The sequence below is a fragment of the Actinotalea alkalitolerans genome, from assembly GCF_023369855.1.
Lineage (GTDB): Bacteria > Actinomycetota > Actinomycetes > Actinomycetales > Cellulomonadaceae > Actinotalea.
The window spans coordinates 115,344-173,014 of sequence record NZ_JAMBPP010000010.1; the positions used below are offsets into that span (position 1 = coordinate 115,344).

The following is a 57,671-nucleotide window of genomic DNA, read 5'->3' on the forward strand; positions in this document are numbered from 1 at the left end:
ATACCGGCAAGCTCGAAGGCGGGGGAGCGTCGCGGTCCGCGGGTACGCCATCCCCACGCGACTGGCAGTCGCCGGCCGAGCTCGTCAGCAAGGAGGTTGTCGTAGACCTCCGAGAGCGCGACGACGGAGTGGTGCAGTGCCCGGGAGTCGACCGAGCGCCACAAGCCGTCAGGTCCCTGGACCTTGTTCGCCAGGACGAGGTGGGTGTGCAGGTTCGGGTCGCCGGTGCGGGTGTCCCAGTGGTCGAACGCCGCGGCGATCGGACCGCGGGTGGTGACCTGCGCACACGAGTGCGTGCCGGTCCGAGTGAACAGTGCGGTCTCGCTCAGCAGCGTAAGCGACTGTTCGACGGCGGCACGGTACCCGGCCAGGATCGTTGCGCGGGTGGCGTCGTCGGCCAGCGCCCACAGCACCGACGCGGACTTCGGGACGGTAAACGTCAGGTCGAACCCGGCGACCGCTGCACGGGTCGGTTTGGCCAGCTCGATGCGGGTGATCGTGTCAGTCGCCGCCTGTCGCTCGAGGGCGCCCATCTCGGCCGGTAGTTGGGCGACGGCGGTCGCGATGCGTTCGGCGGCCGGTGTGAACTTCGGGTAGGCGCGGCCGAGCGGGGTGCCGGTGACAGGGTCGTGGCCGTGGCCGAAGAGGTTGGCCATGGCGTCCTCTGTGACGACTGCGCCCGGTGTGATGCCCGCGCCGGCGTCGAGCCCGGCGAGGCCGGCGCCGATCCAGCGGCCGGGCGGGTTGCCGGACTGCGCGTAGTAGCCGGCGAGGCCGTCTTGGCCAGGGCGGTCGGTGTCGCCCGAGGCGGTGTGGCGCAGCAGGTACTGGTAGCCGGCGCCGGCGGTCAGGCGGTGCATCGACATCATGGGCGGGGCTCGCTTCCCGGAGACGCCGGCGGCGCGAGGAGGACGAAGGCGGCGGGCTCCTACCTCTCTGGGGTGCGGGGCACGGGAGAAGACGCGACGGTCCGAGGGACGGGACGGCTTGCTGGGAGTGGAAGAGCCAGACGAGTCCCGCAACCTCTTGATCTTCGAATCACTCGGTCCTGTCCTCGAGCTGTCCGGCGTGCCGTCCCAGGTCGACGTGCTGCAGCGGGGAGGATGAGCAAGTGGCGGATCAGCGCGCTCCAGCGGGGGTCGGCGAGATCAAGCCGGTGACGCCGCCCGAAGGTCTCTCGCAGTTCCTCGCACGGATCCTCGACCAACTCAGCCTGAGTTCATGGCTGCCTGCCGCCCTCGTCGCGAGCGTGGGTGCGGTGATCCTCGAACTGCGATCCCAGACCGAGATCGATGTCGCCCAGGCCGTGATGGACCTCACTGCGAAGCCCCTCGGGGTCTTGGTGGTTGCGGTCTTCGCGGTCCTGGCCTTGACGATGCTCCTGCAGGCATTCGAGCTCACGGCAATCCGACTCCTGGAGGGCTACTGGCCGCCGTTCGCCTCCGCGATCGGTCTGACCGGTCTCATGGTCAGGTTCCACCTCTGGCGTCAGGACTGGCTCCGCAGTCGCTTGGTCACGCGCCGTATTGCTGCGTTCCGGTCAGCGCGGGAGGACATGCTGGACATAGGGGTGGACAAGGCCGTTCTGGAGTTCCTGAGGGTGTCAGCGGCTGGCGAGACGTTCCGGAGCAGACCGCCGGCGGATGTCATCGCCGCAGGTGAGGCGATCAACTGGCGGGAGTACTCCAACCCGGCGTTGCTCCGTTCGTTTGAGGCGGTCGAGCGCGCTCTCAGCGGCTATCCGAAGCGACACCGGACCATGCCGACCAGGCTCGGCAATACGCTCCGCGCGGTCGAGGACGAGATCGCGAACCAAGGTGACGGTCCACTGCGAACTTTCGTGATCCGCAACTGGCACCTGTTGCCCCTCGAGATCAGAGTGATGCACGACCAGTACCGCAACCGCCTGGACCTCTACTGCACTTTGGTCTTCGTGTGCGGTGGCATCGCCGCCGGGGGTGGAGCGCTGCTGGGGACCGTCGACCATGGTGTGACGGCGGCTTGGGTCGTGTTCTCAAGCTTCGCCCTGTGCAGCTTGGCGTGCTACCGGGCTGGCATCACATCGGCGGGCGGGTACACCGCCGCTCTCCAGGCCATCGACGCAGAGGTCGGCAGGATCAATGGTCAGACAGCGACCGCAACCTAACCCTCGACCATGGCGCACCGATGCTCTGGGCACGTCGGGGGATGGGTGTCATACCCAGTCTCCGTGCAGTCCGCTCTAGGGCAGCGCCACCACCGGGGGCGCGACTCGCTGTCGCCCGGGACCTCCTTCGAGACCATGGGTTGAGGGTCCCGCGAGGGACTGATGGCGTCAATGCTCCGTCTTCGAGTCCTTGCTTGGCGGGGGGCGTTGCGTCTTCTGCCTCGTCGCGCACCCCAGTGAGGTAGGGCGCGAGATCCACAGTCCCGACGACGCACGGGCCTGGTCGATCTCATCGTCGGTGATCGTGTCCCGAGGTCTTCTCGATCGCAGTAACGAAGGGAGAGCACGGTGACGACGGACTACTGGACCGGCCCGGCACGTGACCTCGCGACGACAGCCCACGGGTGGGCCGGGGTGTGGACCCTGACCTACGCCACCGGACTCGCGCTTCAGCGTGTGGCCGGGGTGGTGGGCTGGGACGAGGACCTGACGGCGACCTACGCCGGGCTCGACGTCGCCTTGGCGACCTCAGAGCTGGCTTGGGCGGACCCCAGCGTTGCGACGTTGGGTGGTCCGGTCGACCTCGGACCCGCGGTGCCGTCCGAGCGGAGCGCCGCGGTGTCCGTGGTGCTCGAGCTGCTGGAGCGCAGCCTCAAGTTGCTGTCCGCGTTGATCGCCGATCCGACGACGCCGGGCGGCCGGGTGCTGTCCGGCACGCGTGCTCTCGCACTGCTGATCAGCGCTGATCAGACCTTGCGCGCCGGCCAGCCATGAGCGTCACCTACGGCGGGCTTATCGGACGAGCAACGCACAACGTCGGCCTCGCGGCGGTCGCACTGCAAGCCGAGCCGCCCGAAACGGTCGCTGCCGGTCGGGAGGTGCTCACTGGCTACCACGACCTTCTGCGCGCACTCGCCCGGCACACCTACCGGCTTCTCGACCGCCACCTGCAGCCCGGCGCCCCGCCCGCGACCGCGCTCGACCGCGACGAACGGATTGCTCTCGCCTTGGCAGAGGAGCTCAGGCACCTCGCCGGGCCGCGATCACTCGGAGTCGAGCGCGGCCCGGCGTCGAATCACTGGCAGTCGGCCGTGGCAGCTGTCGGCGCCGCCGGAGACCTGCTCGCTACACACGCCGACCGCGCCGGGCTGGCTCGCAGCCCTGACTTGCGGGCTGGCCTGTCGTCACCCGAGGCCCGGCGCGCGGCCCTCGGCCAGCTCGGCGACCTGGCTTCGGCCGCATTGAGCACGACAGACGAACTGGCCCACCGCCTCGTGGGCGCCGGCATCACCAGCAGCCTGATCCGCGAGAGGCTCAGAGATCCGATCACCGCGGAGATCCTCGCGCGCGCGACGGCCCAGCAGGGTGGTCCCGTCGCCGACTGCAGACTCGACGACCTGCGCACAGCACGACCTCTGATCGACACCAGGCATCCACTCGCCGAGCTCGGCGATCGGATGGCTCACCTGCGCCGCTACGCCTGGGCCGCCTCGCAGGCTGCCCACCCGTCGGTCGACGACCTGAAGGTCTTCGCCGTCCTGGGTGTCGCGATCCACAGTCACGCCGAGGCGTTCGCGCGCCGCAACATGCCACCGTCGAGCCTCGCCGGGCTCGGTGCCAACATCGAGCCGACGCTGGCGCCGCGCAGCCAGTCCTGGCGGACGGTGGCCGCTTGCCTGCAGCCATGGCAGACCAGGGAGCGTGCGAACCCGGTCGTTGTCGGGCACACCCGACGGGTCATCGCCCTGCTCGCCCAGGTCGCTCCGCTCCAGGTTGGGGCAGCGGGTCCTGTTCTGCTGGCCGACCGCCATGTCGCCCAAGCGCTCTGCGCCGCAAAGGAGGTGACCGACGCGATCAGCGGCTGGAACGTAGAGACCCTGCCAGCCCTGCGTCGCAGCCGGGTGATCATCCCCGCACGAGCCCTGACTGGTGGTCAAGTCACCGACGACCGGGCGCTCGCAGCCGCGAAGATCGACGGCGAGAGCGTCGAAGTGCCGGCCGTGGTCTACCGCGACCTGCAAGATGCCTACGCGGCTGCTTCGGGCCGTGCGACCTCACGGACGGGCGTGCTGGAGCCGGTGTTCGCTGCGGGCCTCGTGCAGGTATGCGACGTCGACGTCCCGAGACTCGAGAGCTCGTAGTGGGTGCGACGCGTGGCCTAACCCGTACTCGGCTGAGCTAAGAGCCGCCGTCCACCATCACCTGCACAACCCCGCCTTGAAGCCCCGGGCCTGATCCGGTGCGGAGGGCGCCGGAGTGAGTCGCGTCGACACGGGCGGGTTTGGATGCACCGGCGGGGCCGCCCACGTTCACCCGTGCCGCTGACGAGGACGAAGGCCTTCTGCACGCTGGGGGACCTCACTCTCTCAACCGCAACTGGCACTCGCCGATGAGATCAACGTGAAGAGCTACGTCAAGTCGACCAAGGGCAGCATCGTTGCTGGAGCGCTCGCAACTACCCTCCTCCTGGCGGGTGGGGGGTACGCGCTGCACGCCCATAACGTGACCGTCGCCCAGGAGCGCATCGCCGCACAAGAGGCCGAGCTTGTTGAGAGGGCTCGTGCCGCTGCTGCGCAGGCCCGGGAGGACGCCGCTGTAGAGGTCGCGACGGATGCTGCTGACTACGCGGACGCACACCTGGCGCTCACGGCCCCGAAACTCGATTCGGACACCCTCGCCACATACACCGCGGCGATCGCCGCGTTGCGTGAGGCCGTGACGACGCGTGACCTGGACGCCATGACAATCGCCACTAGCGCAGTCACCGCCGCGACGACGACCGCGGACGGCGCGGTGGTCGTGTTCGACACCGCACAGGCCGCAGCCGAGCAGGCCGCCGCAGAAGCCTCCGCTGCCGCAGCGGAACAGGCGGCTGCAGAACAGGCGGCCGCTGCCGCACCCCGGTCGGGAGGGACGGCTTCGCAACCCTCCGGTCAGGTCCCCGCAGCGACTCCTCGCGCGAACTCGGGCAGCCAGAGCGCGCCGTCAGGCGGCACCCCACCCGCTCCTGCGCCTGCCCCTGCTCCGGCGCCTGAACCGCCATCCGGCGACGTCTACTGGGAATGCGGCAAGCAACCGAATGGCGACTACATCCGATGCGGGCCCGACCCCGTCCCGCCGCCGCCTGTCCAGGCGCCCGCACCGCACCCCTATGCCGGGCAGTGCATCGACTACGGCTCCTACACGAAGTGCTACCCAGCGTGAGCATCGCGCCGTTGGCCACCCGGTTCGCGGTACCCGTGTACTGGGGGCGTGCTGGTGGGCCCAACTCGTTGCGCCCTGACGAGTTCTCCGCCTGACTGGCATCCGTCGAGTCAGTGACAACCGTGCAGAACCCGTAACGCACCCGAGCCCGCCGCAGGCGCCTCGCCAAGGATCAGATGTCGAGGGTGAGGTGTGCGGTCCTGGTCGGGTTGATGCTGTGGCGGTAGACGTCGGCCGTCACCGTGATCGACTTGTGGCCGAGGGTGTCGGCGATGTCCTCGAGGCGGACGCCGGCGTCCGACAATAGAGACGCAGTCGCGTGGCGCAGCGCATGGGGGTGTAGGCCAGGCAGTCCGATGGATCGTCCGATGCGGGCGAGGGCCCGTCGCGTGTTCGACGGGTCAAGGGGACTGCCGGACTCGGCGGTGAACATGAGGCCGTCAGGGTTGCTCCACGTCGGCTGACTCGCCGCGTCCGTTGCCTGCTGACGTTCCTGGGCAATGACGGCTTCGACGAGTCGCGGCGAGAGTCCGAGAGCCCGGTGGCTGGTCGGGGTCTTGGGAGCGACCAAGAGCATCCCTGCGGTGGTGCGCCGAAGGCTGTGGGTGACGCAGAGGGTAGGCGGGTCAGCAGTGAGGTCCAGGTCTCGCCAGCGCAGTGCGGCGACCTCCCCGGGGCGCAGGCCTAGGAGAAGCTGGACGAGGAGCATCGGTCCGAGCCGTTCTTCGGCCAGGGCGTCCAGGAACTTGCCCGCCTCCTCGACGGTCATGCCTTTTCGTTCTCGGCGCGGTCCGCGCGGGGCGTGGACGACCTCGGCGACGTTGCGGTTGACGATCTCGCGTCGTCGGGCGAACTCCAGGATGCGCTGAGTGAGGTTCAGGATCAGTCGTAGGGTTCGCCCGGACAGGCCGGCTTCGGCCAGCTGGTCCAGGACGTCCTCGAGGTCGTCGGCGCGCAGAGCGGTGACCTTGATGGGCCCGAGCTGGGGGAGGAGTCGCTTGCGGATGAGGGAGGCGTAGTTGTCCCGGGTCAGGTCGGAGGTCTCGGCGGGTAGGCCCCGCACGAGCCAGAGCTCGGCCAGGTCGGCGAACGTGCGGGTCTGGGCGGTGAGGTCGACTCCGTCGCGGCGGCGCAGTCGGGCGGCTTCGAGCTTTTCGCGCGCCTCGGCCCGGGTGCGCCCGGTGACCTTGACCCTCACCCGCTTGCCTGCAGCGTTGCGACCCAGGTCCAGGCGCCCGGTCCACAGGCCCACACTCTTGTCGAACGTCACGGCGCCCAGGCCTCGTTCGCGGCGCGGCCGCTCGGCTGTAGCCATGGATGGGTCCACCGTTCCGGCTCGGTAGTTAGGGTCCAGGGGCTGGACCCTAAGTCAGCGTACGTCGGCAGACCGCGACGAGCGCTAACGGATCGGGCAACGGCCTGACCTGCACGTACACGGTCAGTGGCGGACGTCCGCGGACACGCGGAACTGACTGGGGGTCAAGGGGTCGCAGGTTCAAATCCTGTCATCCCGACGTGTAGAACTGCAGGTCAGAGCCTCATCGGAAGAGATTCCGGTGGGGCCTTGATCATGTCTGGCGGGGTCCTGGACCCTAACTCTCGGCGATCTAGGGCGTACGGGCGCGGGTGGCGGCACGCTGATTCCAGGTCTGGCCTGGAGGAAGCGAGAAGACGATCTGCTCATGGCACGGAAGACGTGTTCAGCGGAGTTCCGCCGCGACGCTGTCGAGCTCTATCGCACGACGCCGACGGCCAAGGTCGCGGGGATCGCGGCTGATCTGGGGATCATGGACACGACCCTGTCGGGGTGGATCAAGGCCGCCGGGGTGCCGATCCGCGGTCAGCCCCGCCTACGGTCCACAGCCCCGCCACCGCACGAGACGCCTGAGCAGGAGTTGAACCGCCCCGGCTTCAGTGGAGGCTCGATGACGACCAGCTGGCCGGTGCGGTCCACACACAGCAGGTCGATCCGGCGGCGCACGTCCTGGAAGTCACCGAACTCCTCGGCGACGACCAGCAGCCCGTCACTCAGGACGGAGGTGTTGTCGCGAAGCGCCACCTACAGGTCAGCGCGCTCCAGGATGCCCTGGTCGGCGAACGACGTGGTGGGTACCGGCACGAGCGACCGGTCGTCACTCAGGTCGAAGAGCGCAATGCACCCCTGCTTCTCTCAGCGCCGAGCGGGCAACGCCTGCCACCCTGTTTGGCGACAGCAAGCGCGGCCGGGAACGGCGGTCCCACGCTGACAGGTCTCGAGGGTGAACGTTCCTAGGAGACATGCGGCGTCGTCCCGCTTCCGCCGTGTTCGACGTTCCTGGACGCCACGACCTCGCGATCCTCACCTGCGGGGGCCGCGGGTGCGCCGGCGCGTTGACGCGGTCGTGTGGCGTTTGGGTGATCTTTGACGGGGTCCGGCTGCCGGTGTGTTGGCCGCGCTCCGATCGGATGTGCGCCATCGATCGCGAGCGCGGGATCCGCCACCGCCTCCGGGTCTGTCATGGGGAGTATTACTCCTGGTGAGGTGCGTTTTGCGCGTGATCTGAGCTTGCCGCTACCTGGTGCCTGCAGCTCGCGAAGTCGGTGATAGTACTCACGCCGACCGCGCAGCGATCATGAACGAGACGTGACGTACATCACTTTTCGGACTGTGGCCGAGTTCGATTCGAAGGTGAGAGTCTTCGGCTCGCTGCTGGTGCTCGCCGGGGGCGGGATCCGGTGCGACGGCGTCGTCGCGCGTTCTGAGCAGGGGGACGTTATGCCGTTTGGCGGTTCAGCGCGCGCACTTCAGATCATCGCGATTCTGGCGGTGGGTGTCCTAGGAGTCGCGGATCTTGTGACTGGGGCCGGCCGGTCGGAAGCTGCCCCTGCGCCGTCTCCGCCGTCTGTGCCGTGTGAGCAGACTGCGGCGGACGAGTTGTCGGCCGCGGTGCTCGCTATCGAGTGCGATCGCGAGGTCGAGGTGGTCGATGCGCGCACGGAGTGGAACTCGTTGTATGCCCAGCCTGACGGGAACATGCGCTTTGAGGTCTCGGCGAGCGCTGTGCGAACGCAGGTCCCGGGGGAGTGGGGTGAGATCGACAACTCCCTGGTCGAGGGCCCGGATGGGTACGCCGTTGCTTCACCGGTCACCGAGATGGAGTTCAGCCCAGGGGGCCAGGATCGACCGTTGGTCCAGATGGGGCGGGATGGGTTCGAGCTCTCGTTTGGCATGCCGTTCGATCTCCCGGCGCCGCAGCTGAGCTCGCCCAACCAGTTGACCTACCCCGAGGTCATTCCTGGGGTGGATCTGATCGTGACGGTCAACGCCGACGCGACAGGCTTCACCGAGGTGCTGCGGGTTGCTTCACCCGAAGCGGCGGCGGACCCACGCCTGGAGGAGCTGGTGTTCCCGGTGACGACCTCGCCGGACCTGGAGCTTGAGTCGCAGGGTGGTGGTTTCGCAGCCGTGACCGCGACCGGTGAGGCGGTCTTCCACAGCCCGGTGCCCAGGATGTGGGACTCCGCCCGGGGTCCGCTCCCGACGGGTGCGAGGGAGGGCACGTCGGCCCTGTTCAGGACACAAGCCACGGCTGAGGCTCGCATCGACGCTGAGGTGGAGCAGGACCGCGCGGTCGCTCCGTCGGGGACCGAGCAAGTTGCCGCGATGGAACTCACGGTGAGCCCGGACTCAGTGGCGATTGAGCCGGACGCTGACATGCTCGAGGACCCGCAGACGGTATGGCCGGTCTACATCGACCCGCAGATCAACGGCTCTCGCAACCGGTGGACAGCGGTGCACGACACCTACCCGGCTGCCTACGGCTTCGACCCAGACGAGGGTGTGGGGCTGTGCAACCGTGCGACGTCCACGACATGCACCAAGACGTTCAAGTCGCGTGTGATGTGGATGTTCACCGGGCTGGGCACGATCGGGGGGCTGACGTCCAACCAGATCGTCTCGGCCACCTTCTCGGCGGTCGGAACCCACTCCTACAGCTGCACACCCCAGCCGGTCACCTTGCACCGGGTGGCCGACTTCGACTCGACCACGGGTTGGCCGGGCGGGGGCCTGTGGGATCCGATCAACACCCAGACCGTCGCGCACAAGTCCACGTGTGCCGGTCATCCCGTGCGGTGGATCGGGTGGGACGCCACACGTCAGGCGCAGGCGATCGCCGATGCCGATACCGCGCAGGGGTCGCTGGGGCTGGCCGTGAATGAGTCGAGCATGGCGTACTGGCAGAGGTACCGAAACGACGCGACGTTCTCGGTGGTCTACAACCGCCCGCCGAACACTCCCACGGGTGCGACCATGACGAACCCGACGCAGGCCTGCGGGGGGCGGCCCTACATCCGAACCAGCACGCCAACGCTCAATGCGGTCCTGACCGATCCCGATGGCGGGAACCTGCAGGCCAAGTTCTGGATCTATGACGTCTCGACGGGCGCCAACGTCTGGAACCCGGCCCTGACGGCGGCCAAGGCTTCTGGCAGCACGTTCTCGATCGCGGTGGCTTCGGGACTGTTCACCGAGGGTCGGGTGTATCAGTGGCGGGTTCAGGCCCGCGATCCGGGGGGTCTGACCAGCGCGTATGTCGCCTGTGAGTTCATTCCGGACTGGACACCACCCAAGACCCCGGGGGTGACGGCGGTGGCCGGTCAACCGGCGGTGTATGTCGAGGACGCGTGGTCCGGCGGGATCGGCAAGGCGGGCAAGTTCACCTTCACCAACGCCGGATCCACCGACGTCACCAAGTACCTCTACTCCTTCGACAACATCGCACTGGAGTTCTCGGTGGCGGCATCGAACCCGACCGTCCCGTACCTGCCGTCGACCAACGACCTGGGGCCGCATACCTTGCGCGTACAGGCTATGGACCGGGCGGGCAACACCAGCCCGGTGCGCACCTACCGGTTCAACGTGACGTTCGCTGGCGTCAGTGCGCTGTGGATGATGGACGAAGGTGCAGGCGCGTTGGTTGCTGACACCGGCCCCGGCGGCAACCGGTACCCGTTGAGCCTGACCCCATCGACAAGCTGGACACAGGGTCCGCTGGCAGTACTGGCCGATGACCCCTCTGACCGGGCACTGCTGTTCGACGCGGCCTCGGACGTCGCGTCGACGTCCGGACCGGTCATCTCGACGCTGGACAGCTTCAGCGTCATGGCCACGGTGCGGCTGGACAGGGCGCCGATCGGTTCGGCGAGTGCGGTGAGTCAAGATGGCGTCTCCCAGAGCGGATTCAGTCTGGGATACCGGCGGCCCTCTGACTGCCCAGACACCACAACCGGGTGCTGGTCGTTCTTCATGTACGCCGCGGACACCGTCAGCACACCCGTCCAGGTTGTCTCCCAGGTGCCGATCAAGACGGACTCCTGGGTTCACCTGACCGGCATCCACGACGCCGCCAGCGACCTTCTCCAGCTGTTCGTGTGCGAGATCGGGTCCGTCGACGAATCAGGAGACCAGGTCCCGGTGGCCTCACCGAAGGTGCCCTTCCAGTCCACCTGGAACGCCACCGGGCCGTTGGCGATCGGCCGAGGACAGCACGCAGGGTCGGTGGCTCGGCCGTGGACAGGGGCGGTCGCGGACGTCCAGGTCCTCGACGGGGTGGTTGGTCAGGCCCAGATCCTGCGGGCGTGCCACCGGACCTTCAGCAACAGCGTCGACTAGCAGCTGTCCGAGAGCGTCGAGGAGCCGGGGACATGGCCATGAGCAGGACTCGTTCGATCCGTGCTGTGCTGGTCGGGGTGCTGGCGACCTCCCTGGTGGCGACGATGGCGGTGAACCCGGCCACCGCCCTGGACAAGGCCGTCGAGTCTCGACCCGGCAAGATCAGCGATGAGCAGCGTCGACAGCAGAGCCATGACTTGGCGCCCGACCGTGACGAGACGGCGGTCATCCCGTCCACGGTCGCCAAGACCTCGGACGGCGCGGCTTTGGAGCCCATGCCGGCTGCGCGGCCCGGCGAGGTCACCTGGCCTGAGCCCTCGCAGTCCAGCGTGGACCTGGAGGACCCACCCGGCACCGAACGTTCCTCGGTGCGTGGCAAGCGCAGCCCGGTACGCATCGCCCACTCCAGGGAGACTCCCGCAGCCGGCGAGGCCAGCAGCGTGGAGGTGCAGGTCCACGACCGTGCCGCTGCTGCTGCAGTGGGCATCGAGGGTGTGCTTCTCAGCATCCAAGGCACCGAACCCGCGGAGGATGCCGAGCCTGGTGAGGCTGCTAGGCCTGGCCAGGATGACCAGCCCGACCAGCCCGCCGACAAACCAGCGGTACGCGGGCGGGATCGCGCCCAGCTCAGTATCGAGAGCGCGTCTGGTGATGCCCAGGGTGCGCCCGTGGACCAGGACGCGGCGCCCGCAGAGCAGCATGATGCGCCCGTTGAGGCTGATGGTGCTGCCCCTGTTCCACAGGATGCGACGCTCGAGCCTGAGGTCGCTCCCCTCGAGGTGGTCGTGGACTATGCGTCGTTCGCCGACGCCTTCGGAGGGGACTGGTCCTCGCGGCTGCGTCTGGTGAGCCTGCCCGACTGCGCGTTGACCACCCCGCAGGATCACCAGTGCCGTACGGCCACCGAGGTGGAGTCGACCAACGACCCGGGGACCTCGACGGTGACGGCAACGCTCGCTGCGGAGTCCTTTGGTGTGCTGGCCTTGACGGCGGCGGCCTCGGGGTCGGCGGGGAACTGGTCGGCGACCTCGCTGTCGCCCTCGGCCACGTGGCAGGTCTCAGCTCAGACCGGCACGTTCGACTGGACCTACCCGATGCGGGTCCCGCCCTCCAACGGGGGCCCGGCTCCGGATCTGTCTATCTCGTACTCTTCGGGGTCGCTGGACGGCAAGGTTGCCTCGACCAACAACCAGACCTCCTGGGTGGGGGATGGGTGGGACCTGGCCACCGGATATATCGAGCGGTCCTACGTTCCCTGTGCCCAGGACACCGCTGGCGGGAACAACGCCACCCGACCCACGGGGGACCTGTGCTGGTCCACCGACAACGCGACCTTGGTGTTCAACGGGATGGCCAGCCCGTTGGTCAAGGACGCCGCGACGGGTGCGTGGCGGGTCAAGTCCGACGACGGGACCCGGGTCGAGCGTCTGACCGGTGGATCCAGCGCGGACAACGACGGGGAGTACTGGAGAGTCACCACCACCGATGGGACCCAGTACGTCTTTGGTCGGGAGCGCCGCTCACCCACCGACACCACCGCGCTGAACTCCACCTGGACGGTGCCGGTGTTCGGCAACCAGCCTGGTGAGCCGTGCTACACGGCGAGCTTCGCGTCCTCGTGGTGCACCCAGGCGTGGCGCTGGAACCTGGAGTACGTGGTGGACACCAGCGGCAACACGCTGACCTACTTCTATGCCAAGGAGACCAACCGCTACGGACGCAACCTGAACACCGCGGTGTCCACCTACGACCGCGGCGGGTACCTGACCCGCATCGACTACGGCCAGCGCGCGGGCACCGAGTCCGGGGCCACCGCCCCCGCACAGGTCACGTTCACGGTCGCCGAACGGTGCATCCCCTCGGGGTCGATCACCTGCGCGGTCTCCCAGCTGACCGCCGCAACGGCCAGCTCGTGGCCAGATGTGCCCTTCGACCTGATCTGCACCTCCACCTCTACCTGCCCGAGCGTGACGTCCCCGGCGTTCTTCACCCGCAAACGCCTGACCGGGATCAGCACGAAGGTTCTCAGCGGCACCGCTTACCAGGCGGTCGACACCTGGACCTTGGGCCAGACCTACCCCGACCCGGGGGACTCCACCGACGCCTCACTGTGGCTGGCCTCGATCAACCACAAGGGACTGGTCGGAGCCACGATCACCCAACCGAACGTGACGTTCCACGGCACCCAGATGGTCAACCGGGTCGACACCTCGGGCAACAACGGGCCGGCGATGATTCGTTATCGGGTCACCTCGATCAAGACCGAGTCCGGGGCCACGCTCTCGGTCAACTACACCGGACCGGACTGCTCGACGGCCAGCCTCCCCGCCGCGGCGGATTCCAACACCCGGCGGTGCTTCCCGGTGATGTGGACTCCCGAGGGGTCCTACACAGCCCCGATCCAGGAGTACTTCCACAAGTACCTGGTGACCTCGGTCGTCGCCGACGGGAACTTCACCTCCGGGCCGGCGACCGAGACGTACTACAACTACGTCGGCGAACCTGCTTGGCGCTATGACGACAATCCCTTGGTGCCCGCTGCTCAACGCACCTGGGGCCAGTTCCGCGGGTACGCCCGCGTGGAGGTGGTCACGGGTTCACCCGCGGCCGCGCAACGGTCCATGGTCGCCTTCCGCTACTTCCGGGGGATGGACGGTGACCGCCTGGCCGGCGGGGGCACCAAGTCGGTCAACATCGACGGGATCATCGACACCGATCGGCTCAACGGTGTGGTCCGCCAGGAGATCACCTACAACGGTGTGGGCGGGCCGGAGGTCCTGCGCGAGACCAACAGCCCATGGATCTCCGCGCCCACCGCCACCGGCGCCGACGGCACGAAGGCGACCTTCGCCTCGATCGCCACGACCGAGACCCGCACCGCAGCGACCGCACTACCCGGTGGCGCCCGCACCACGCGCACCACCACCACCTTCGACAACACCTACGGCATGGCCCAGACCATCGAGGACCTGGGTGACCTCTCGACCCCTGCCGATGACCGGTGCACGCGCCTGGAGTACGCGCGCAACACCACCGCGCACGTCGTCGCGACCGTCCGGCGCACGGAGACCGTCGCTGTCGCGTGCGCCAGCACGCCTACCCGACCCGCGGACGTGATCGCGGACACCCGGACCTCCTACGACGGCGGGGCCTACGGCGCGGCCCCCACGCGGGGACTGGCGACCACCACCCAGGAGCTGGACCGCTACAACGCCTCCACACCGGTCTACCAGACCACCGCCATCACCGGGTATGACGCGCTGGGCCGGCCCACCACCCAGGCCGACGCCCTGGGTCGCACCACCACCACCGCCTACACCCCGGCCACCACCGGGCCTGTGACCCGGACCACGGTGACCTCACCGGACCCCGACGGTGCAGGGCCGCTGACCAAGCACGTGTCGGTCACCGACATCAACCCCGCCTGGGGTGTGCCGGTCAAGACCACCGACGCCAACGGCAAGGTCACCACCGCCACCTACGACGCCCTGGGTCGCCTGACGGCCGTGTGGCTGCCGGGCCGGGTGCAGGGCACCTCCTCGGCGCACCTGACCTACGCCTACACCGTCTCGCGGACCGCACCGGACACGATCACCACGAGCACCCTCACGGCCAACCAGACCTATCGGACCTCGGTGGAGCTGTTTGACGGCCTCCTGCGGCCCCGCCAGACCCAGACCCCCTCGCTGGCCCGGGACACCGCCGGTCGCATCGTGACCGACACGATCTACGACAGCCGCGGACTGGTCGACTACACCAACGGCCAATGGTTCACCACCGGCGCGGCCTCCACGACCCTGGTCACCCCCAGCCAGGCCGTGCCCTCCCGCACCCGGTACGTCCACGACGGCGCAGGACGGGTCACCACCGAGATCTTCGCCGTCTCCGAGCAGGAGAGGTGGCGCACCACCACCACCTACGGCGGGGACCGCGTCTTGACCCACCCACCCCAGGGTGGTGTGGCCCAGAGCGTGATCACCGACGCCCAGGGCCGCACCATCGAGCTGCGGGAGTACACCGGCGGGGCACCCACCGGGGCCCACCAGGCCACCACCTACACCTACGACAAGGCCGGGAACCTGGCCTCGACACGCGACGCAGCGGGCAACACCTGGACCTACAGCTACGACCTGCGCGGACGCCAGACCGGATCGGTGGACCCCGACAAGGGCGCCACCACCAGCACCTTCGACCACGCCGGACAGCTGACCACCACCACCGATGCGCGCGGCAAGACACTGGCCTACACCTACGACGGCCTGGGCCGTCGGGCCAGCATGCGTGACGGTTCGGTGACCGGTGCGGTGCGTGCGTCGTGGACCTACGACACGGTCGCCAAGGGCCACCTGACCGCCTCGACCCGCAACCTGGGATCTGCCGCCTACACCACCGCGGTCACGGCCTACGACGACGGCTACCGGCCGCTGGGGCAGTCCGTGACGATCCCGACCAGCGAAGGGGCACTGGCCGGGACCTACACCACCAGCTACACCTACACCCCCGACGGTCAGGTCAAGTCCGTCAAGCTTCCCTCGGCGGGGAACATGACCGCCGAGACCATCACCACCCACTACGACGCCCTGGGCATGCCCGAGTGGATGAACGGGAGCATCGGCTGGGGGGTGTACGTCGCAGGGTCGCTGTACTCCTCCTACGGCCAGCCCATGATGCTGGACCTGGGCAACACCACCTCCAACTACATCAACTACGACTACGAGCACGGCACCGACCGGCTGGCACGCACCTGGCTAGTACGGCAGAACGTCACCGGCTACGACCTGGACCTGGCCTACACCTACGACCTGGCCGGCAACCCCACCAAGGTCACCGACGCACCCACCGGCCGACCGGCCGACACTCAGTGCTACGGCTACGACGGGCTGAACCGCCTGACCTCGGCGTGGACACCCGCCAACGGCAACTGCGCAGCACCCAAGACCGTCGCGGACCTGGGGGGCCCGGCGCCGTACTGGACCGACTACGCGATCGACCCCGTGGGTAACCGCCTGTCCCAGACCACCCACGCCGCGAGCGGGACCAGCACCGCCACCTACACCTACCCCGCGCCCGGCGCGGCCCGCCCGCACGCGGTCACCAACGTCACCCACACCGGGGTGTCCGGGACGAGTACGGCCACTTACGCCTACGACGCGACCGGGAACACCACCACCCGGGCCCTGCCAGGCACGACCCCCCAGACGTTGACCTGGGACAACGAGGGCAAGCTGGCCGCATTGACCCAGGGCACGAACACCTCCGCCTACGTCTACACCGCCGAGGGGGAGCGGTTGGTGCGCCGTCAGGGTGGGACGACCACGGTCTACCTTCCCGGGGGCCAGGAGCTGACCCTGACCGCGTCCACCGGCCAGCTCACCGCGATGCGGTACTACAGCTTCGGCGGGCAGACCGTAGCGATGCGCACCGCCAAGGCCGGGTCGGCGGTCTCCTCCCTGGTCAACGACCCCCACGCCACCGCCACGATCGCGATCGCCAACACCACCGCGGTGTTGACCCAACGCCGCCAGGACCCCTACGGCAACCCCCGGGGAACCACACCCGCCTGGCCAGGGGACCACGGGTTCATGAACAAGCCCACCGACACCACCGGGCTGACCCAGGTCGGGGCCCGCTACTACGACCCCACCCTGGGCAAGTTCATCTCGGTGGACCCGATCATGAGCCTGGGTCAACCCCAGCAATGGGCCGCCTACTCCTACGCCAACAACAACCCGATCACCTACTGGGACCCCACCGGGTTGCTGTCCTGGGGTGATCGGTGGAACTCGGTCAAGAAGGGCGTGTCCTCGGCGGCCAAGGCCACCGCAGCGTTCGGCAACCGCTACCAGGCCGAGATCGTCGGCGGGCTTGTCGGTGTGGTGGTCACCGGGGCGTGCCTGGCGGCATCGGTGGGCACCGGCAGCGTGGGATGTGTGGTGCTGGGCGGAGCCGCGGCGGGCGCCGCGACGAACGTCTGGCGCACCCGCGTGCAGAAGACCGAGCAGTTCTCATGGACCTCCCTGGCCAAGGACACCGCGATCGGCGCGGTCTCCGCCTACGCCGGCGGCGCCCTGGGCAGAGTCGCGGCCTCAGCAGCACCCGCCGTACGACAAGCCCTCTCCAGCGCGGCCCAACGGGTGAGCTCCACCACCCGAGCAACCACCACGGCCGTTCGGGCCGCTCCTGCGGCCCGCGCTGGTAGCGTCAGCAGCAACGCCGCAAACAGCGCACGGATGTGGAGCTCGGCGGATTCGCACGTGGCGAGCGCGGCGAACGCGCTCGAGGGGGCGACGCCGGGTCGAGTCGTTGCAGTCAACAGCCAGCGAACCATGGCGAATGGGCTTACGCGGGAGGTGGACATCGATCTCGGAAGCCTGATTGTTCAGGTGAAGGGCGGCAACGCTCGCGGGCTCACCGGTCAAGTCCTTCGTACCCAGGCCAGCACGGGCACGCCGGCGGTGGGATACGCGCCAGGGATCAGTGATGCCGCGTGGAGGAACGCTGCGCAACAAGGCATCCCGATTCTCCGCACGCCTGACGAACTGCTGGCCTACGTTCGAGAGTTCGGATGAGCGGCGGCGGCTTCCTTCTGGGTCTCGACGGAGGCCTCTATGACCACGTCGCCGCGATGCTCGTCAACTTGGGCGCGGTGGCTGCGGTGGACGACCTCGAAGGGCAGGTCGTTCAGCTGACCGACGAGGCAGGTCGGCTATTCACGCTGTACGAGCGTGTTCCAGTAGGGACGGAGTGGGAAGTCCGCGAAGGCCCCGTGAGGCCGGCTGCGGGAGTCCAGGTCCCCGACCTGCACCGCGTCACCGCATGCCCATTCGAGTGCCGGGGGCCCGACTTGGTCGCTCGCCTCGCTGAGATGGCCGCGGTCGTTTCCGAGGGACCGGTATGGGTGCTCGACGGCGACGGAGTCGTCTGGGGCGCAGGGGCCGTGGATCCGGCGAAGGTGCGCCTGTGACACCTGCCTACCGAGTTCTCGGCGCCATGCTCACGGTCGTCGCTTGTCTGTTCAGCGCCCTCCCGGCGGCGGCCATGGCGCCGCCGTCCATCTACGACGCCACCGTCTACGCCTACGACGCCCCTGCGCTGTTGCCGTCGCCGGACACCTTGCCGGAGGCACGGGGCTCGCCGTCGGGGCCGGGAGCCGGGTCTTGGGTGAGCCCTCTATCCGTCCTGGATGACGTAGATGCCGCAAACACCGCACGAGCGGGTGCTGCAGATGGCCTGGCCGGTCGCACGCTCAACGTGAACGGCCAGACGGTCACCTATAGCGAACGAGTGATTGCGCGTGCCGCAGGGGAGCCGGGTCCGTTCCACAACTTCCCAGCGATGTACGACGATGCGATCATCGGTCAGGGTGCGCGAACAGTCGTGCCTTCTGGCTACACGCAGTACTCGCTTCCGGGGACGATCAACGGCAGGGCAGGCGTGTATGAGATTGGCGGGTGGCCGAACGCCGCCGGTAACGCCTTCGAGATCACCCATCGCTTCTTCAGGCCGGGGGGTTGAGATGACAGAGTTCGTTAACCTCTTCGCCGCGAGCTACCAAGTGGACGACGATCCGTCCCGTCCCGTCGGGGAGCGCACCTTCGACTTCGTTACGACGGGAGTCGCCGAACTCGCCCCGGCTGTGGAGATCACTATCACGCCCGCCACCGGGGACACGTGGCATGGCCGGTTCTTCGGCAATTACGACGGCCCAAACGTGGTGGTCAACGGGCCGAGCCCGGACGTCCTCGTGGTCGTGGCGGCTGGCGTCGCGTATGTCGTACCCGTCGGTTCGCCACCCGATTACCGCGCACTCCCGGCCTGGCCCGTGCGATCCGTTCATTGTGCCCTGCCCGTCGGCTTGGTACTGCTTGTGGACTTCACTGGTGTGACTGCGTTGGGCGAAGGGGGAGTGGTCCGATGGGAAGCGAAGGACGTCGTATCTGATGGCTTCACTGACGTCCTCGTGACGCCGTCGACGGTTGTCGTCGGCGGGTACGTCGCACCCGAGGCGCGTGATGTCGAAACAACACTCGACCTCGCTACCGGCGCGGTTGTCGATCGGCGGTGACCACGTGCAGCGCCTAGTCATCGCGCTGGTGACGGCCGTGCTCGCAGTGCTTCTTGCGGGCGCGTGTGTCCCCGCCTCAGCCGCGGGGGTGTACCTCGTCCCCGTGTACGACTTGTCTGCATCCGCGTACGACGGTGTCGCCGCACAGCGTGCAGGCGCACCCAGCGAGGAAGCGCCTGTCGCGTCGAACGGCGTGTCTGACGGCGTCCAGGTGACGCTCCCGACCCCACCCGGGCCTCTCTCTCCCTTGTTGTCGGCTTCTACTGCCGCAAACACCGCGGCTCGCACTTCAAGCGTCGTTGACGACGTGCTGGCCGAGACGGCCGGGGCGACGCAGAGGAATCTCACGAGTTCCTACACGCTCAGCGCGGACGAGGCTCTGACTGCGGGGCAACGGTGGGTCGGTCAGGGCTACACCGAACTCGGCAAACCGGGGAGCGGCGTATTCCGGAGCACCGATGGCCTGCGGCAGTTCCGGATGGACGGGAACTCGCTGATGGGCAACCACGCGCCTGGAGTCCCACACGTCCACCTGGAGACCTACGCGCCCGGCGCGAGAGTGCCCACCGTGAACAACCACATCCCCTTCCTGGACTGACAATGCGCGATCTCAAGGTTGGAGTGCTCGGGCGGATCGTTGCAGGCGAGGACACTGGGCGGTTCGTGGAGGTCATCGACGACACGGACACCTCCGGCGGCTTCCTGATCCTGACCTACGAAAACGTCGACCGTTCCGGCAACGCCTACGACTCGTGGGTGGAATCGATCATTGATGTCGAGCTCTACTTCGCAGAGAGCGGCTGGGAGATCGAATGGCTCGACCGGCCGTGAGGCCGCGCGCCTCTCTCGCACCTTCGAACTTGCGGCCGTCTCCGTTTCCCGAGGCGGGTGCACCTCCGGCTCGAGTGAGGCAGCGCGCGCTCCTGCTGCACTGGCCCTTCTCCTTCCTGGTCGCGATCCTCGCGGGCATCGCGGGGCTGGTCGGAGTGGGGTCCGCGTGGGCGACGACGGCCACTGCGCCCGTCGCCGCCTGTGCAACAACGGAGCCGGCTGCCTCAACGACTCCCTTCTCCGCCTACGACTCGGCCTCCTACGCCTACGACACCCGTGCGCTGTTGGCGTCGCCGGACGCCGCGGCGACGAACGCACGCGGGGTTACGCCAGCGGAGCCAGCAGCGGCATCGTGGGTGAGCCCTGTCTCTGTCGCGCGTGACGTAGTTGCCGCAAACACCGCAAAGGCCGCTGCCGATGCTGCGTTGGCTTCTGGTCGCACGAGTGGCGCGGCGGCGGAGCTCAGGGTTGGAGGGCAGGTCTTCACCGACGTCTCGACGGGCGGCGCCCCGCGGGTGCTCAATGGGTCGGTGCAGGATGCACTGGACGCTGTGCCGCTCGCACAGCGTGCGCCTTGGCACGGCGCTTGCGCCGAGATGGGCTGTCTGAGTCAAGCTTTGAACGCCGGCGTGAATCCGGCTGGCGGCTCGATCCGTGCGGTGGCGATCGGTGCGTCGAACCCAGGCCACGGCTTGCCGAAGGTGGTCTGTACGAGCTGCTCAGCCGTTCTGGATATCTTTGGAGTCGGGCGATGAACGGACAGGACTACCTGCATGCCGCCACCCGTCTCGAGACGGCTGAGGGGCTGGATCCGTGGACTGCGCTCATGCGGGTTCTCGTGGGGAGGCTCCAGGGCATGGACTTGCCGGCTCCGCTCCAGCCAGCGCTGGATCAGGCGGCGAGCCATTGGTCAGGGCACCCTGGCGTCCTGCCTGAGCTGAAGACTGAGGTCTGGCGGTACATCGAGGCCATGGGTCCCTCCGGTGCCGATCTGACCACGCCCGAGGGCAGGACGGCCCGGGCGTTGCTCTGCGTGCTCGAGCCAGACGGAGACGACGAGGCGCGGTCCATGACCGCGGAGTGGTTTGCCGCCATGGCCGACGACCAGCAAGCCGCAGGCTGAACGCGTGAATCGACGGGGCGGTGCCACGTGCTGGCTGAGCCGGGCCCTTCGCTCGGCGGCAGTCGTGCTCGCCGTCATCGTCGGCATGTTCACGGCCGCGCCTGCGCCTGCCGCTGTGGTGACCTACGCCTACGACACCGCCGCCTCCACCTGCGCCGCGGTCGTGCCGTTGTCGTCGCCGGAAAACCGTGGTGTCATACGTGCGGGGTTCGCCGCCAGCGCAGGAAGTCGCGTCGTGGGCGAGCCCCGCCTCCGGTCGGCATAACGGAGATGCCGCAAACGCCGGCACCTCTAGTGTCAGGAACGTCCTGATCTCCCAGCCGAGACAACTGCAGGCGAAGTTCGGTCATGCGGACGACTTCGGCGTAACGGGAAACTACAACAGCGCGAACGCCGCCAGGTTCAACGAGGCGGTCTTCGAGCACATCAACGCGCCGGGCACCACAACGATCCGAGGGACCTACCGGGGCGACCCGGTCACGCACTTCCTCGACCCGACGACGGGCTTGAACGTCATCTCGCGCGACGGCGTCTTCGTCAGCGGATGGAGACTGAACTCGGATCAACTCGCCAACGTCCTCAGGAACGGGAGTCTCGGTGGTGGATGACCACGTATCCGTCGGCCTGAAGCGCGACCATGCGCTTGTGCTGTACGACTGGCTCGCACGCACCTCGGTCGCGGGCCGGCCTGCAGAGTTCGCTGACCAGGCCGAGCAGCGCACGCTTTGGGACCTAGAGTCGGCCCTCGAGTCGCTGCTCCCGGAGACGCTCCAGGACGACTACCCCGAGCGCATCACTCGGGCTCGGGATCGGGTCAGGGACCAAGGCGCGTGATGGGTCAGCGAGCGACCGGCGGGCGGATTCGGGGCTGGCTCGCCCTCGCGGTCGCGTTGGCCGCTTTCGCAGTCAGTTCCGGCCTCGTTGGTGCGGCTCCCGCGTCGGCCGCTCTGGCGGCGTACGACTACGACACCGCCGCCTACACCTACGACGGCCTTTCGCGGTTGTCATCGCCGGACACTGCACCGGAGGACGCGCGGGGGTCGCCGCCGGGGCCGGGCGCCGCGTCCTGGGCGAGCTCCGTCTCCAGCGGCGGCTTCGGTGTTGCCGCAAACACCGCGATCGACATCCGCCCGCCACTGTCGATCGGATCGCGCCAGTTTGGTGCAAAGTGGGGGAAGCACGCAGCCGACTACGGGCTCGATCCCGCGAGCAACTCCGCCCGATCGTCGTTCATGAGCAGGGCACGAGACGCACACCTCAACCCTGTCGAGGTGCGCCGCGGCGCGTGGAACCCCGCTGGAGGCGGTGGGGACAACTACTTCTTCTTCCGCCAGGGTGACGATCTCCTCGTCACGCAACCAGGCGGCGAGTTCGTCACGATGTTCCCGGGTGGGAGCACCAACGCCTGGTTCAAGAACGCGGAGGTGTTCCCGCATTGATCGACACGCTCCCTGGTCGTCGCTGTGCGTCCATTCGCTGCTTCCAGCACCGGCTCGCCGGCCACCCAACCAGCGAGTCTGGACCGATCGAGTTCGGGTGGGCCGACGGCACATGGCTGACTCTGGACGCCAACGCCGACTGGACTCTGGCTCTCTCCACCCAGCCTTGGGTCGATCCGTACGCTGGAGTCTCTGTGGCCGAGCGGGAGGCGCTAGCGCAAGAGGTTGGGCTCTGGCATCAAGCGCCGGCTCCGATCGCGCTGCGCCGACTCGTCGGACAGTCCGTAGCCTCAGTTCTGCCGGAGTTCAACGAGGTTGGTGAACTTGTGGGCCTCAAGCTCGCGTTCGAGGCGCAGGTCGTTGCTGCGCGCGTAGTCGGGGGAGAAGTCGTCGTCGAGGCTCTTGACTGAAAAGGCGAACGGGTCCCCCGACGCCGGCGCTCGTCGGTGCGATCATTGGCGCTGCGGCGGCTTACGCCCTAACGCAGGCGTCCACGACGGCGCTTGACCACGCCTGGAGGCAGGAAGACCCGTGATCGCTTTCCGATGGCTGGTGTTGATCATCTGGCCGAGTTTTTCTGTCCTGAGCGCAGTGGCGGTGATGCGGATCTGGAACTCCGAGGAGGGAAGCGAAACCACCGAGCGCAACTTCCAACCCGTGTACGACTTATGGCGGCTGCGCGCGCGTGCACTGGGCGCTGGTTCGATGACCCTGGTCGTGAGCCTGCTCGTAGTTCCCAAGGAGGTTGTCAGCCTGATCCACGGAGGTGCTCCCTGGGAGGGCGGCTACTCTGAGACCGTCGACAACATGTCACTCGCAGGTGTCGTTGGGTTCCTTCTTTTTGGTCTGCTTTGGGTGACCGCGAATTTCTGGGGTCGTCCGCGGTGGATCATTCCCCCGTACCTGCGACCAGATCGCAAGCGCGATCGCGTCGACTGAGCCGCCTGCGTCGGCCAGGCCGGCGATCTCCAGCACCTTTGCGGGAGTAGCCGCGGGGGTTGCAGTCAGTAGGCGGGTGGCGGACCACGCGAGTGGTGCGACAGTCGTCCTCAATGATCGTGGAGCCAGTGGGAAGAGTTAGTCGGCGGCGAGATGGACTCTCCGCAACATGAACTCCGACCCTGCGCTGAGGACCTTGAACCGCTATGGGAGCTCGCCCCTGGTGCGCACCGGCGGCCGTGCGCTACCGGTCGCTGGCGTGGCGCTCAACGGCTACTTCAGCTACCAGGACTCACGCGACAACGGCGACCCAGACAGCCTAACCGCTGCCAAGACAGCAGCCGGCGTGGGCGCGGCGGGTGCGGGGCTGGCCCTTGGCGCACTTGGGGGTGCATTCGCTGCGGCGGGCACAGGTGCTCTGATGGGTGCGACGGCCGGAAGCGTTGTACCCGTCGTGGGTACGATCGTCGGGGCTGTCGTTGGGGCCGTCATCGGAGGGATTGTGACCTACTACGCCACGCAGTGGTCTACCAACAAACTTGACGAAGCTTGGAGGGAGGACCTGTGATCGCGCTCCGATGGGCAATCTTGGTCCTGTGGTTCCTCCTGCCTGCGGTGGCAACCTGCACTTTGGTCTGGACCTGGAACTCCAAGGAGCGCAGCGAATACGTAGAGCGAAGTTTCCAGCCCCTGTATGATCTGTGGCGCCTGCGGGCGCGTGCAGTGGGCGCTGCGTCACTTGGGCTGCTCTCAAGCATCCTCGCAATTCCCCAGGAAGTTGCCAGTCTGCTACATGGTGGTGCTGCGGCGGAGGGCGGCTACTCGGAGATCGCTGACCGACTCGCCGACGTCGGCTTCTCGGGTTTCTTTTTCTTCGCTCTGCTCACGCTCACCGCGAATTTCTGGGGTCGTCCCAGGTGGGTTATTCCCCCGTATCTGCGACCGGTTCGCAAACGCGATCGCGTGACCGCGCCGCGGGAACCGGATGAGTGAGGCGAAGCCGGCGAAGCCGCCACGGCGCGGCGATCTTCTGGTCTGGGGGCGCCGAGTCCGGCGTCGAGTCCGGACTTCGATGAGGCCTTCAACGTCGTGTCCCCGGAGCGGACGGTCTACTGCTTGGGGATCTCGAGGGCCAAGTGCGCGGTCCTGGTCGGGTTGATGTTGTGCCGGTAGACGTTCGCTGTGACGGTGATCGACTTGTGGCCGAGTGTGTCGGCGATGTCCTCGAGACGAATGCCGGCGTTCGACAGCAGTGATGCGGTGGCGTGGCGCAGCGCGTGCGGGTGGAGGCCCGGCAGCCCGATCTTGCGCCCAATGCGGGCGAGTGCCCGCCGAGTATTCGACGGGTCAAGGGGAGTGCCGGATTCGGCGGTGAACATGAGCCCGTCGGGGTTGCTCCACGCTGGCTGACGGGCGGCGTCGGTCGCCTGCTGACGTTCCTGGGCGAGGATGGCTTCGACGAGTCGCGGCGAGAGTCCGAGAGTCCGGTGGCTGGTCGGGGTCTTGGGTGCGACCAAGAGCATCCCTGCGGTGGTGCGCCGGAGACTGTGCGTGACGCAGAGGGTGGGCGGGTCAGCTGTGAGGTCCAGGTCCCGCCAGCGCAATGCGGCGACTTCCCCGGGCCGTAGGCCCAGGAGAAGCTGGATCAGGAGCATCGACCCGAGCCGTTCCTCGGCCAGGGCATCCAGGAACCTCCCGGCTTCCTCGACGGTCATGCTTTTCGTTCTTGGCGTGGCCCCCGGGGGGCATGCACGACCTCCGCGACGTTGCGGTTGACGATCTCGCGTCGTCTGGCGAACTCCAGGATGCGCTGAGCGAGGTTCAGGATCAGTCGAAGGGTCCGCCCGGACAGGCCGGCTTCGGCCAGCTGGTCCAGCACGTCCTCGATGTCGTCGGCGCGCAGCGCGGTGACCTTGATGGGCCCGAGCTGGGGGAGGAGTCGCTTGCGGATGAGGGAGGCGTAGTTGTCACGGGTCAGGTCGGAGGTCTCGGCGGGTAGGCCCCGCACCAGCCAGAGCTCGGCCAGTTCGGCGAACGTGCGGGTCTGGGCGGTGAGGTCGACTCCGTCGCGGCGCCGCAGTCGGGCGGCTTCGAGCTTCTCGCGCGCCTCGGCCCGGGTGCGCCCGGTGACCTTGACCCGCACCCGCTTGCCGGCCGCGTTGCGCCCCAGGTCCAGGCGCCCGGTCCACAGGCCCACGCTCTTGTCGAACGTCACTGCGCCCAGGCCTCGTTCGCGGCGCGGCCGCTCGGCTGTAGCCATGGATGCGTCCACCGTTCCGGCTCGGTAGTTAGGGTCCAGGGCCTGGACCCTAAGTCAGCGAACGTCAGCAGACGGCGACGAGCGCTGCCGGACCCACCAGCGGTCTGACCTGCACGCACGCGGTCAGCGGCGGACCTCGGCGGATGCCGAGAACTGACTGGGGGTCAAGGGGTCGCAGGTTCAAATCCTGTCATCCCGACGTGTCTTTGCAGGTCAGAGGCCCGTCCCGCGTGAGCGGGGCGGGCCTCTTGGTACTTGGGGAGCCTAGGTGCGCTCCGGACACTGCCCACCGACGACAGGCCACCGACGACGGCTATGCCGCGGCGATCATCTGCCACGGCTCCGATGCTTCGATCAGGTGGCAGGCTCTACCGCCCGCTGGCGGAGCCGACGCCTGGGTAGACGTTCGACTCGATGGTGACCGGGTGGTCACCACCTCGGCCCAGTGTGCCCACTCCGCCTTCAGAGGAGGTCCGCGCGGGTGCCGAGCCACCATCGGGAGCCCTGCCGGGTCCGTATCGGGTCCGTGTAGAGCCTCTACGGAAGTCGGGGCGGTGCAGGGCGCTGCGAGCACATCCCCCACCGCCAAAGCCACTCCAGTCGGACCGGAGTCGACCTCGAGGACGTGCCGTCCGCCCTCGTCGGGCCGTTCGGTCTGGTGTGGCGGTTCGAGCGCGGCGGCGCGCCCGGCCGGGCCCCTTGCGCACCGCGCAGGAGGTCAGCGCACGGCCAGCGGGGAGCTACAACCAGTCGTGTTCCCGTGCGTAGCGAGCCGCTTCGTGGCGTGTGCGGGTCTGGGTCTTCTGCATGGCGCTGGACTGGTCGTTCCGCACCGTGCCCGACGCCAGGTGCAGTCGGGTGGCGATGACCGAGTGGCCGTTGCCGGTCACCTGGAGCAGCTCGACCTCTCGGTCGGCCAGCGGGCAGTCGTCGACGATCGCCGCGATGGAGACTTCTTGGTCGATCCACGTGCAGTGTGGCGATGACCGCGGCGATGCGGCTCGGTTCGGCTGACTTGCTGGCGAAGCCCTGGAGCGCGCACCACCCTGGACCAGGGGCGATCACTACGGCTCGATCATGTCGTTTCAGGTCAGAGGCGGGAGCCGGCCAGCGAGTGCCTCAGAGCGCGGAGAACGGTCCGGTCTGCGCGAACGCGTACTTGGCGAACCGCTCGCCGATCAGGTGGTGAGTGGCGGTGTCAGGGTGGAGCGCGTCAGGCAGTGGGTGCTCGACGGCGTCAGCTTCGCCGTACAGAGTCGTTCCGTCGAGGTAGTGCAGGTTCGGATCGCCGGTCCGGCGGTCCACAAGGGACGCGAGCGCGTCTCGGATGACCCGCAGGGTGAGCTTTCCCTGCCGCTGGTCCTCGCTGCGACCGGTGGCGATGAACCGGATGTGGCCGGTGCCGAGCGAGTCCGGGTCGAAGGAGCCCGGGCCGGGGGTGTCCTCGTGGATGCCGCAAAAGATCGGCGAGATCAGGATCAGTGGCTTGGTGGGGTGGCCGGCGCGGATCGTGTCGAGGAACCCGTGGACAGCGGGCACGAACGCCCGCAGCCGCATCGAGTCGAGGTTGACCACGTTGATCCCGAGCTTGACGCTGACCAGGTCTGCCCGGGCGTCGCGGATCACGCGGGCGACGAACGGGTCGACCAGGGCAGACCCCCCGAACCCGAGGTTGCGCAGCTCGGCGCCGCCAATCCGCGCGGCGACGGCCGGCCAGATCTCGGTGGGTGTCGCCGCGTTCGAGCCGTGGCTGATCGAGCTGCCGTGGTGGATCCAGACGGGACGGTTCAGCGCGACGGGGTGCACTGGCGCATCAGTCCGCAGCTCGATCAGCTCGAGTGACTCGTTGTGGGGCAGCCAGAGCTCGACGACCTTGTCGCCGTCGAACACGTGGGTGAAGACGGTCGTGTGCGCGGTACCCGGCCGGAAGCTGGTCGCGCCGGTCTGGAAATCGACCTCGATGACGTCGCCGCCGTCGAGCAGGTCGCTCGCGACGAGGTCGCCGTCGACCACGAAGTCGATGCTCCCACGGGGACGGTCAACGCCCTTGTAGGTGACCCGCGAGGGGTGGGAAACGAGCGTGATCGTCCGCGCTGCCGTGGTCATCGCCAGGCGCACCCCGGATGGCTGAGCCTCCGCCATCAGCAACTGCGGGTCGGGGAACTGCGCGCGCACCCACGCCGGCAGGCGGTGCGGGCGCAGACCTCGAGCGGTGGGCTCTATGTCGGCGGCGCCGTGGAGGTACAGGGCGGCCAGGGGGGTCGTGATCATTGGGGGATCCGGTTCGCGTTGGTTGACCAGGTTTGGAGGAGAGAGTCGAGGGCGTCGAGGATCTTGCGCCACGACACCTCAGCGGCGGGTGGGCTGTGGTCGAAGTTGCCGATGCGCTCGAGCGCGAGGAAGCCGTTGATCGTGCTGCCGATGAGGCGGGTGGCGTGCACGCGCTCTCCCTGCGGCAGGTCGTAGCCCCGGAGGAGGGCCTCAGTCAGCGCGACGAAACTCCGCGCGCCGCCGGACTCCACGGCGGTGGCGCCGGCGCGACGTTGCAACGACTGCCATCGACCGGGCGACCTCAGCGAGTACGCCCGGTGCGCCTCGGCGAAGCCGTCCAGCGCGAACCGGCCGGAGCGCCCGGCGATCGCCACCGCCACACGATCGGCGAGTTCGGCGAGTGCGAGTGCGGTGATTCCATCCAGCAGGGCCGCGCGGTCACGGATGTGCGAGTACAGGCTAGGGGTCTGCACTCCGAGGCGACGCGCGACGGCCGACAGTGTGACGCTGTCGAAGCCGGACAGGTCGGCCAAGTCGGCCGCTTCGGCGACGATCACCGTTGCGGTGAGAGGGATGCGCTTCATCTCGCCAGACTACACGCCCTAGGTGCCAGCCTAAACCGTTTAGGTCGAATAGATCCGTCCGTGGCCGTCCGTTCTATCGCTGCGGTAGGAGAGGGTCGTCCGGGGGATGTGCTCGAGCTCTTCGGCGCCCTCGCGCAGCTCGGCCATGTCGCCTCCGGTGATGATCGGTCGGTAGCTGGCGTGCTCTGTCGTGCATCGGATCTCGGCGCCGGCTGCTCCTTGGGCAGGTAGACCGCCCGCGAGTCGCCGACTGTTGTGTACTGCTGGTCAAGGGCGCACGCGGCGCGTGGTCGGCGGCGTGCTGCCCTTGACGCTCGAGCTGGACACCCACACCACCAGACCTTCTCCGCGGTGGCGCATGCCGGGAGGCGCCGCTCGGTTGACCCGCTGCGTCGAGAGCACCTTCACGTTGTGAAGCTCGGCGAGCTGCTCGGGGGCGAACGCTTCGGTGGGACCGACGACCATGTGTCCGGCGTTGTGGATCATGATGTCGGTTCGGCCGTGCCCCGCTTCGAAGGCGGTGATGGCTGCTTTGACGGACTCGACGTCGTGCTCCGCGGCGCCCTCGGCGGCCGCTTGGACCTGGGGCGCGTTCCGTCCGATGGTCTCGCGCAAGCCATGGTGGACGGCGCAGCCGGCGTCGGCGAGGGCGCGGGCGGTGTGAGTGCCGAAGCCGCTGGAGGCACCGGTGATGACGGGCGTGTGGTTCCCTTCGGTTGAACGCGGGTGAGGGGCTTGGGTTTAGGCGAGGCCGCCGTTGGCGAAGATGACCTGGCCGTTGACCCAACGGGCCGGGCCAGCGAGGAACGCGACGGTCTCGGCGATGTCGTCGGGCTGGCCGAGCCGCTCCAGCGGCACCGCTTTGGCTAGGTTCGCGATCGCGGTCTCGTCCTTGCCGTCGAGGAAGAGGGCCGTGGCGGTCGGACCGGGGGCGACGGCGTTGACGGTGATGTCTTGGCCGCGCAGTTCGCGTGCGAGGATCAAGGTGATGGCCTCGACGGCGGCCTTGCTGGCCACGTACGCGCCGTAGGCGGGGAACTGGGTGCGGGTGACCGAGGTCGAGAAGTTGATGATCGCGCCGCCCGGGCGGATCCGGCGTGCGCCCTGCTGGGCGACGACGAAGGTGCCGCGGATGTTGGTGCGGTGCATCCGGTCGAGGTCGTCGAGGTTCAGGGTCGCGATCGGTGCCAGGACCATGATGCCCGCGGTGCTCACGACGACGTCGATCCCGCCGAACGCCGCCTCCACGGCCTCGAATGCCCCGGCCATGGCGGTCTCGTCGGCGACGTCCCCGCGGACGGCGATTGCCCGTCCACCCGCGGAGATGACCGCGGCGACGGTCTCGTCGGCCCTGGCCTTGTTGCTGGAGTAGTGGACGCCGATCGCGAACCCGTCCCGCGCCAGGCGTTCGACGACCGCGCGGCCGATGCCGCCGGAGCCTCCGGTGACTAGGGCGACCCGAGGGGCGTGGGTGGTGGGAGCGGTGTCCGGGGGGGTGGGCATGGCGGGTTCTCCTTCGTGTTCGGGTGTCCGCGCACGTTTCGGGCGCGCTGGATCGCTCCCGCTTGGTGGGTGACGAGATGGCGGGGGGTTGTTGAGGCTGCGGTCGTGGTGGTCAGTTGGGGCGGGGTCGGGTCTGGATGCGTTCGAGCCACTCGTCGAGCAGTCCCGCCTCGCGGCCGGTGAACAGCTCACCGGCCGTCGTCGTCAGGGCGCTGCGCAAGGTGGTCGCCGCGATGCGTTCGGGCTCGTCTGCGTCCGGCACCGGTGCGGCGTCGGAGACGATCCCGCTGTGTACCAGGTCGCGCACGGTCGTGGAGAGCGCCTCGTCAGGGTTCTGCTCGGGGCGGAGGATGAGCGCGAGGGCGACACCGGTGTTCGCCGCCATCACGACCCGCGCCGCGGCCTCGGGCTCGAGACGCAGACGCCCCTGCGCGGCCAGCCGGTCGAGGACGTCTCGCAGCAGCCGCATCGCCTCTGCGGCGGACTCGGCCTGGCTGACGGCGCCGGATCCGAACAGGAGCCGGTACGCGTTCGGGTGCGTGAGAGCGAACCTGGTGTGGCTGTCCCAGCCTGACCGTAGGTCCTCCAGCGGGTCCGCCGACCGCACGGCCGAGCGTTTCATGCCCAGGTACTCGTCCCACACATGGTCGACAGTGGCCGCGAGCAGGCCCTGCTTGTCGCCGAACAGCCGGTAGAGCGCCGGCTGCTGCACCCCAGCCGCCTCGCACACCGCGCGGGTCGAGATATCGCCGCTCGGCGAGTGCGCCAGGAGCCCTGCCGCCGCCTCGATTATCACTGTCCTCGTGCTCATGGTATCGACAGTAACATTGCCACGGTATCGTCGCAACTTCTCAGTCGACAACGGTGATACCAATCCGCACTGTCTGACGCACATGGAGGACTATTGAGGGGCTGATCCAGTAGTGCCGAGCGCGTCATGCTCGTGATCCACGATCCGTTCGAGGAAACCAGCGCAACGTTCCACCGTCTTGATCGACCCGACGTTCTCGTCGCGGCAGGCAAGCAGGACTCGCTCCATCCCAGCGTCTCTGGCTCGATCCATGCTCGGCGAGATCACCCTGGTGTGACGACCAGTCGGCCGATGGTGTTGCCAGACTCGAACAGGCGATGTGCGTCTGCGACCTCCTCCATCGCGAAGGTCGCGGCGACATGGGGCTTGACGATGCCGCTAGTGAGCAGCTGCGAAGCCTGAGCGATCGCCCTGGGGGCGGGCTGGCCTACGAAGCCGCGGACGCGACGTCGGCCAGCCGGGAGCGAGGCCAGCACCGCACCGAGCGCGGACGGCGACCTGAGCGCTGCGGTCGTCACCATCCGCCCGTTCCGCTTCAGTCGCTTCCGCCACGCCAGCAGGTCGACACCGGTCGTATCGAAGATGCCATCGGCGCGCGGGATATCGCCGGGGCCGGTTCGGCGGAAGTCCAGGACCTGATCGGCCCCAAGGCCCGTGACGAAGTCAGCCATATCGTCGGTCGCAATACCAATGACCCGCGCACCGTGGTGCGCGGCCAGTTGAACCATGGCCGAGCCCATGCCTCCCGCGGCGCCGCGAACAACGACAGTGTCTCCTGGCGCCACGGGGACATGTCCTATGGCAGTCCAAGCGATGGTCGCAGGCACCAGCGCAGACACCGCTTGTTCCGAGGTCATACCGGTTGGAGCCGGCGCCACGGCCTCGCAAGGAAGCAGCGCGAAGTCGGCTAGCATTCCCACAGGGTGCGAGAACGCGTTGCCAAGTACTCCCCAGACTCGATCGCCTGGCGAATAGCTCGTGACCTCTCCCCCGACGGCATCGACGACACCAACCAGATCGATGCCCGTGCCGTACGGCGCCTTCGTCCGGGTGACGCGCTTGTATCCACCCGCTCGTGCAAGCACGTCGACATGGTTGACGCTCGTCGCCTCGACGCGCACACGGATCTGTTCCTTGCCGGGAGCCGGCACGTCCACCGTCACCGCGCGGAGGACGTGCGGGGGGCCGTAGGCCTCGAACTGAATTGCTCGCATGGCACTTCCTCCACTACCGTCATATGGAGCAGCTGCTCCAGGTGCCATGTCTAGCACAAGTGGATCACTTACTCCAGTTAGAGGGGTTTGCATGCGTGCCGACGCCCAGCGCAACCGCGAGCGCATCGTCGATGCAGCCTCGAGTCTGTTCGACGAGATCGGAACCTCGGTCTCGCTCAACGACATCGCGGCGCGCGCCGACGTGGGCATCGCCACCCTTCTGCGACGGTTTACCGACAAGCAGGCCATCATCGACGCGGTGTTCACCCGCGACCTCGACCTGTGGCTCGCTAGCGCAGGCGAGGCAAGCCAGTCAGACAGTCCAGGGGCGGCGTTCTTGGACCTGACTCGCGCCCTGCTCACCAATCAGGCCCGCCACCCGCACTGCGCAGACCTTGTGGTCCACGCCTTCTTGCGCTCCGAGGAATTCGCCGAGAAACGCGAGACATTCCGCACCGACGTGCAATCGCTCGTACACAGAGGTGTCCTGGAGGGCGAGATCCGCCCTGGCACCACGTGGAGCGACTTGGTACTGCTCATGGAGTCTGCTGGGGCACTCGCGTTGCTCGACCCGCACCACGCCGAGGAAAAGATCCTTCACCTGCTGCAGCACTTCGAGCGCTCGTTCAAAGTCGCTGGGAACTGACCGAGAACCGCTCCATCCATCCCCATCGAACGCACTCCACCACCGGGGGCTTCACCCGGCTCGTGTCCGATCAGTTCCCCTGCACCACGCCGGCCCAACGAGACATCAACTGGTCCACCGCAGGAGCCGATTGGCCCTCGTCCCACAGGTCGCGGCCTCGCGCTGGCCGGTCACGGCGCGCGGACCAACGCCGGGACGAGCGCCCGACGCGCGCGACGCGCGCGCGGCCCTCCGCCCTGGCCGGATCCGCGTCGAACCCGTGGCCCCGGGGGCCGACGTCTCCCTCTCGCCCGGAGGCGAAGTAGTACGAGCCGGCGCTTCTCGCCCCCGGACAGCTGGGAGACCACGGTGGCGGACTTGTGGGTGAGGTCGACCAGGCCGAGGACTCGCTCCACCGTGTCGGTCCGCCGCGTGAGGTGCCCGATGAACCGCACGGACTAGGTGATGGTGAGGTCGGGGGAGAACCCGCTCTCCTGGAGCATGATCCCGGTCCGCGGTCGGACCGCCCGGCGGTCGGTGGGGGACCTGCCGAACACGCGGACCGTGCCGGACGTGGCGGGCCGGTGCCCCTCGATGACCTCCATCGCCGAGGTCTTGCCGGCCCCGTTCGTGCCGAGCAGCGCGTACAGCTCACCCCGATCGACGGTGAACGACAGGTCCTTGACGGCTTTGAAGTCCCCGTAGGTCACGTCGAGGCTCTCCACCTCGATGACGGCGCCGGAGGACCGGTGTCCACCCGGCGCCTCGACCTGGACGGCGGTGCTGCTGCTGGTTCGCTGGCTCATGATGACGCCTCCACTGTGGTTGGTGTCAGGCCGGGACAGGGCATCCCGCCTCGGGGGCAGTCGATCCCGCGCCGAGAGGCGGCTGCAGGTGCTCGTGCCCCATGTGACTCCATGGCCTAAGGGCATGCTCAAGCGGCCGCTCGAAAGACCCGCCACCTCGGCGGTCGGTTGCGCGACCCGGGTTTGACCATGCCCGTGGGGCATGACGTTGCCTGTGTCGACGAGGCCCGTCGGGGACCGGCACGACGAAGGCGGCATGGCCGCCCTGGACCGCTGACGTAGACCACCTAGACAGAGGAGATCGACGTGGACGACCCGATCAGCGCACTGCGTGAGGCGATCGACTCCGGTGACCCTGGGCGGGTCGCCGACTGCTTCACCGACGACTACACGGCGGTCTTCCCGCTCCGTCCCGCGGACGGGTTCACGGGGTCGGACCGCGTGAGAGACAGCTGGGCCTTGATCTTCCGCGCCATGCCCGGGCTGCGGGCCCGCGTGCTGCGTCGGGCGACGTCCGGCCCCGAGCTGTGGTCGGAGTGGGAGATGACGGTCGGCGGCGGGTCCGACGACCGGCCCGTCCTCGGCGGACCGGTCGTGATGACCGTCCGCGAGGGGCGGATCGACTGGGCACGCTTCTACCTCGGTCCGGTGGCCCACGCTGCGCCAGCGGGCGGCCGACCGACAGGAACCGGGCCCGGGTGACGGTCATGCCGGCTATGCCTCCGGGGCATGGCCAAGCCCGCTCAGGCGAGCACGGCGGTGGCCTCGACCTCGACGAGCACGTCGGGCTCGAACAGGTGGGCCACGCCGATCAGGGAGGCCGGTGGCAGCGGGCGGGGTAGGCCGAGCTCGTCGGTCACCTGCTCCACTCCGGCCAGGAAGGCCTCGATCTTGTCCGGGGTCCAGTCAGTGACGTAGAAGACGAGGCGGACCACGTCACCGAAGTCGGCGCCGGCGGCCCGGAGCCCCACGTGGGTGCTGCGCAGGGCGTGGCCCACCTGACCGGCCAGGTCACCGGACGCGAGCGGTCCTCCGTCGGCGTCGCGGGCGGTCTGCCCAGCGACATGGACCTGCCGGGTCCCGGTGCCGATGGCGACGTGGTGATAGGGGACGGGCTGCATCAAGCCATCGGGGCTGAAGCGTAGGACGGTCATGGAGTCTCCTTGGGTGGTGACGTTCTTGTCGGGACGGGTTCCGGACATCGCCGGGTCCAGCCGCCTCAGGCCGGGCACCGGGTGTCACGGGCGGGCATGGTGCCGTCGACCAGGAACGAGGTGGTGATGTTCGTCGCGCAGGCGTTCTGGCGGTAGACGAAGACCCCGTGACCGCTGTCCTGCACCGTGACCAGCCGGGAGCGCTGGTCGAACTTCTCGCGGAGCAGAACACCGCCGAGGTGGGGTGTGACGGGGTCGTGGTGGTTCTGCAGGATCAGGATGTTGCGGGGGCCGTCGTCGTCGACGGCCACGGGAGGTTCGCCCGGTGCGTGGGGCCAGAAGGCGCAGGGCGTGATGTTGGCGCTGGCAGCGCCGAACAGTGGGTAGCGCTGCCGGTCCTCGGCGACGGCCTGCTGGTAGGTCTCGACGTCCTCGGCCCACTTGACGTCGTTGCAGGTCACGGCCAGCAGGACGGACCAGGAGTTGTCGAAGGCCGACAGCCCGTCGGGGAGGGGCGGTGGGTCTGCGGGGGCGTCGGTCGTGCCGTTGCGCTCCAGCTGCTCCGCCACCGTCACCGCCGTCGTGTCGGAGCCGAGCAAGGACTGCCAGAGATGGGCCAGCGGCGCGTACCCGGTCTGCTCGTACAGCGTGACGAAGGTCATGAAGCGGAACCAGGCACCGTCGAAGCCGTCGCCCAGGGGTTCCTCGTCGAACCGTTCTGCCAGCTCGAGGTAGGTCGCGCGCACCTCGGCCGATGAGCGCCCGAGCCCGTAGCTGTCGTGGCGCGCCGCCGCCCAGTCGGCGAAGTCGGGGAAGGTGTCCTCCACGCCGAGGGCGTAGCGGCGCAGCCCGTCGCGGTCGAGGTGGGTGTCGCCGATGTTGCTGTCCAGCACGATCCGGTCGGAGTGCTCGGGGAACATCGAGGCGTACGCCGCGCCCAGCGCCGTCCCGTAGGACACCCCGTAGTAGCTGATGGTCTCCTCGCCGAGGGCGATCCGGATACGGTCCAGGTCGCGAGCCATGTTCGCGGTGGACAGGTGTCGCAAGTACCCGTCGATGTCGTTCGCGGCGCACTGCTCGGCCACCGTCCGGGCGGCCTCGGCCTGCTCGAGGACCGCGTCGTCGTCGACGGCGTACGGCGGAACGGCGCCGCGGTAGTCCTGCTCGTCGGTGAAGCCGCAGCTGACGGGGGAGGAGTACCGAACCCCGCGGGTGTCCATCCCGATCAGGTCGAAGGCGTCGGTGACGTTGGCCGGGATGCCCCGCGCGACCAGATCCGCCGGCATCGCGAGCCCCGCCGTCCCTCCCGGACCACCGGGGTTGAGCAGGAGCACACCGCGCCGCCGGTCGGGGGCGGTGCTGACCTGCCGGGACAGCATGAGCTCGATCTGGACGCCGTCCGGGTCGTCGTAGTCCAGCGGCACCGCCAGAAGGCCGCACTCCAGCAGAGGGGCGACCGCGGCGACGTCCTGCGGGCACGTGCCCCAGGCGACCGTCGGCGGGACGCTCTCGAGGTCCTTGGACATCGCCGGTGCGGCGACCGACATCCCCGCCATCATGGTCGTGAGCACCAGCGTACGGCCCACGGCCGTCATGGATCCTTGTTGCATCGTCATTCCGATCATCGGGTCTTCGGGTCGCCGCGACATCACGCCGTGGCCTGGGCAGGATCAGGTGGGGGACGGGTCCGGATCAGCGCGATGCGCCGACCGGCGCGGGCGACCGGCGGTGCGGCCCCCGTCCTTCCCCCCCGGTCGAGATGAGTACGCCCGGCCCGCGTGACCGGGCCGGCGAGTGTGACGTGGATGCACCGGTCACCGGGGTCGACGTCCGGTGCGGGGGTGCGACGCGCATCCGGCGGACCCGACGTAGGACGTCGACCTGTGCCGGGTTGTAGAGGTCGTCGACAGCCTGGTCGATCGTGAGTCGGGCGGTGGCGGCCGTCGAAGAGCCGGTGAGTGCGTCGAGCCAGTCGGGCAGCAGGGCGGGGACGCGGGCTGCAAGGGGCATGAGTCGTTCGGCCACGTGCTGGCGGGTCGTCTCGTCGGCCCCGGCGTCGAGCGTCTCGAGCTCTCGGGCGGCCTCGTCCTTCGGGCGGGCCCCCAGCGCGCCCACGAACTTCATGACCAGGTCCCCGTCGAGCACACGACTCATGACGACGAGCAGGGAACGGTCGGTGTCGGAGAGGTCCTCGGCACCGATCGCAGCGGCGAGCCCGGCCGGCAGGTCCATGGGGGCCTCGCGGGCCAGCACGTCGGCGAGCTCTGCTCGGATGCGCCTCAGGTGCTGGAGGTGGTGCGCGAGCTCCATGTCGAGGTGTCGCAGGGCGTCGTGAGGGTACTGGTCGTCGTCGCCCAGGTCGGCGACCTCGGTCAGGCTGAGGCCCAGGTCGCTGAGGCGTCTGATGCGCAGGGTTCGTTCCAGGTGGCCCACGCCGTACTGCTTGTACCCGTTGGTGCAACGCTGAGGCTCCTCGAGCAGCCCGACCTTGTGGTAGTGGCGCACCGCTCGCACCGTCGTACCGGCCAGCTGGGCCAGCTCACGCGTACTCCAGGCCATGGTGTGTGTGCTCCTCTCGGACGTCGGTCGTCGCTGTCCCCTGAGGCTGGCAGCAGGGGAGTGGATCCCGCGTCGGTAGGAGGCACGTAGTCGAGTCAGGCGCGACCCGCGTCCACGCGCATCGGGGGATGCCCCCCGGACTACGTAGTCTGAGCGGATGAGCAGCTGCGGCGCCGGGAGGAACGTTGAGCGGCCTCCTGGGTAGGCGTGCCGAGCGCGACACGATCGATCAGGTGCTGGCGCGCGCCGGGCAGGGGCGCAGCGGGGCGCTGGTGGTGCGTGGGGAGGCAGGTATCGGGAAGACGGCGCTGCTGGGGTACGCACAGGACAGCGCGACCGCGGCGGGGTTCCGAGTGGAGCAGTCGGTCGGCGTGGAGTCGGAGACATACTTCGCGTTCGCGGCGTTGCACCGGCTCTGCACGCCGTTGCTGGATCAGGCGGGTGCCCTGCCGGATCCGCAGCAGGACGCGCTGGCCATTGCGCTCGGTCTGCGTGAGGGTGGTGCGCCGAACGGGTTCCTGGTCGGTCTGGCCGTGCTGAACCTCCTCTCGGAGGCGTCGGAGGCCGGGCCGCTGCTGTGCCTCGTCGACGACGTGCAGTGGCTGGACCACGCGTCGGTGCAGGTCCTGGCGTTCGTGGCGCGTCGGGTGGAGGCCGAGGGGGTGGCGCTGGTGTTCGCCCTGCGTGATGGCCCAGGGGCCGGTGGCGTCCCGCCTCTGGTCGGGTTGCCTGAGCTGTCGATGGGGCGGTTGGCCGACACCGACGCGCGGGCGCTTCTGGCCGCGGAGGTCCGGACGCCGATGGACGGCGAGGTGCGTGACCGGGTCGTCGCGGAGGCGCACGGCAACCCCCTGGCGTTGCTGGAGCTGCCCCGGAGTGCGCTGCGAGGGTCTCTGGCCGGTGGATTCGAGCTCCCGGACGTCATGACTGTCCCGCGACGGGTGGAGGAGAACTTCCGTCGCCGCTCCGGCGACCTGCCCGCCGAGACCCAGCTGCTGCTGCTCACTGCCGCCGCTGAGCCGACCGGCGACCTGGCGCTCCTGTGGCGCGCAACCGTGCACCTGGGCATCCCGGCCGACGCCGCGGCCCCCGCGGAGGCCGCAGGGTTGCTGGAGGTCGGTACCCGGGTGCGCTTCCGGCATCCGCTCGTTCGCTCGGCGGTCTACCAGGCAGCCGCGGGCTCGGACCTGCGTCGCGTGCACCGCGCACTGGCTGCGGTCACCGACGCGCAGCTGGATCCCGACCGGCGCGCCTGGCACCGCGCGCAGGCGGTACTGGGTGATGACGAGGAGGTCGCGACAGAGCTTGAGCGTTCGGCCGGACGCGCGCGGGCCCGGGGGGGCTCGGCGGCAGCGGCGGCGTTCCTGCAGCGGGCGGTGGAGCTGACCCCGGGTCCGGGACGCCGGGCGCGACGGGCACTCGAGGCCGCCGCCGCCACGCACGAGGCCGGCGCGTCCGAGGCCGCCGGGGAGCTGCTGAAGGTCGCGGCGCGCGGACCCCTGGCGCCCCTGCAGCTCGCCCGCCTGCAGCTGTTGGAAGCGCAGATCGCATTCCATCTGACGCAGGGAAGCCACGTGCCGGGGATGCTGCTGGCGGCCGCCCGTGCGTTGGCCCCGTTGGACGCCGCGTTGTCCCGCCAGACCTATCTGCAGGCGATCGACGCGGCCAACATCATCGGAGGTCCCGGACCCGGCCCCAGCAGCGATCTGCGGGCGGTGGCCGAAGCCGCCCGGGACGCACCGCCACCCCCTGGGTCGCCGGGGGCGGCCGACCTCTTGCTCGACGGCCTCGTGACGACGTCCACGCACGGGTACGAGAAGGGCGTGCCCGGCCTACGCCGGGCGATGGTCGCGTTCCGCGACGAGGCCCTGACGCGGCCGACGGGCACCGTCGACGACCGCCGCTGGCTGTGGCTGGCCAGCCGCACCGCGGTCTCGCTGTTCGACGACGACCTGGGCTATCGGCTGGGCAGTCGCAACGTGCGGTTGACCCGCGAGGCCGGGGCGCTGGACGCCCTCCCGGCCGCGCTCGTCACCCTGTCCGCCACGCTCGTGTGGATCGGCGAGTTCGCCCGGGCCGAGGAGCTGGCCACCGAGGAGGCCGCGATCACGCGATCGACGGGGGCCGTTCCACTGCCGTACGCCCGGCTCATGCTCGCCGCATGGCGCGGCCGTCGGGCCGACGCCCCCGAGCTCAAGGCCGCCATGGCCCTGGAGGGGACCGCGCAGGGAACGGGCAACGAGGTCACCTTCGCCCAGTACAACCTGGCCGTGCTGCACAACGCCCGGGGAGACTACGCCGCCGCCGAGCGCGCCGCGGCGATTGCCTGCCAGGCCCACGAGGTGACGCACAGCAACCTGGCTCTTCCCGAGTTCATCGAGGCGGCGTCCCGCGGCGGTCACCCCGAGCGTGCGGCAGCCGCACTGGACCAGCTCAGCTCGCGGGCCCGCGCCAGCGGCACCGAGTGGGCGCTCGGGCTGGCCGCGCAGTCGCGCGCGCTGGCCAGCACCGGTCCTGGCGCCGAGGAGCACTACCGCGAGGCCGTGGAACGGCTCGGGCGCTGCCGGATGGCCGCCTACCGCGCTCGCGCCCACCTGGTCTTCGGCGAGTGGCTGTGCCGAGAGGGCCGTGCTCACGACGCGCGTGACCACCTGCTCACGGCCCACGAGATGCTCTCGGACATGGGCGCAGAGGCGTTCGCCGAGCGCGCCGCCCGTGAGCTCCGTGCCACGGGCGAGCACCCCCGGGGACGGACCGCCCAGCCGACCGACGCGCTGACCGCCCAGGAGCTGCACATCGCGAGGATCGTGGCCACGGGGGGGACGTCGCGCGAGGTAGGTGCGCAGCTGTTCCTGAGCCCCCGCACGATCGAGACCCACCTGCGCAACATCTTCCGCAAGCTGGGCATCACGTCCCGCCAGCAGCTCGGGCAGCTGCGGCTGCCCTGACCCCCTCGGGGACGGTCCCTGCTGGGGTGGGGCTTGAGCATGCCCCAGCGGCAGCGTGTTCTCTGTGCAGAGGCATCCCGCCGTCACGACCGACCGCGCAGGAGAACCTCATGAGAAGAACCGCGAGCGCCGTCACCGCCGCAGCACTGACCACCGCGCTCTTGACCACCGGCGCGGTCGTCGGCCCGGCTGTATCCCCACCGGGCCCGGGGCCGGTCCTGTCAGAGGTGGCGGCGGTGGCCTGGGGGCCCTGCGCGGTCCCCGACCTCCCCGACGTCCCGGCCACCTACCAGTGCGCCACCTACGACGTCCCGCTCGACCACGCGGACCCTTCAGGACCGACCATTGAGCTCGCTCTGATCCGCAGGCCCGCCGACGACCCCGACGCCCGGCAGGGCTCGCTGTTCGTGAACTTCGGCGGGCCCGGTGCCGACGCGGTCTCGTCCATCGCGCTCGTCGGTGAGACCTACTTCGCCCCGGCGGTCACCGCGGAGTTCGACGTCATCGGCATGGACCCCCGTGGCATCGGGCGGAGCACGCCGTTGCAGTGCGTCGGGCCCGAGGACGACCCCGCCGACTACTTCACCGCGTTCGTCTGGCCGGAGTCCGCCCGCGACCTGCGCACCGTCCGCGACGTCAACGCCGCGCTGGACGCCAGGTGCGTGGCCGAGGGAGGACCGCTGCGCGACCACATGTCCACCACCGCGGTCGCCGACGACCTGGACCTGCTGCGCCGCGCCGTGGGTGACGAGCAGCTGACCTACGTCGGCTACTCCTACGGGTCCTACCTGGGGGCCGTGTACGCCAACCGGTACCCCGACAAGGTCGGGGCGCTCGTGGTCGACGGCGTCGTGGACCCCGTGGACTGGACCACCGGGCGGGACGTTGACGGCACCCGGGTTCCCATCTTCGCCCGGATGAACAGCGACGACGGCGCCCAGGCCACGCTGGAGGAGTTCTTCCGCCTGTGCGACGAGGCCGGCGCCGAGCGCTGCGCCTTCTCCGGGCCGGGGGAGGCCTCGGCGTCGGACAGGTTTGACGCGCTGTACGAACGGCTGCGGGTCGAGCCGGTCCTCGACCCCGGCACGGGGATGCTGCTGAACCACCAGCTGCTGGCGGCCCTCACGCGGTCGGGGCTGGACAATTCCCCCACGTGGCACCGGCTCGCCCAGAGCCTGGCGGGCTACGAGCAGCTCGCCTCGGGTGCGCCCGGAGCGACGCCCACCGACGCAGCGGGTGCCACCGGGCGGTCCGCGGCCGACGCGCTCCCGTCCCAGGTGCTCGCGCGCGAGCAGCTCGGCGCGGTGGCCTGCCTCGACGGCGTCACGCCGGACCGGGTGAGTGACTGGAAGCGAGCCGAGGTCTCGCAGGGGGTCGGCTACTTCGGGCCGTTGTGGACGTGGATCGACCAGCAGTGCATGTCCTGGTCGGCCGAGGACGTCGACCGATACCAGGGTCCCTGGGACGCCCTCACCGCCAACCCCGTCCTGGTCGTGAGCACGAGGTTCGACCCGGCCACCGACTACTCCGGCGCCCTCGCCCTGCACGCCGAGCTGCCGTCCTCACGGCTGCTGACGGTGGAGGGCTGGGGCCACAGCAGCACGGGCCTGTCGGCCTGCGCGGACGCGGTGACGACCGAGTACCTGCTGACGCGGCAGGTGCCGAAGGAGGACGTGGTCTGTACGCAGGACATCGACCCCTTCCCCAGCGCGGCGCAGGTCCGGGCGTCGGCCGCAGACCCCGACGCCCTGGCGCGTTCGGAGCGCCGTGAGGGCGTCCTGCGCGCCATCGGCTCTCCCCTCGGGGCTGTGTCGGGGTCTCTGGGCGAGTAGGAGGCATGACCTGTCGATGCAGGGACGCTGATCGGATCTCAACACCACAGGAGAGCACATGCGAGCGATGGTCGTCGACCGGACCAGTCCACAGAACCTGCGGATCGCCGAGGTGGATGACCCGGTTCCAGGACCCCACGAGGTGCTGGCCAGGATCGCGGCGGCCTCGCTCAACCCCGGGGAGATCGCCCACGCCCAGGGGTCGCGGACCATCGGACTGCGTCCCGCGCCCGACGGGACCGTTCTGGGTGCCGATGCTGCAGGTACCGTGGTGCGGGCTGCGTCCGATGGCAGCGGTCCCGAGGCCGGCACCTCTGTGGTGACGATGGGCTCCAGCGGTGGTTGGGCCGAGCTGCGGGCCGTCTCGACCTCGATGCTCGGAGCAGTCCCCGCGGGCGCCGACCTCGGAGCAGTGAGCACCGTCCCCGTCGCCGGGCTCAGCGCGCTCCGGGGCCTCAGGCGCATCGGCGAGCTCCTCGGCAGGCGAGTGCTCGTCACGGGGGCCAGCGGCGGCGTTGGACGTTACGCGGTCCAGCTGGCCTCCCTCGCCGGTGCCGAGGTGGTCGCGCTGAGCGGGAACCGGGACCGTCATGGGGCGTCGCTGAGGGCATTGGGTGCCACCGACGTGGTGTCCCGGGTCGAGGACGTGAAGGGCCTGGTGGACGGCGTTCTCGACCAGGTAGGCGGACGCCACCTGGTCGAGGCCTTCGACAAGCTGTCCCCGCACGGGACGCTCGTCTCCGTCGGGCACGCCGCAGGGGAGGACGAGACCTTCCCGTTCGGACTCATGTTCGGCGATGACGGGCGTCACGACCGATCGGTCGTGACGTTCTTCCTCGGTGCGCACAGCGACTTCCAGGACGACCTCGGGTGGTTGGCCCGACAGGTGGCAGCGGGGCGGCTCGATGCAGGGATCGTCTGGCGCGAGGACTGGACCCAGGTCGACGACGCCGTCGCAGCGATGGCTGAGCGCAGGCTCGGAGGCAAGGCTGTCATCGAGATCTGTCCCTGAGCCCGCCATCCGACGCCGGGCCGGCGGTCGTCACCGCATCGATGGTCAGGGGACGAACAACTCGTCGAGCTCGCGGCGTGAGGTGATGCCGAGCTTGCGGTAGATGGTGCGGAGGTGGGCCTCAATGGTGCGTGGGCTGAGGAACAGCTGGACGCCGACCTGACGGGAGCTTGATCCGGTGGCCACCAGGCGTGCGACCTGCAGCTCCTGGGCGGTGAGCTCGTTGGTCGGCTGGGCGGTTCGTGAACGGGGATGCTCGCCCGTGGCGTGGAGCTCACCGGCGGCGCGGGCGGCGAACGCGTCCGCACCCATGTCGCTCAGGAGCCTGTGGGCGGTGCGGAGCTGGTCGCGGGCGTCCTTGCGGCGGCCCTCACGACGTAGCCACTCGCCGTACACGAGATGGGTCCTGGCCAGGTAGCCCCCCATCCGGCTGTCGCTGAGCTGGTCGATCGCCTCGCGGTAGTGGCTCTCGGCCTCCGGCCCGGTGGTGGCGAGCGCCTGTGAGCGCGCTGCGATCCCGAGTGCCCACGGCGTGCCGCTGGCGCGAGCCCGGGAGCAGAGCTCGTCCAGGGCATCGGCCGCGCGTTCCGGCTCACCGGTCCGGGCCGCCGACTCGATGAGCTCGGAGTGGGCGAGGTTGGTGTACGTCAGCTCGGCGGACCCGAAAGCCCGGCTCGCTGCGGCCCGAGCCGCGGGGTACTCGCCCGTCCCGTTGTGCAGCACCGACAAGGCGTACTGCGCCAGCACAACCTCGGTGTCGTGCCCACGTGCGGCAGAGTCCCGGACGATGACCGCGTAGATCTCGGAGGTCTCCTGGGCGCGACCGCGCCAGGCCGCGAGGACGAGCTGGGCCTGGAGCAGCGGCACAGCCGTCGTCGCGGCCGTGATCGACGTCTGCTCAGCGGCCAGCTCGGCGGCACGGGCGAGCTCCCCGGCGAGCACGTGCATGATGGACTGGACGAGCAGGGCAGCCGGGAGCGTGCCGAGCGCGCCCGCCTCCCGGGCGACCCGGACGTGACGGTCCGCGAGCGTGTGGGCCAACTCGTCGTCGAAGACCGCCAACGCGGTCCTGCTCGCCAGCCACATCCAGCGGTGGCTGTCGGCGTCCGGCACGGACCCCGGGTGGGGCTGTTCCCGGCCGAAGGCGATGAGTGCCCGGCGCAGCCCCGGCACTCCCGCCTCGTACCCCCGCGTGAACGTCGTCACGAGTGCGTCGAGCAACAGGTCGGCCGGCTGCGGCGACCTGGGCGGCGCCGGCGCTGCCCGGGCAGCCGCGGCCACCTGCTTCACGCCCCAGTCCGGGTCGCCGGTGATGATCGCCGCGTCGAGCGCCTGCAGGTAGGTCTCCCGTGCCAAGGCTCCGTCCAACGGGGCCAGTGCCTCGGCCGCATCGAGCAGCATCTTGGGCCCATCACCGGCACGGCTCCGGCGGAACGCGATCTGCGCCCGCAGCAGCCCGGCCCGCGCCCGCGGCAAGGGGTCCAACGGCCCGTTGGCTGCGACCGCCAGCAGCTGCAGGGCAGCCTCTGTCGCACCGGCCTCGTGCTTGGCGTGGGCGGCCTCAAGCGCCCGTCGCGCGCGGGCGGCAGGATCTGGGGACAGCTCGGCCGCCTGCTGCAGGAACGCGCCCGCGGCGGCCACGCCCCCGCGCGCGCGGGCCCGCCCGGCCGAGCGCTCCAGCCCCGCCGCGGCCTCCTCGTCGGCTCCGAGCACGGCCTGCGCGTGGTGCCATGCCCGGCGATCCGGGTCGGCCCGTGGGTCGGTCGCCTCGGCCAGCGCGCCGTGGGCGCGACGACGGTCCGGTGGCGCGGCAGCCCGGTACACCGCCGACCGCACCAGCGGGTGACGGAACCGTACTCGTGCACCGATCTGCAGCAGGCCGGCGGCCTCCGCGGGTACCGCGACCTCGCGAGCAAGCCCCAGGTGGGACGCCACCCGCCACAGCAGAGCCACGTCGCCCGTCGGCTCCACCGCGGCGACCAGCAGCAGCAGCTGCGTCTGCGGGGGCAGGCCACCCGCACGGTGCCGGAAGCCCTCCTCCAGACGCAGCGGGACGCTCAGCGTGCCGGGCAGCTCGAACCCGCCCGCGGCGTCATCCGCCCCTACGTGGTGCGGCAGCTCCTGCAGCGCCAACGCGTTGCCGGCGGCTTCGGCGAGCACCCGCTCGCGCACCGCCTCGTCCAGCGGCGTGCGCACCGCGGCATCGAGCAGGGCACGGGCATCGGCGTCGCCGAGCCGCTCCAGACGTATCTCCGGCAACCCGGTGAACGGAGGCCGCTCGCCGCCGTCGGAGTCGCGCAACCCGAAGATCAGCGCCAACCTCTCGGCGCCCAACCGTCGGGCCACGAACGCCAGGACCTGCGTCGATTCCTCGTCCAGCCACTGCGCATCGTCCACCAGGCACAGCAGGGCTCGCTCCTCCGCGGCCGCGGCCATCAGGTTCAGGGTGGCCAGCCCCACCAGGAATCGGTCCGGCGCGGCGCCACCGTGGAGCCCGAAGGCCACTCCGAGAGCGGCCTGGTGCGACTCGGGCAGCGCTGTGATGCGGTCCAGCAAGGGAGCGCACAGCTGGTGCAGACCGGCGAAGGCGAACTGCGTCTCGGACTCGAAGCCGACCGAGGACTCGACTCGGAATCCCGCGGTCTCAGCCATGTGCCGTGCGTGCTCGAGAACCGCGGTCTTGCCGATACCGGCCTCCCCGCGCACCACCAGAGGCCCGCTCAGCCCAGACCTGGCCGAGGACAGGAGCGTGTCGACCGCCTCGCGCTCTCGGGATCGACCCACCAGATCCATCAGGTCGTGCTCCCGTCGAAGCGCCGGACTAGGAGCCCCCACCTTAAGGATGTTGCGAGGCGGGTCCTCACCCGCCACGTTCTCGATGGCCTCGGTGGTGCGGGTTCGCGAGGTCCTGCACCGCCCCGGCGTGATCCGCTGGAGTTGGTGCAGGGACAGACGGTCGGTCGCGGTCTCCGCCGAGTGTCTGGTCTGGTCAGACGTCGCGTGGTCAGCAGGACCGCTCCCGCCGTCAGCCCTTCGCCAGCGACCACCGGTGCATGGCGAGGGACCTGACTGCGCGTATCACTTGCTGTCGGTGCGGCCGATCCGATCGGTACTGCTGATGAATGCGGCGCGGGCTGTGGGCCAGCTGTTCTCGTCGACGTGCAGAGCGGTCCGAAGGTAGGCAGTGCTCATACCCTGGATGACGGCCACCCGCTCCGGGTTCTCGTCGGTGGTCTCGGCCACTTCGTATCCGACGATTCCGCCGAGCGCGTGCTCGGCATCGCAAAAGGTGAGGAGGTCGGTGGCACCGGGGCTGTAGGTATAGGCGTCGGTGAACCAGTCGGGTCCGCGGCTAGACATCTTGGACTGGTCGTGGTCGCCAGCGACCACGAGCGTGGGGGTCGTCAGCTCCTGGAACGAGGGGCGCATGAACGGGAAGTTCGCCTGCGCGAACGGATGCAGGTCATGGCCGCCGAGACCGGTTGCGGCGAACAGGATGCCGGCGGTGACGCGATTGTCGGACATGTCCTCGCCGACCTGGCCTGCTTTGTCGAGGATCCGCGCACCGAGGAGCGACTGCGCCGTCTGTCCGCCCCAGGAGTGGCCGGTGGCGGCGACGCGCCTGCGGTCGATGCGGCCGGCAAGCCCGGGAACGGCGGCCTCGATGGTGTCGAGCTGGTCGAGGATGCGGGTGAGATCCGCGATCCTCTCGGTCCAGATCGTCGGGAACACCGGGTGATCGAACCCGAAACCGTTCCGGCGTGAGTCCAAGTGCGTGGGTTGGATCACGACGAACCCGCGGGATGCCCAGAACGCCGTGAGCGGCGCATACCCGTCGAGGTTCCACCCGTTGCCGTGAGAGAACACCACAACGGGGAGATTGGTGCCATTTGCCGGAGCGGACACTCGCACCTCCAGCGGAACCGGCCGATCCGGGGCGGACAGCTGGACGGGGGCTACGGAGACGACCGGAGCGCCGGCACCGATGATGCCGTCCAACGTGTTGAGGAGTGATGAGGTCATTGGCGAGTTCCTTCGAAAGGGCGCGCTCTGCGATACTAGTATCGGAGCGTCGTTCCGCAACGATACGGAACCGTGCTCCGTAAAGCAAGTACGTGCGATCTTTGTGAGGACGGGCACATGGCTGACATCCAGAGCGAGAGGTCGCGCGTCGCGAAGTCCAAGAACGTGGGCCGCCCGCGTCGGAGCGAGCAGGCCCTTCTTGAGGCAGCCGGAGCGGTCTTCGTGACGTCCGGCGTCGACGCTCCGGTACGGGACATCGCGGCGAAGGCCGGCGTCGGCGTCGGGACGATCTACCGTCACTTTCCGACCCGTCCGGAGCTTGTGGTAGCGGTCTACCGGCACCAGGTCGAGGCGTGTGCCGACGCCGGCCCACAGCTACTCGCCGAGAGCGCGACGCCCGAGGAGGCCTTGCGGGCATGGGTGGCCTTGTTCGTGGAGTTCCTCGTCACCAAGCACGGGCTCGCTGGCGCACTGCAGGGAGACAGTGCCGGGTCCGACGCTCTGCATACCTACTTCGTCGGCCGTCTCGTCCCGGTATGCGGCTCGCTTCTCGAGGCAGCGCTCGCGTCGATTGATGCAGCTCCGCCGGTCGATGCGTACAACGTGCTCAAGGGCATCGGGAACCTCTGCATCGGTGCTGCAGGCGACGCCCAGTACGAAGCTGCTGTTCTCGTGCAGCTGCTCATCTCGGGCGTGCTCGCCGGGCGAGCTCGATAATCAAGCGACTACATCCTCGCGGAGCACGAAAGAAAGCGAAAGCTGGGCCACTTGCCGCTGCGACTCACAATCAACGCGGGAACACGCCTCGTCTCCCGAGCGCCACGACCAGCAGCGCAACGGCGGAGAGGATCACCATCGCAGCGGGCAAGGTCGCGGACCCGAGTCCGTCCACAAGCCCAGCGCCGAGGCTGGCTCCGCCGAAGATGGCCAGATTGAAGACGGTGGTGAGCATCGCATTCGCATCATCCGCGCTTTCGCCCGCGGCGTTGCCGATCGCCGTCTGCAACTGGGTCGCCGCGCCGCCGAACGCGATTCCCCAGATCACGATCGCCACGATGGTCGCGGCGAGAGCACCGGGCAGGGCCAGCAAGATGACGCCGGAGACGATGAACCCGGCCGTGCTGACGAGGGTCAGCCGGCCCAGTGCGCGGTCGATGAACGCACCTGTGCCCCAGACCCCGACGAGTGCGGCGACGCCGAACATGCCCAAGGCCACGTCCGGCCGCAGCCCTGCACCTGATCCAGCGAGGTACGGGGCGATGTAGGTGTACAGCAAGTTGTGCGCCAACATCCAGGCGAACACGACCGCAAGGACCGTCGCAACACCTGGGATGGCCGCCACCCGTCCGATCGAGATGCGGGCCTCAGCTCGCTGCCCGGGGGCATCCGGCACAACGGCGAGAACCAGCGCCACGACGACGATGGTGAGTGCCGACATAGACGCGAACGCCCACCGCCATCCGACTGCATCGCCGAGCCACGAGCCGAGAGGGGTGCCGATCGACAGGGCCACTGGGGTCCCGGCCATCGCGATCGCGAGCGCGCGGCCCGCCAGCTCCGGGGCAACGATTCGTCGCGCGTACCCGGCGAGCATGGCCCACAGCAACCCGGAGAAGGCGCCGGCGATGACACGCGCCATGAGCGCTACACCGAACGTCGGCGCCGCAGCCATCACTGTGTTGGCGAACAGGAAGCCGAGCAGGCCGATCACGAGCAGCCGCTTGCGGGCGAGGCCACGGGTGAGAGCCATGGCAGGGATAGCGGCGCCGACGGTGCCGAGAGCGTAGGCGGCGACCAGCTGGCCCGCGGTGCCCTCGCTGACCGCGTACTCGGCGACGAGCTGCGGCAGCAGGCCGGCCGGCAGCGTCTCGGTGGTGATGACGATGAATCCCGCCAAGGCCATCACCGCGAGAGCTGTCACTGGCAACCGGTCGGGTGGGGCCGTGGCAACCGGCGGGCCGATCGGCTGGGTGTGAGTGCGCACTGGGTCTCCTCCGCGATTATGGATCGAATGAGCCAATATTCACGGACCGGGCGACCATGTGTCAAACTGGACCAACCGATCCGAAAGCGGGGGACTGGATGGCGAGCGCGGGGCGACCCCGCACCTTCATCGAGCACGACGTGCTCGATGCGGCTATGCGGGTCTTCTGGAAGTACGGGTATGAGGCCGCTTCGCTAGCCCAGCTCCGGGCGGCGACCGGGCTCTCGTCGGCGAGCCTCTATGGGGCGTTCGGCTCGAAGGAGGGACTCTTCGAGCGCGTCGTCGCGCACTACATCGCCGGCCCGGGCCAGGTCACCGACATCGTCGGCGACCAGTCTCTCGACCCGGTGGAGGCCGTCTCCCGGATGCTGCATGGCTCGATCGACATGCAGGCCGACAGTTCCCACCCGGCTGGCTGCCTGGTGGCGCTCTCGGCAACCGTCGGTGCCGAGACGGCGGAGACTTCCGCGGCTCGCTCCATCGTGGCCGCTCGCAGGCAGGCCGATCGCTCGAGGATCGAGGCCTGCGTGCGACGGGGGGTGCGAGAGCGTGTGTTGCGTGACGATCTGGACCCGGACGTGATGACAGCGCTCGTTCACACCTTCTTGCTCGGCGTCTCGACGCAACTGCGCGACGGTGCTGACCCGGCACCGCTGCATGCAAGTGTGGACGTCCTGCTTGGTGCACTGACGCAGCCCGGCTGACACGCCGTAGATGCTCGGTGAGATGTCGAGCCGGCGGCGCTACGAACTTGCCGAAACCCAGCGGCCGACTGTTGGTGGGGCGCCCGGAATCGCGCGTGAGGTTTGGTAGCGTCAGCGTAGACAACGTTGACGTCTTCGTGCGATCGGTCGCGCCGATGGGGGTGGTGCCAGATATGGATGCTGCCGGCGACGACGAGCGAGTCAACGATGCGGTGCCCGACCGGGAACCGGAGCGATCGCGCCCGACGCAGGTGTCGGCGCCACCGAAAGGGTTCGGCAAGGCTGTCACCCTGCTTGACGTCGCAGCCCATGCCGGGGTGTCGTTCAAGACGGTCTCGCGCGTCGTCAACGGTGAGCCGAACGTGCGCCCCGAGACCACCGCGAAGGTGCTTGTCGCCGTCGACGCGCTTCAGTACCGCCCGAACCAGGTGGCGCGGAACCTGCGGCGGCGGCGCTCGGGCTTCCTGGCACTTCTCGTGCCCCACCTCAACCAGCCGTACTTCGCGGCTCTCGCGTCGTGGGTGAGCCACGCGGCAAAGGCCTACGGGCGAACGCTGATTATCGAGGAGACGTCTGCGGATCCCGAGCAGGAGGCGGAGGTTCTGGACGCGCTGGCGTCGCGGCTGGTCGACGGGGTGATCTTCTCGCCCCTGGTGACCACACGCGATGTGCTGCGCTCGAGGATGATGGCGATGCCCATCGTGACGGTCGGTGAGCACTTCGAGCCCGAGGAGGGCGACCATGTCGCCATCGACAACGTGGGAGCGGCGGATGCCGTCACGGAGCATGTCCTCGCATCCGGGCGGCGGCGGATCGCGGTTATTGGACGTGAGCCGGGCGAAGGCACGGGTGGGCAACGGTGGGCCGGCGTCATCCGTGCACACGACAGGCGCGGGCTCACGGCGGATCCCGACCTAGCCGTCCCGGTCACCTACTACGGGCGGGCCGAGGGGGCTGAGGCGATGGGGCATCTCCTCAGTCGGGCACCTGAGATCGACGCAGTCATTTGCTTCAGCGACCTTCTGGCCGTCGGCGCGCTCCGGACGCTGCGGGAGCATGGCGTTTCCGTCCCCGGAGATGTGGCAGTTTCGGGGTTCGACGACATCGAGGAGACGCGGTTCACGGCTCCGCGACTGACCACCGTGTCGCCGGACATCGAGCGGCTGGCAACCGAGGCAGTGAGGCTGCTCGTCCGGCGTGTGGAGAATCCGCAGGTGCCGCCTCAGCATGTCCGCGTGCCGTTCACGCTGGCGATCCGCGGCAGCACCGACGCCGCTCAGCCTTAACCTCGCCGGGTCAGGAGTCACCACTCGGCGACCGACCCGTCGGAGTGCCGCCACAGCGGATTGCGCCACCTATGCCCGAGCATGGCTCGAGCGACTACGGCGTCCTCGTCGACTTCGATGCCGAGCCCGGGCCCCGACGGGATCGCGACATGGCCGTCGTCGTACCTGAAGACGCCGGGGTCGACCAGGTAGTCGAGGATGTCATTCCCGACGTTGTAGTGGATGCCCAGGCTCTGCTCCTGGATGAACGCGTTGTGGCTGAGAGCGTCGACCTGGAGGCACGCGGCGAGGGCGATCGGTCCGAGAGGGCAGTGCAGCGCGATGGCCACGTCGTAGGCTTCCGCCATCGTCGCGATCTTCCGCGCCTCGGTGATGCCGCCGCAGTGCGACGGGTCCGGTTGCAGGATGTCGACGGCGCCCGAAGCGAGCAGGCGCTTGACATCCCACCGCGAGTAGAGGCGCTCGCCCAACGCTATCGGCGTGGGACTCTCGCGCAGTACATCGAGGATCCCGTCGATGTTCTCACTGAGGACGGGCTCCTCGATGAACATCAACCGGAAGGGAGCGAGCTCTCTCAGCAACACCTTCGCCATCGGGCGCTGTACCCGACCGTGGAAGTCGACACCCACACCGATGTGCGGCCCGACGGCGTCGCGGACCGCCGCGACGCTCGCGACTGCCCGGTCGATCTTGTCCCATGTGTCGACGATCTGGAGCTCGGCCGTCCCATTCATCTTCACGGCACTGAAGCCGGCCGCGACTGCAGCGCGGGCTGCGTCCGCGGTCTCAGCCGGACGGTCCCCGCCGATCCAGGTGTACACCCGCATCCTGTCCCGCACCGGACCGCCGAGGAGGCGGTGCACCGGTACCCCGTGGTACTTGCCGGTGATGTCCCACAGAGCCTGGTCGATACCGGCGATGGCGCTCATGAGGATCGGGCCGCCACGGTAGAAGCCTCCGCGGTACAGGACCGTCCACAGGTCCTCGATCCGGGTCGGGTCACTGCCGATCAGGTGGTCCGACATCTCCTCAACCGCCGCCGCGACCGTAGCGGCGCGGCCCTCGACAACCGGTTCGCCCCATCCGACGATGCCTTCATCGGTCTCGATCTTGAGGAACAGCCAGCGCGGGGGAACGAGGTAGGTGCGGACTGCCGTGATCTTCACGAGGCGCTCCCGAGCTCGGCGTGTGCCGCCGTCCACGCATCGTGGAACTCACGGGCACGGCTGCGGAGGTCAGCCCCGGTGATCCCGGGACGGAACAGCGCCCTACCGACACCAAAACCGGTGGCGCCGGCCCGGAGCCAAGTCGCCAGCGAACCGGGCGTCACCCCGCCGACCGGAAGCAGCCTTGTCCCGGGCGGCAGAACGTCAACCCACGCGCGGAGCCCGGACTGTCCGACCTGTCCGGCCGGGAAGACCTTCAACACGTCGGCGCCCGCTCCGATCGCCGCCAGCGCTTCGGATGGGGTCGCGACGCCGGGGCACGACGCCAGCCCGCTCGCAGAGGCCTGCTGGATCACCGTCGGCTCGACATTGGGTGAGACGACGAACTCTGCACCGGCGTCGCGCGCGGTGAGGACGTCCTCGGGCGTGAGCACCGTGCCCGCCCCGATCGCCACTTCCGACAGGGGTAGTGCGCGCCGCAGGGTGCTGATCGCGGTGAGGGCGCCCGGGCGGTTGAGCGGCACCTCTAACGTCCGCCACCCTGCCTCGTAGAGGCACCGCCCTACGTCGGCCGCCTCCTGGGGTTGCAACCCTCGGAGGACCGCGACCAGGTTCCATCGGTCATTCGTCGTCATCGTGGTCTCCTCCGGGTACGGGGACGGGTTCTGGCTGCGGGATGAGCTGTGACTCGCGTGCGATATGGAGCAAGGCACGTGGAACCGGGTCGTGCTGGTGCACGCTGACGTCGACGCCCCGCTGCTTGAGCGCCGCGGCGTACCTGCGGCACAGTTCCGGGGCGCCGACGAGCGTGACCGGGACGTTGAGGGCAAGCGTGCCCCGAAGCTCTCCGACTTCCTGGCCGATGAGGAGGCCTGACAGATACTCGCTCACCTCCTCGGGGTCTATGCGACCGGTCACCACGGCGGCCCGTGCGGCGAACACGGTGGACAGTGCCCCGGGGCGACGCATGGCGAGGGCGAGGCCGTCCGTGAACGCGTGCGGGGCGCGGGACGCGTGCGTCTGTCGGCCAGCGCGGCCCACCGCGAGGACACTGTCGCGCAGCAACAGCTCGTGGAGCTCCCCAGTCATGGCTGTGACGAACCGGAGGACGGACGTTCCGACCACCTCGACCCACTTGGTGTGGGTTCCGGGGAGGACCACGAGCCGGTGTGTACGGGCATCTCGGGGAGCATCAAGCAGGACTCCGAGCACCTGCGTCTCCTCGCCGCGGAGCACGTCCGGGGTCTCGTCGTCGACCTTCAGCCCGGGGACCACGTGGACGATCCCGCGCGACCAGCGCACGGGAGTGAGCTCGCGGGCCGTGGCCACCAGGTCGGCTGGGCATCGCGTGTAGGGCGTGTCCACCCAGCCCGCGGTACTCCCGACCATCCCGCACGCGACCACGGGAAGGTCGGGTTGACTCCAAGGGTCGAGAGCGCCCCGGAGAGCCTCGTCGAAGGCCCGTTCGCGTCCACGCCCGGATCGTTCGGCGAGAGTGCGAACACCGTCGTCGGTCCGGTGGCGGGCCAGGAGCGTCCCGTCGGCGGCCAGCAAGTACGCGCGGAGCGCCGTCGTACCCCAGTCGAGGCCTACGAGCGCCGGTCGGCGATCACGCTCGGCGGCTGGACCGGGCGTCACTGGGGCGCGTCCCCGGTCCCGGCGTCGAACGCGACCCGGAATCCTTGGTTGCCGCTCGTGCCGGTCTCCTCGCTCGACGTCCGTGCGGCGACCCGGTAGCGGTTGCAGTAGGACTCATGGCAAAGATATGACCCTCCGCGGAGGACTCGCCTGCTCGTCCCCCGTCCCGTCGCGGTCGCCCCAGGCGTTCTCCAGACGTCGTCCACCATCTCCCACACATTGCCTGCGACCTCGAACAGCCCGTAGCCGTTCGGGGGGTAGGTGCGGACCGGGGCCGAAGCGATGTAGCCGTCGTCGGCGGTGTTCTCCGTCGGGAACCGGCCCTGCCAGATGTTGCACCGGTGCTCCCCACCGGGCTGCAGGTCGTCGCCCCACGGGTAGGTTGCCTGCTCGAGACCGCCGCGGGCGGCGTACTCCCACTCAGCCTCGGTGGGGAGCCGCCCGCCCGCCCACCGCGCGAATGCCCGGGCGTCCCGCCAGGCGACGTGGACCACCGGGTGGTCCTGTCGGTCATCGACGTCCGACCCGGGCCCCTCGGGTAGACGCCAGGTCGCACCGGGGACCGCGCACCACCATGGGGTGTGCGGCGGGCGGGTGGACAGGTCCCGAAGGTTGCGCGGGAGGAGAGAGGCGAAGACGAACGACGCACCGAGCTCCTCAGCGACCGTGCGGTAGCCGGTCTCCGCCACGAAACGTGCGAACTGCGCAGCGGTTACTGCACAGACGCTCATGGCGAAGGGCGCGACGTCGACCGGACGCACCGGGCCTTCGCCGTCGCCCAGGATGGCCTCGTCCGAGTCGTTGCCCATCAGGAAGGTCCCGCCGGTCAACGTGACGGACTCGGGCGAAGCGTCGCCCGAACAGTGCGCGGTGGCCGGTTCCCTCGCGTCCGTAGCTGTGGTCCGGCCGTCGACGGCCGGACGGTTCGGTTGACAGCAACCACTCATCACGGCTCTCACACCTTGCGGGTACCGCGGACGATGGCGGCCACGTCCTCGGCGGGAATCTTCGGCTTGCGGTTCTCGTCGCAGATCCCGTTGATCTCCTGTCGGGTGTCGGTCAGCTGGGTGTAGCAGAACCCGGAGAGGAGCGGGGAGTCCCGCACCGCGCTGACCACCGCCTCGAAACGGGCCGTGAAGTCGTCGGCGTCCTCGGCGCCCGAGTAGCCCCAGGCGTCCTCGACGGTCGGGCCCGTGGCGAACGAGATCCCACCGAACTCGGTCACCATGATCGGAGGCCGATCCCCGGCAGAGCCGTCGACCGAGCCCACGACCATGCGGCGGCCGGCGGGACCCACCCCCGCGAGCATTTCTTCCAACCGACGCTCGTCGCTGTACCGCAGGCGGAGCACGTCGCCGGAGGCCTCGTAGTCGTGGAAGGTCCACATGTCGGAGTCAGTGTGCTCCCAGCCGTCGTTGGAGAGTACGGGCCGGGACGGGTCGATGGCGCGTGTCAGGCGTGCAAGCGCCGTCGCAAAGGCCTGCTGTGCGGGGTCGTGCGCGATCTGCTGGACACCCCATGACTCATTCACCGGCACCCACGTCACGATGCACGGGTGTGATCGGTCGCGCAGCACGATGTCTACCCATTCGCGGGTGAGCCGCTGCACGGCGAGCGGGCTGAACTCGTACGCGCCTGCGGTCTCGCCCCACACCATCAGTCCGAGGCGGTCGCACCAGTACAGGAAACGAGGATCCTCGACCTTCTGATGGATGCGGGTCGCGTTGAAGCCGAGGGACAGGATCAGTTCCGCCTCCTCCCTGAGAGCGGCGTGGTCGGGCGCGGTGTAGTGCGACGTCGGCCAGTAGCCCTGCTCGAGGACGGACCGAAGCACGACGGGTCGATCATTGAGCAGGAATCGACCGTGGTCCAGCTGGACGGATCGAAGGCCGAGGTAGGACGCAGTCGTATCGACGACGGTGCCCGACTCGACGAGCACGACCTGGGCGTCCAGGAGGGTGGGCCGGTCGGGGGACCATAGGAGCTGCCCGTAGCCCTGCCCGTTCGCGAGGGCAGGGATCGTGACGACAGCACTGACCCGGTTCGAGTCGATAGTTACACGATGCGTGGCCACCGCCTGGCCGTCGTGTGTCATGTCGATCCGGACCTCGGTGGGCCGTGCCGGACGGGCGCTGAGTGCGACGTCGACCCCGACTGTCCCCGCGATGATGTCCGGTCGCCAGGCCAGGTCCGTGATGTGCACCGCAGGCACCGCCTCCAACCAGACGGTGCGCCAGATCCCCGTGATCCGGTGGTACCAGATCGCGTGCGGCTCGGGCAGCCAGTCCTGCTTTCCGCGGGGCACGGTGAGGTCGAGCGGGTCGTCCTGCGCACGGACCACGATGGTGTGGTTGTCGGAGTGCGGATCGAGGGCATGGGTGACGGGGAGCGTGAACGAGGTCTGGCCCCCCTCGTGCCGACCGACGTGCATCCCGTCGAACCAAACGTCCGCCACGTGATCCACGGCGCCGAAGTGCACCAGCACGTCATCACCCTGGGCGCCGAGGCCGGCTGCCGCGAGGTCATCGGCACCGATCTCGATGCGATACCAGACCACGGGGTGGTATCCCGTCTCTCCGATACCCGAGGCCGCCGACTCGGGCGAGAACGGTAGCCGGATTCTGCGGTCGAAGACGTCAGCGCGCTCATGCCAGCGCTGCTGTAGTCCTACGTCGCTGTCGTCGTAGGCGAAGCCGCACTCGCGGTCAAGTGCCTGATGGGCCGTGCGGACGAGCTGCGGACGGGGGTAGGAGCCGTCCTGGGTGCTAGCGGTGATCATGTGACCTTCCGAGGTGGGTGCGAGGCCGGGGCCTGCAGACGAGAGCGAGCTACTTGATGCCGGTCGTGGCGATGCCACGGACCAGGTACCGCTGGCCGATGAGGAAGACCACGAATACGGGGAGAAGGGAGACGACGGACATCGCGAACAGCTGGCCCCACGACGAGCTCGACGCTGAGTCGACAAACGAGCGCAGCGCGACCGGCACGGTGTACACGTCCGGGTCCGTGAGATAGATCAGCTGGCTGAAGAAGTCGTTCCACGTCCAGATGAACGTAAAGATCGCCGTCGTGGCCAGGGCGGGCGTCATCAGCGGCAGGATAATGCGCAGGAAGGTCCGGACGTGGCCGGCTCCGTCGATCCTCGCCGCCTCGTCGAGCTCACGCGGTAGTCCTCGAATGAACTGCACCATGAGGAAGATAAAGAACGCGTCGGTCGCAAGAATCTTGGGCAGGATCAACGGGATGAACGTGTTCGTCCACCCGAACTGGCTGAACAAGATGTACTGCGGCACGATGACGACATGGATCGGAAGCATGATCGTCATCAGCATGATCGCGAAGAAGGCAGCCTTGTTGCGAAACTCGAGCCGCGCGAATGCGTAGGCGGCCATCGAGCACGAGACGAGATTTCCGACGATGCATCCCAGTGCCACGATGAGCGAGTTCCAGATGTAGTGGGAGAATGGTTGCCCAAGAGCAGACCAGCCGTCCTGGTAGTTGCTCAACCGGGGCTCGCCGACGAAAAGGCCGGCCTGGTGGAAGATCTCCTCGTCCGGGCGCAGGGAGCTCGCAACCATCCACAGCAGGGGATAGAGCATCAGGATGCCGACGGCGATGAGGACAATGTGCTTACCGATGCGCGTGGTGGCCGTGCGAGCGCTGCTCTTAGTCATTGTAGAACACCCAGTACCTGGAGAGGAGGAAGTTGATTGCAGTGAAGACTCCGACGAGTGCGAGGAGCAACCAGGCCATCGCCGCGGCGTATCCCATGTCGAAGTTCCGGAATCCCTGCTGGTACAGGTACAGGGTGTAGAACATCGTCGAGTCCGAGGGCCCGCCCGACCCCCCCGAGATGACGAAGGCCTGCGTGAACGCCTGGAACGCCCCGAT

Annotated in this window: 53 protein-coding genes (2 of these 53 cut by a window edge); 27 read left to right on the forward strand and 26 right to left on the reverse strand. The window is 69.0% G+C overall.

Annotation, left to right across the window (positions count from 1 at the left end):
* Positions 1–860, reverse strand: the 5' portion of a protein-coding gene (gene mobF, locus M1R94_RS13830) for a MobF family relaxase (protein WP_249382295.1). The gene continues 2,710 nt to the left of window position 1, outside the view; only the first 860 of its 3,570 coding nucleotides appear in the window; it begins with the start codon at positions 858–860; its stop codon lies beyond the left edge, outside the window.
* Positions 861–1,111: 251 nt separating this feature from the next.
* Between mobF and M1R94_RS13835 the strand changes: the two genes are divergently transcribed.
* The 4 genes from M1R94_RS13835 (at position 1,112) to M1R94_RS13850 (ending at position 5,350) form a co-directional block, all read left to right on the forward strand.
* Positions 1,112–2,146, forward strand: coding sequence for a hypothetical protein (locus tag M1R94_RS13835; protein WP_249382296.1), 1,035 nt, complete (start codon positions 1,112–1,114; stop codon positions 2,144–2,146).
* Between the two features lie 348 nt (positions 2,147–2,494).
* Complete coding sequence (locus M1R94_RS13840) at positions 2,495–2,920, forward strand: hypothetical protein (protein WP_249382297.1); 426 nt, start codon at positions 2,495–2,497, stop codon at positions 2,918–2,920.
* A gap of 104 nt (positions 2,921–3,024) precedes the next feature.
* A complete protein-coding gene (locus M1R94_RS13845; RefSeq protein WP_249382298.1) occupies positions 3,025–4,287 on the forward strand; it encodes a hypothetical protein in 1,263 nt (420 codons plus the stop codon).
* A gap of 259 nt (positions 4,288–4,546) precedes the next feature.
* Positions 4,547–5,350, forward strand: a complete 804-nt coding sequence (locus tag M1R94_RS13850) for a hypothetical protein (protein ID WP_249382299.1) — start codon at positions 4,547–4,549, stop codon at positions 5,348–5,350.
* A 172-nt stretch (positions 5,351–5,522) separates the two neighbouring features.
* Here M1R94_RS13850 and M1R94_RS13855 read toward each other — a convergent pair whose 3' ends face one another.
* Entirely contained in the window at positions 5,523–6,665 is a 1,143-nt protein-coding gene (locus M1R94_RS13855) for a site-specific integrase (protein ID WP_249382300.1), read from the reverse strand.
* 525 nt (positions 6,666–7,190) lie between these two features.
* A complete protein-coding gene (locus M1R94_RS13860) occupies positions 7,191–7,409 on the reverse strand; it encodes a hypothetical protein (protein WP_249382301.1) in 219 nt (72 codons plus the stop codon).
* A 564-nt stretch (positions 7,410–7,973) separates the two neighbouring features.
* Between M1R94_RS13860 and M1R94_RS20810 the strand changes: the two genes are divergently transcribed.
* The 15 genes from M1R94_RS20810 to M1R94_RS13935 all read left to right on the forward strand — a co-directional run bounded on the left by M1R94_RS20810 (position 7,974) and on the right by M1R94_RS13935 (position 24,393).
* A complete protein-coding gene (locus tag M1R94_RS20810; RefSeq protein ID WP_249382302.1) occupies positions 7,974–11,003 on the forward strand; it encodes a LamG domain-containing protein in 3,030 nt (1,009 codons plus the stop codon).
* 38 nt (positions 11,004–11,041) lie between these two features.
* The gene (locus M1R94_RS13870) at positions 11,042–17,572 is read left to right on the forward strand and encodes an RHS repeat-associated core domain-containing protein (RefSeq protein ID WP_249382303.1); all 6,531 of its coding nucleotides are present in this window, start codon (positions 11,042–11,044) and stop codon (positions 17,570–17,572) included.
* A complete protein-coding gene (locus tag M1R94_RS13875) occupies positions 17,569–17,967 on the forward strand; it encodes a hypothetical protein (protein WP_249382304.1) in 399 nt (132 codons plus the stop codon). Before M1R94_RS13870 ends, M1R94_RS13875 begins: the two co-directional genes overlap by 4 nt.
* Positions 17,964–18,518: a hypothetical protein gene (locus M1R94_RS13880; RefSeq protein ID WP_249382305.1), complete on the forward strand. Its 555-nt coding sequence runs from the start codon at positions 17,964–17,966 to the stop codon at positions 18,516–18,518. The genes M1R94_RS13875 and M1R94_RS13880 overlap by 4 nt, the downstream gene beginning before the upstream one ends.
* Before the next feature lies 1 nt (position 18,519).
* On the forward strand, positions 18,520–19,068 hold the full coding sequence (locus M1R94_RS13885) for a hypothetical protein (protein WP_249382306.1): 549 nt from the start codon (positions 18,520–18,522) through the stop codon (positions 19,066–19,068).
* Between the two features lie 4 nt (positions 19,069–19,072).
* A complete protein-coding gene (locus M1R94_RS13890) occupies positions 19,073–19,666 on the forward strand; it encodes a hypothetical protein (protein WP_249382307.1) in 594 nt (197 codons plus the stop codon).
* Positions 19,667–19,668: 2 nt separating this feature from the next.
* The gene (locus M1R94_RS13895) at positions 19,669–19,899 is read left to right on the forward strand and encodes a hypothetical protein (protein WP_249382308.1); all 231 of its coding nucleotides are present in this window, start codon (positions 19,669–19,671) and stop codon (positions 19,897–19,899) included.
* A 751-nt stretch (positions 19,900–20,650) separates the two neighbouring features.
* Positions 20,651–21,022 (forward strand): hypothetical protein, encoded by a 372-nt coding sequence (locus tag M1R94_RS13900; protein WP_249382309.1) that lies wholly within the window; start codon positions 20,651–20,653, stop codon positions 21,020–21,022.
* 200 nt (positions 21,023–21,222) lie between these two features.
* Complete coding sequence (locus M1R94_RS13905) at positions 21,223–21,630, forward strand: colicin D domain-containing protein (protein WP_249382310.1); 408 nt, start codon at positions 21,223–21,225, stop codon at positions 21,628–21,630.
* Complete coding sequence (locus M1R94_RS13910) at positions 21,623–21,856, forward strand: hypothetical protein (protein WP_249382311.1); 234 nt, start codon at positions 21,623–21,625, stop codon at positions 21,854–21,856. The genes M1R94_RS13905 and M1R94_RS13910 overlap by 8 nt, the downstream gene beginning before the upstream one ends.
* A complete protein-coding gene (locus M1R94_RS13915; RefSeq protein ID WP_249382312.1) occupies positions 21,856–22,461 on the forward strand; it encodes a hypothetical protein in 606 nt (201 codons plus the stop codon). Before M1R94_RS13910 ends, M1R94_RS13915 begins: the two co-directional genes overlap by 1 nt.
* Positions 22,458–22,871, forward strand: a complete 414-nt coding sequence (locus M1R94_RS13920) for a hypothetical protein (protein ID WP_249382313.1) — start codon at positions 22,458–22,460, stop codon at positions 22,869–22,871. Before M1R94_RS13915 ends, M1R94_RS13920 begins: the two co-directional genes overlap by 4 nt.
* 121 nt (positions 22,872–22,992) lie before the next feature.
* Entirely contained in the window at positions 22,993–23,400 is a 408-nt protein-coding gene (locus tag M1R94_RS13925) for a hypothetical protein (RefSeq protein WP_249382314.1), read from the forward strand.
* A gap of 169 nt (positions 23,401–23,569) precedes the next feature.
* Positions 23,570–23,968 (forward strand): hypothetical protein, encoded by a 399-nt coding sequence (locus M1R94_RS13930; protein WP_249382315.1) that lies wholly within the window; start codon positions 23,570–23,572, stop codon positions 23,966–23,968.
* Positions 23,965–24,393: a poly-gamma-glutamate hydrolase family protein gene (locus tag M1R94_RS13935; RefSeq protein WP_249382316.1), complete on the forward strand. Its 429-nt coding sequence runs from the start codon at positions 23,965–23,967 to the stop codon at positions 24,391–24,393. Before M1R94_RS13930 ends, M1R94_RS13935 begins: the two co-directional genes overlap by 4 nt.
* Positions 24,394–24,509: 116 nt before the next feature.
* On the opposite strand, the gene M1R94_RS13940 is transcribed toward M1R94_RS13935, so the two are convergent.
* The 9 genes from M1R94_RS13940 to M1R94_RS13980 form a co-directional block, all read right to left on the reverse strand.
* A complete protein-coding gene (locus M1R94_RS13940) occupies positions 24,510–25,115 on the reverse strand; it encodes a site-specific integrase (protein ID WP_249382317.1) in 606 nt (201 codons plus the stop codon).
* Positions 25,112–25,660 carry a tyrosine-type recombinase/integrase gene (locus tag M1R94_RS13945; RefSeq protein WP_249382318.1) on the reverse strand — a complete coding sequence of 183 codons (549 nt, stop codon included), beginning with the start codon at positions 25,658–25,660 and terminating at the stop codon, positions 25,112–25,114. The genes M1R94_RS13940 and M1R94_RS13945 overlap by 4 nt, the downstream gene beginning before the upstream one ends.
* Positions 25,661–26,400: 740 nt before the next feature.
* The gene (locus M1R94_RS13950; protein WP_249382319.1) at positions 26,401–26,550 is read right to left on the reverse strand and encodes a helix-turn-helix domain-containing protein; all 150 of its coding nucleotides are present in this window, start codon (positions 26,548–26,550) and stop codon (positions 26,401–26,403) included.
* Between the two features lie 229 nt (positions 26,551–26,779).
* A complete protein-coding gene (locus M1R94_RS13955) occupies positions 26,780–27,931 on the reverse strand; it encodes an SGNH/GDSL hydrolase family protein (RefSeq protein ID WP_249382320.1) in 1,152 nt (383 codons plus the stop codon).
* Positions 27,928–28,515, reverse strand: coding sequence for a TetR/AcrR family transcriptional regulator (locus tag M1R94_RS13960; protein WP_249382321.1), 588 nt, complete (start codon positions 28,513–28,515; stop codon positions 27,928–27,930). Before M1R94_RS13960 ends, M1R94_RS13955 begins: the two co-directional genes overlap by 4 nt.
* A 267-nt stretch (positions 28,516–28,782) precedes the next feature.
* Positions 28,783–29,208, reverse strand: a complete 426-nt coding sequence (locus M1R94_RS13965) for an SDR family NAD(P)-dependent oxidoreductase (RefSeq protein WP_249382366.1) — start codon at positions 29,206–29,208, stop codon at positions 28,783–28,785.
* Positions 29,209–29,256: 48 nt separating this feature from the next.
* Positions 29,257–30,018, reverse strand: a complete 762-nt coding sequence (locus M1R94_RS13970; protein WP_249382322.1) for an SDR family oxidoreductase — start codon at positions 30,016–30,018, stop codon at positions 29,257–29,259.
* A 112-nt stretch (positions 30,019–30,130) separates the two neighbouring features.
* Positions 30,131–30,829 (reverse strand): TetR/AcrR family transcriptional regulator, encoded by a 699-nt coding sequence (locus M1R94_RS13975; RefSeq protein WP_249382323.1) that lies wholly within the window; start codon positions 30,827–30,829, stop codon positions 30,131–30,133.
* 263 nt (positions 30,830–31,092) lie between these two features.
* Positions 31,093–32,043 (reverse strand): quinone oxidoreductase family protein, encoded by a 951-nt coding sequence (locus M1R94_RS13980; RefSeq protein WP_249382324.1) that lies wholly within the window; start codon positions 32,041–32,043, stop codon positions 31,093–31,095.
* Positions 32,044–32,134: 91 nt separating this feature from the next.
* Here M1R94_RS13980 and M1R94_RS13985 point away from each other — a divergent pair, with 91 nt between their 5' ends.
* Positions 32,135–32,689: a TetR/AcrR family transcriptional regulator gene (locus M1R94_RS13985; RefSeq protein ID WP_249382325.1), complete on the forward strand. Its 555-nt coding sequence runs from the start codon at positions 32,135–32,137 to the stop codon at positions 32,687–32,689.
* A 437-nt stretch (positions 32,690–33,126) separates the two neighbouring features.
* Here the strand turns inward: M1R94_RS13985 and M1R94_RS13990 are convergent, their stop codons facing one another.
* The gene (locus tag M1R94_RS13990; RefSeq protein ID WP_249382326.1) at positions 33,127–33,474 is read right to left on the reverse strand and encodes an ATP-binding cassette domain-containing protein; all 348 of its coding nucleotides are present in this window, start codon (positions 33,472–33,474) and stop codon (positions 33,127–33,129) included.
* 306 nt (positions 33,475–33,780) lie between these two features.
* Here M1R94_RS13990 and M1R94_RS13995 point away from each other — a divergent pair, with 306 nt between their 5' ends.
* Positions 33,781–34,176 carry a nuclear transport factor 2 family protein gene (locus M1R94_RS13995; RefSeq protein ID WP_249382327.1) on the forward strand — a complete coding sequence of 132 codons (396 nt, stop codon included), beginning with the start codon at positions 33,781–33,783 and terminating at the stop codon, positions 34,174–34,176.
* 41 nt (positions 34,177–34,217) lie between these two features.
* Here M1R94_RS13995 and M1R94_RS14000 read toward each other — a convergent pair whose 3' ends face one another.
* The 3 genes from M1R94_RS14000 to M1R94_RS14010 all read right to left on the reverse strand — a co-directional run bounded on the left by M1R94_RS14000 (position 34,218) and on the right by M1R94_RS14010 (position 37,187).
* Positions 34,218–34,628, reverse strand: a complete 411-nt coding sequence (locus M1R94_RS14000) for a RidA family protein (protein ID WP_249382328.1) — start codon at positions 34,626–34,628, stop codon at positions 34,218–34,220.
* A 65-nt stretch (positions 34,629–34,693) separates the two neighbouring features.
* Entirely contained in the window at positions 34,694–36,223 is a 1,530-nt protein-coding gene (locus M1R94_RS14005; protein ID WP_249382329.1) for an alpha/beta hydrolase, read from the reverse strand.
* 97 nt (positions 36,224–36,320) lie between these two features.
* Positions 36,321–37,187 (reverse strand): MerR family transcriptional regulator, encoded by an 867-nt coding sequence (locus M1R94_RS14010; RefSeq protein ID WP_249382330.1) that lies wholly within the window; start codon positions 37,185–37,187, stop codon positions 36,321–36,323.
* 185 nt (positions 37,188–37,372) lie between these two features.
* On the opposite strand from M1R94_RS14010, the gene M1R94_RS14015 reads away from it, so the two are divergent.
* The 3 genes from M1R94_RS14015 to M1R94_RS14025 all read left to right on the forward strand — a co-directional run bounded on the left by M1R94_RS14015 (position 37,373) and on the right by M1R94_RS14025 (position 42,979).
* Positions 37,373–40,135, forward strand: coding sequence for an AAA family ATPase (locus M1R94_RS14015; RefSeq protein WP_249382331.1), 2,763 nt, complete (start codon positions 37,373–37,375; stop codon positions 40,133–40,135).
* A 110-nt stretch (positions 40,136–40,245) separates the two neighbouring features.
* Positions 40,246–41,967: an alpha/beta hydrolase gene (locus M1R94_RS14020; RefSeq protein WP_249382332.1), complete on the forward strand. Its 1,722-nt coding sequence runs from the start codon at positions 40,246–40,248 to the stop codon at positions 41,965–41,967.
* Positions 41,968–42,025: 58 nt separating this feature from the next.
* Complete coding sequence (locus M1R94_RS14025) at positions 42,026–42,979, forward strand: zinc-binding dehydrogenase (RefSeq protein ID WP_249382333.1); 954 nt, start codon at positions 42,026–42,028, stop codon at positions 42,977–42,979.
* Between the two features lie 45 nt (positions 42,980–43,024).
* Here M1R94_RS14025 and M1R94_RS14030 read toward each other — a convergent pair whose 3' ends face one another.
* The gene (locus tag M1R94_RS14030) at positions 43,025–45,763 is read right to left on the reverse strand and encodes an AAA family ATPase (protein ID WP_249382334.1); all 2,739 of its coding nucleotides are present in this window, start codon (positions 45,761–45,763) and stop codon (positions 43,025–43,027) included.
* A 294-nt stretch (positions 45,764–46,057) separates the two neighbouring features.
* Complete coding sequence (locus M1R94_RS14035) at positions 46,058–47,002, reverse strand: alpha/beta hydrolase family protein (RefSeq protein ID WP_249382335.1); 945 nt, start codon at positions 47,000–47,002, stop codon at positions 46,058–46,060.
* A 117-nt stretch (positions 47,003–47,119) separates the two neighbouring features.
* Between M1R94_RS14035 and M1R94_RS14040 the strand changes: the two genes are divergently transcribed.
* Complete coding sequence (locus M1R94_RS14040) at positions 47,120–47,719, forward strand: TetR/AcrR family transcriptional regulator (protein ID WP_249382336.1); 600 nt, start codon at positions 47,120–47,122, stop codon at positions 47,717–47,719.
* Between the two features lie 70 nt (positions 47,720–47,789).
* Here M1R94_RS14040 and M1R94_RS14045 read toward each other — a convergent pair whose 3' ends face one another.
* On the reverse strand, positions 47,790–48,986 hold the full coding sequence (locus tag M1R94_RS14045) for an MFS transporter (RefSeq protein WP_249382337.1): 1,197 nt from the start codon (positions 48,984–48,986) through the stop codon (positions 47,790–47,792).
* 98 nt (positions 48,987–49,084) lie between these two features.
* On the opposite strand from M1R94_RS14045, the gene M1R94_RS14050 reads away from it, so the two are divergent.
* Together M1R94_RS14050 and M1R94_RS14055 are read left to right on the forward strand one after the other, a co-directional pair.
* A complete protein-coding gene (locus M1R94_RS14050; RefSeq protein WP_249382338.1) occupies positions 49,085–49,690 on the forward strand; it encodes a TetR/AcrR family transcriptional regulator in 606 nt (201 codons plus the stop codon).
* 173 nt (positions 49,691–49,863) lie between these two features.
* Positions 49,864–50,976 carry a LacI family DNA-binding transcriptional regulator gene (locus M1R94_RS14055; RefSeq protein ID WP_249382339.1) on the forward strand — a complete coding sequence of 371 codons (1,113 nt, stop codon included), beginning with the start codon at positions 49,864–49,866 and terminating at the stop codon, positions 50,974–50,976.
* Positions 50,977–50,993: 17 nt separating this feature from the next.
* Here M1R94_RS14055 and dgoD read toward each other — a convergent pair whose 3' ends face one another.
* The 7 genes in view from dgoD to M1R94_RS14090 are tightly spaced (at most 49 nt apart) and all read right to left on the reverse strand, a layout consistent with a single transcriptional unit that may run on beyond the window.
* The gene (gene dgoD, locus M1R94_RS14060) at positions 50,994–52,142 is read right to left on the reverse strand and encodes a galactonate dehydratase (protein WP_249382340.1); all 1,149 of its coding nucleotides are present in this window, start codon (positions 52,140–52,142) and stop codon (positions 50,994–50,996) included.
* On the reverse strand, positions 52,139–52,777 hold the full coding sequence (locus tag M1R94_RS14065) for a 2-dehydro-3-deoxy-6-phosphogalactonate aldolase (RefSeq protein ID WP_249382341.1): 639 nt from the start codon (positions 52,775–52,777) through the stop codon (positions 52,139–52,141). Before M1R94_RS14065 ends, dgoD begins: the two co-directional genes overlap by 4 nt.
* Positions 52,764–53,780: a 2-dehydro-3-deoxygalactonokinase gene (locus tag M1R94_RS14070; protein ID WP_308199909.1), complete on the reverse strand. Its 1,017-nt coding sequence runs from the start codon at positions 53,778–53,780 to the stop codon at positions 52,764–52,766. Before M1R94_RS14070 ends, M1R94_RS14065 begins: the two co-directional genes overlap by 14 nt.
* Complete coding sequence (locus M1R94_RS14075; RefSeq protein ID WP_283253431.1) at positions 53,777–54,727, reverse strand: formylglycine-generating enzyme family protein; 951 nt, start codon at positions 54,725–54,727, stop codon at positions 53,777–53,779. Before M1R94_RS14075 ends, M1R94_RS14070 begins: the two co-directional genes overlap by 4 nt.
* Before the next feature lie 8 nt (positions 54,728–54,735).
* Positions 54,736–56,559, reverse strand: a complete 1,824-nt coding sequence (locus M1R94_RS14080) for a glycoside hydrolase family 2 protein (protein ID WP_249382344.1) — start codon at positions 56,557–56,559, stop codon at positions 54,736–54,738.
* A 49-nt stretch (positions 56,560–56,608) separates the two neighbouring features.
* The gene (locus M1R94_RS14085; protein WP_249382345.1) at positions 56,609–57,454 is read right to left on the reverse strand and encodes a carbohydrate ABC transporter permease; all 846 of its coding nucleotides are present in this window, start codon (positions 57,452–57,454) and stop codon (positions 56,609–56,611) included.
* On the reverse strand, positions 57,447–57,671 hold the final stretch of the coding sequence (locus tag M1R94_RS14090) for a carbohydrate ABC transporter permease (RefSeq protein ID WP_249382346.1). The gene runs 741 nt beyond the window's last position; the window shows 225 of its 966 coding nt (coding positions 742–966); its start codon lies off the right edge, out of view; the stop codon is at positions 57,447–57,449. The genes M1R94_RS14085 and M1R94_RS14090 overlap by 8 nt, the downstream gene beginning before the upstream one ends.

Excerpts from the sequence above, each read along its gene's own strand:
- M1R94_RS13855 (WP_249382300.1), bottom strand. The coding sequence starts at position 6,665 with ATGGCTACAGCCGAGCGGCCGCGCCGCGAACGAGGCCTGGGCGCCGTG.
- M1R94_RS13870 (WP_249382303.1), top strand. The coding sequence starts at position 11,042 with ATGAGCAGGACTCGTTCGATCCGTGCTGTGCTGGTCGGGGTGCTGGCG.
- M1R94_RS13875 (WP_249382304.1), top strand. The coding sequence starts at position 17,569 with ATGAGCGGCGGCGGCTTCCTTCTGGGTCTCGACGGAGGCCTCTATGAC.
- M1R94_RS13885 (WP_249382306.1), top strand. The coding sequence starts at position 18,520 with ATGACAGAGTTCGTTAACCTCTTCGCCGCGAGCTACCAAGTGGACGAC.
- M1R94_RS13895 (WP_249382308.1), top strand. The coding sequence starts at position 19,669 with ATGCGCGATCTCAAGGTTGGAGTGCTCGGGCGGATCGTTGCAGGCGAG.
- M1R94_RS13900 (WP_249382309.1), top strand. The coding sequence starts at position 20,651 with ATGAACGGACAGGACTACCTGCATGCCGCCACCCGTCTCGAGACGGCT.
- M1R94_RS13915 (WP_249382312.1), top strand. The coding sequence starts at position 21,856 with ATGGGTCAGCGAGCGACCGGCGGGCGGATTCGGGGCTGGCTCGCCCTC.
- M1R94_RS13930 (WP_249382315.1), top strand. The coding sequence starts at position 23,570 with ATGAACTCCGACCCTGCGCTGAGGACCTTGAACCGCTATGGGAGCTCG.
- M1R94_RS13940 (WP_249382317.1), bottom strand. The coding sequence starts at position 25,115 with ATGACCGTCGAGGAAGCCGGGAGGTTCCTGGATGCCCTGGCCGAGGAA.
- M1R94_RS13945 (WP_249382318.1), bottom strand. The coding sequence starts at position 25,660 with ATGGCTACAGCCGAGCGGCCGCGCCGCGAACGAGGCCTGGGCGCAGTG.
- M1R94_RS13955 (WP_249382320.1), bottom strand. The coding sequence starts at position 27,931 with ATGATCACGACCCCCCTGGCCGCCCTGTACCTCCACGGCGCCGCCGAC.
- M1R94_RS13960 (WP_249382321.1), bottom strand. The coding sequence starts at position 28,515 with ATGAAGCGCATCCCTCTCACCGCAACGGTGATCGTCGCCGAAGCGGCC.
- M1R94_RS13970 (WP_249382322.1), bottom strand. The coding sequence starts at position 30,018 with ATGCCCACCCCCCCGGACACCGCTCCCACCACCCACGCCCCTCGGGTC.
- M1R94_RS13975 (WP_249382323.1), bottom strand. The coding sequence starts at position 30,829 with ATGAGCACGAGGACAGTGATAATCGAGGCGGCGGCAGGGCTCCTGGCG.
- M1R94_RS13980 (WP_249382324.1), bottom strand. The coding sequence starts at position 32,043 with ATGCGAGCAATTCAGTTCGAGGCCTACGGCCCCCCGCACGTCCTCCGC.
- M1R94_RS13985 (WP_249382325.1), top strand. The coding sequence starts at position 32,135 with ATGCGTGCCGACGCCCAGCGCAACCGCGAGCGCATCGTCGATGCAGCC.
- M1R94_RS13990 (WP_249382326.1), bottom strand. The coding sequence starts at position 33,474 with ATGAGCCAGCGAACCAGCAGCAGCACCGCCGTCCAGGTCGAGGCGCCG.
- M1R94_RS14000 (WP_249382328.1), bottom strand. The coding sequence starts at position 34,628 with ATGACCGTCCTACGCTTCAGCCCCGATGGCTTGATGCAGCCCGTCCCC.
- M1R94_RS14005 (WP_249382329.1), bottom strand. The coding sequence starts at position 36,223 with ATGACGGCCGTGGGCCGTACGCTGGTGCTCACGACCATGATGGCGGGG.
- M1R94_RS14010 (WP_249382330.1), bottom strand. The coding sequence starts at position 37,187 with ATGGCCTGGAGTACGCGTGAGCTGGCCCAGCTGGCCGGTACGACGGTG.
- M1R94_RS14020 (WP_249382332.1), top strand. The coding sequence starts at position 40,246 with ATGAGAAGAACCGCGAGCGCCGTCACCGCCGCAGCACTGACCACCGCG.
- M1R94_RS14025 (WP_249382333.1), top strand. The coding sequence starts at position 42,026 with ATGCGAGCGATGGTCGTCGACCGGACCAGTCCACAGAACCTGCGGATC.
- M1R94_RS14035 (WP_249382335.1), bottom strand. The coding sequence starts at position 47,002 with ATGACCTCATCACTCCTCAACACGTTGGACGGCATCATCGGTGCCGGC.
- M1R94_RS14040 (WP_249382336.1), top strand. The coding sequence starts at position 47,120 with ATGGCTGACATCCAGAGCGAGAGGTCGCGCGTCGCGAAGTCCAAGAAC.
- M1R94_RS14050 (WP_249382338.1), top strand. The coding sequence starts at position 49,085 with ATGGCGAGCGCGGGGCGACCCCGCACCTTCATCGAGCACGACGTGCTC.
- M1R94_RS14055 (WP_249382339.1), top strand. The coding sequence starts at position 49,864 with ATGGATGCTGCCGGCGACGACGAGCGAGTCAACGATGCGGTGCCCGAC.
- M1R94_RS14065 (WP_249382341.1), bottom strand. The coding sequence starts at position 52,777 with ATGACGACGAATGACCGATGGAACCTGGTCGCGGTCCTCCGAGGGTTG.
- M1R94_RS14075 (WP_283253431.1), bottom strand. The coding sequence starts at position 54,727 with ATGAGTGGTTGCTGTCAACCGAACCGTCCGGCCGTCGACGGCCGGACC.
- M1R94_RS14080 (WP_249382344.1), bottom strand. The coding sequence starts at position 56,559 with ATGATCACCGCTAGCACCCAGGACGGCTCCTACCCCCGTCCGCAGCTC.
- M1R94_RS14085 (WP_249382345.1), bottom strand. The coding sequence starts at position 57,454 with ATGACTAAGAGCAGCGCTCGCACGGCCACCACGCGCATCGGTAAGCAC.